Source organism: Paenibacillus sp. Negev47 (assembly GCF_058313655.1).
In genome coordinates, this window is record NZ_CM177754.1 from 1,557,131 (window position 1) to 1,614,801 (window position 57,671).

At 46.0% G+C, this 57,671-nt stretch carries 52 protein-coding genes (2 of these 52 running past the window's edge); 33 read left to right on the forward strand and 19 right to left on the reverse strand.

Features of this window, described 5'->3' with window-relative positions:
• The 3 genes from AC4G47_RS07185 to AC4G47_RS07195 all read left to right on the forward strand — a co-directional run.
• On the forward strand, positions 1-341 hold the end of the coding sequence (locus AC4G47_RS07185) for an alpha/beta fold hydrolase (protein WP_491105514.1). The gene continues 643 nt to the left of window position 1, outside the view; 341 of the gene's 984 nt are visible here — the last part of the coding sequence; the start codon falls outside the window, past its left edge; the stop codon is at positions 339-341.
• Positions 342-391: 50 nt separating this feature from the next.
• A complete protein-coding gene (locus tag AC4G47_RS07190; RefSeq protein WP_491105515.1) occupies positions 392-538 on the forward strand; it encodes a hypothetical protein in 147 nt (48 codons plus the stop codon).
• Positions 539-1,009: 471 nt separating this feature from the next.
• Complete coding sequence (locus tag AC4G47_RS07195) at positions 1,010-1,987, forward strand: diaminopimelate dehydrogenase (RefSeq protein WP_372238418.1); 978 nt, start codon at positions 1,010-1,012, stop codon at positions 1,985-1,987.
• Between the two features lie 152 nt (positions 1,988-2,139).
• On the opposite strand, the gene AC4G47_RS07200 is transcribed toward AC4G47_RS07195, so the two are convergent.
• Positions 2,140-2,994: a pentapeptide repeat-containing protein gene (locus AC4G47_RS07200; RefSeq protein WP_491105516.1), complete on the reverse strand. Its 855-nt coding sequence runs from the start codon at positions 2,992-2,994 to the stop codon at positions 2,140-2,142.
• A 187-nt stretch (positions 2,995-3,181) separates the two neighbouring features.
• Positions 3,182-4,567 (reverse strand): NADP-specific glutamate dehydrogenase, encoded by a 1,386-nt coding sequence (gene gdhA, locus AC4G47_RS07205; RefSeq protein WP_458123620.1) that lies wholly within the window; start codon positions 4,565-4,567, stop codon positions 3,182-3,184.
• 388 nt (positions 4,568-4,955) lie between these two features.
• Between gdhA and AC4G47_RS07210 the strand changes: the two genes are divergently transcribed.
• From AC4G47_RS07210 to AC4G47_RS07230, 5 genes are all read left to right on the forward strand, one after another.
• On the forward strand, positions 4,956-5,429 hold the full coding sequence (locus tag AC4G47_RS07210) for a GreA/GreB family elongation factor (protein WP_458123619.1): 474 nt from the start codon (positions 4,956-4,958) through the stop codon (positions 5,427-5,429).
• Positions 5,419-5,925: a cation:proton antiporter regulatory subunit gene (locus AC4G47_RS07215; protein ID WP_458123618.1), complete on the forward strand. Its 507-nt coding sequence runs from the start codon at positions 5,419-5,421 to the stop codon at positions 5,923-5,925. The genes AC4G47_RS07210 and AC4G47_RS07215 overlap by 11 nt, the downstream gene beginning before the upstream one ends.
• A gap of 3 nt (positions 5,926-5,928) precedes the next feature.
• On the forward strand, positions 5,929-7,134 hold the full coding sequence (locus AC4G47_RS07220; protein WP_145323658.1) for a cation:proton antiporter: 1,206 nt from the start codon (positions 5,929-5,931) through the stop codon (positions 7,132-7,134).
• A gap of 328 nt (positions 7,135-7,462) precedes the next feature.
• Positions 7,463-8,179: an expansin ExlX gene (exlX, locus tag AC4G47_RS07225; protein WP_491105518.1), complete on the forward strand. Its 717-nt coding sequence runs from the start codon at positions 7,463-7,465 to the stop codon at positions 8,177-8,179.
• Positions 8,180-8,287: 108 nt separating this feature from the next.
• The gene (locus tag AC4G47_RS07230) at positions 8,288-9,235 is read left to right on the forward strand and encodes an alpha/beta hydrolase (RefSeq protein ID WP_491105519.1); all 948 of its coding nucleotides are present in this window, start codon (positions 8,288-8,290) and stop codon (positions 9,233-9,235) included.
• 69 nt (positions 9,236-9,304) lie between these two features.
• Here AC4G47_RS07230 and AC4G47_RS07235 read toward each other — a convergent pair whose 3' ends face one another.
• Complete coding sequence (locus AC4G47_RS07235; RefSeq protein WP_491105520.1) at positions 9,305-9,709, reverse strand: PhzF family phenazine biosynthesis protein; 405 nt, start codon at positions 9,707-9,709, stop codon at positions 9,305-9,307.
• The gene (locus AC4G47_RS07240; protein WP_491105522.1) at positions 9,706-10,134 is read right to left on the reverse strand and encodes a PhzF family phenazine biosynthesis protein; all 429 of its coding nucleotides are present in this window, start codon (positions 10,132-10,134) and stop codon (positions 9,706-9,708) included. The genes AC4G47_RS07235 and AC4G47_RS07240 overlap by 4 nt, the downstream gene beginning before the upstream one ends.
• A gap of 70 nt (positions 10,135-10,204) precedes the next feature.
• Between AC4G47_RS07240 and AC4G47_RS07245 the strand changes: the two genes are divergently transcribed.
• Entirely contained in the window at positions 10,205-11,131 is a 927-nt protein-coding gene (locus AC4G47_RS07245; protein WP_491105524.1) for an NADP-dependent oxidoreductase, read from the forward strand.
• Here the strand turns inward: AC4G47_RS07245 and AC4G47_RS07250 are convergent.
• Positions 11,115-11,750, reverse strand: a complete 636-nt coding sequence (locus AC4G47_RS07250) for a type 1 glutamine amidotransferase family protein (protein ID WP_491106660.1) — start codon at positions 11,748-11,750, stop codon at positions 11,115-11,117. The two genes, AC4G47_RS07245 and AC4G47_RS07250, sit on opposite strands and share 17 nt — an antisense overlap.
• Before the next feature lie 87 nt (positions 11,751-11,837).
• On the reverse strand, positions 11,838-12,800 hold the full coding sequence (locus AC4G47_RS07255; protein ID WP_491105525.1) for a helix-turn-helix transcriptional regulator: 963 nt from the start codon (positions 12,798-12,800) through the stop codon (positions 11,838-11,840).
• A gap of 145 nt (positions 12,801-12,945) precedes the next feature.
• On the opposite strand from AC4G47_RS07255, the gene AC4G47_RS07260 reads away from it, so the two are divergent.
• Positions 12,946-13,683 carry a cyclase family protein gene (locus tag AC4G47_RS07260; protein WP_491105527.1) on the forward strand — a complete coding sequence of 246 codons (738 nt, stop codon included), beginning with the start codon at positions 12,946-12,948 and terminating at the stop codon, positions 13,681-13,683.
• 116 nt (positions 13,684-13,799) lie between these two features.
• On the opposite strand, the gene AC4G47_RS07265 is transcribed toward AC4G47_RS07260, so the two are convergent.
• Positions 13,800-14,000 (reverse strand): hypothetical protein, encoded by a 201-nt coding sequence (locus AC4G47_RS07265; protein ID WP_458123612.1) that lies wholly within the window; start codon positions 13,998-14,000, stop codon positions 13,800-13,802.
• An 801-nt stretch (positions 14,001-14,801) separates the two neighbouring features.
• On the opposite strand from AC4G47_RS07265, the gene AC4G47_RS07270 reads away from it, so the two are divergent.
• Together AC4G47_RS07270 and AC4G47_RS07275 are read left to right on the forward strand one after the other, a co-directional pair.
• Positions 14,802-15,860, forward strand: a complete 1,059-nt coding sequence (locus AC4G47_RS07270) for an ROK family protein (protein WP_491105529.1) — start codon at positions 14,802-14,804, stop codon at positions 15,858-15,860.
• A gap of 63 nt (positions 15,861-15,923) precedes the next feature.
• A complete protein-coding gene (locus AC4G47_RS07275) occupies positions 15,924-16,568 on the forward strand; it encodes a sugar O-acetyltransferase (protein WP_491105530.1) in 645 nt (214 codons plus the stop codon).
• 57 nt (positions 16,569-16,625) lie between these two features.
• Here AC4G47_RS07275 and AC4G47_RS07280 read toward each other — a convergent pair whose 3' ends face one another.
• The 3 genes from AC4G47_RS07280 to AC4G47_RS07290 all read right to left on the reverse strand — a co-directional run bounded on the left by AC4G47_RS07280 (position 16,626) and on the right by AC4G47_RS07290 (position 21,506).
• Positions 16,626-18,446: an ABC transporter substrate-binding protein gene (locus tag AC4G47_RS07280; RefSeq protein WP_458123609.1), complete on the reverse strand. Its 1,821-nt coding sequence runs from the start codon at positions 18,444-18,446 to the stop codon at positions 16,626-16,628.
• A gap of 69 nt (positions 18,447-18,515) precedes the next feature.
• A complete protein-coding gene (locus AC4G47_RS07285; protein WP_491105532.1) occupies positions 18,516-20,027 on the reverse strand; it encodes an ABC transporter permease in 1,512 nt (503 codons plus the stop codon).
• Positions 20,028-20,063: 36 nt separating this feature from the next.
• The gene (locus AC4G47_RS07290) at positions 20,064-21,506 is read right to left on the reverse strand and encodes an ABC transporter permease subunit (RefSeq protein WP_491105533.1); all 1,443 of its coding nucleotides are present in this window, start codon (positions 21,504-21,506) and stop codon (positions 20,064-20,066) included.
• A 142-nt stretch (positions 21,507-21,648) separates the two neighbouring features.
• Here AC4G47_RS07290 and AC4G47_RS07295 point away from each other — a divergent pair, with 142 nt between their 5' ends.
• Positions 21,649-23,400 (forward strand): ABC transporter ATP-binding protein, encoded by a 1,752-nt coding sequence (locus tag AC4G47_RS07295; protein ID WP_491105535.1) that lies wholly within the window; start codon positions 21,649-21,651, stop codon positions 23,398-23,400.
• 103 nt (positions 23,401-23,503) lie between these two features.
• On the opposite strand, the gene AC4G47_RS07300 is transcribed toward AC4G47_RS07295, so the two are convergent.
• The 3 genes from AC4G47_RS07300 to AC4G47_RS07310 all read right to left on the reverse strand — a co-directional run bounded on the left by AC4G47_RS07300 (position 23,504) and on the right by AC4G47_RS07310 (position 26,294).
• Positions 23,504-24,283, reverse strand: a complete 780-nt coding sequence (locus AC4G47_RS07300; protein ID WP_491105536.1) for a hypothetical protein — start codon at positions 24,281-24,283, stop codon at positions 23,504-23,506.
• Between the two features lie 113 nt (positions 24,284-24,396).
• Positions 24,397-25,158, reverse strand: coding sequence for a helix-turn-helix domain-containing protein (locus AC4G47_RS07305; protein ID WP_491105537.1), 762 nt, complete (start codon positions 25,156-25,158; stop codon positions 24,397-24,399).
• A gap of 71 nt (positions 25,159-25,229) precedes the next feature.
• On the reverse strand, positions 25,230-26,294 hold the full coding sequence (locus AC4G47_RS07310) for a suppressor of fused domain protein (protein ID WP_491105539.1): 1,065 nt from the start codon (positions 26,292-26,294) through the stop codon (positions 25,230-25,232).
• 148 nt (positions 26,295-26,442) lie between these two features.
• Here AC4G47_RS07310 and AC4G47_RS07315 point away from each other — a divergent pair, with 148 nt between their 5' ends.
• From AC4G47_RS07315 to AC4G47_RS07335, 5 genes are all read left to right on the forward strand, one after another.
• Positions 26,443-26,736 (forward strand): antitoxin Xre/MbcA/ParS toxin-binding domain-containing protein, encoded by a 294-nt coding sequence (locus AC4G47_RS07315; RefSeq protein WP_491105541.1) that lies wholly within the window; start codon positions 26,443-26,445, stop codon positions 26,734-26,736.
• A gap of 289 nt (positions 26,737-27,025) precedes the next feature.
• Positions 27,026-28,483: a glycoside hydrolase family 1 protein gene (locus tag AC4G47_RS07320; RefSeq protein ID WP_458123600.1), complete on the forward strand. Its 1,458-nt coding sequence runs from the start codon at positions 27,026-27,028 to the stop codon at positions 28,481-28,483.
• A 191-nt stretch (positions 28,484-28,674) separates the two neighbouring features.
• Positions 28,675-30,099, forward strand: a complete 1,425-nt coding sequence (locus tag AC4G47_RS07325) for a glycoside hydrolase family 1 protein (protein ID WP_491105542.1) — start codon at positions 28,675-28,677, stop codon at positions 30,097-30,099.
• A 234-nt stretch (positions 30,100-30,333) separates the two neighbouring features.
• Entirely contained in the window at positions 30,334-31,185 is an 852-nt protein-coding gene (gene licT / locus AC4G47_RS07330; protein WP_458123598.1) for a BglG family transcription antiterminator LicT, read from the forward strand.
• Positions 31,186-31,313: 128 nt separating this feature from the next.
• Positions 31,314-33,215 carry a beta-glucoside-specific PTS transporter subunit IIABC gene (locus tag AC4G47_RS07335; RefSeq protein ID WP_491105543.1) on the forward strand — a complete coding sequence of 634 codons (1,902 nt, stop codon included), beginning with the start codon at positions 31,314-31,316 and terminating at the stop codon, positions 33,213-33,215.
• A 71-nt stretch (positions 33,216-33,286) separates the two neighbouring features.
• Here AC4G47_RS07335 and AC4G47_RS07340 read toward each other — a convergent pair whose 3' ends face one another.
• Positions 33,287-34,192 (reverse strand): LysR family transcriptional regulator, encoded by a 906-nt coding sequence (locus AC4G47_RS07340; RefSeq protein ID WP_491105545.1) that lies wholly within the window; start codon positions 34,190-34,192, stop codon positions 33,287-33,289.
• Positions 34,193-34,349: 157 nt separating this feature from the next.
• Between AC4G47_RS07340 and AC4G47_RS07345 the strand changes: the two genes are divergently transcribed.
• Both AC4G47_RS07345 and AC4G47_RS07350 read left to right on the forward strand, forming a co-directional pair.
• Positions 34,350-34,934, forward strand: coding sequence for an ankyrin repeat domain-containing protein (locus AC4G47_RS07345; protein WP_491105547.1), 585 nt, complete (start codon positions 34,350-34,352; stop codon positions 34,932-34,934).
• A gap of 50 nt (positions 34,935-34,984) precedes the next feature.
• Positions 34,985-36,328 carry a uracil/xanthine transporter gene (locus AC4G47_RS07350; protein ID WP_491105549.1) on the forward strand — a complete coding sequence of 448 codons (1,344 nt, stop codon included), beginning with the start codon at positions 34,985-34,987 and terminating at the stop codon, positions 36,326-36,328.
• A 73-nt stretch (positions 36,329-36,401) separates the two neighbouring features.
• On the opposite strand, the gene AC4G47_RS07355 is transcribed toward AC4G47_RS07350, so the two are convergent.
• Positions 36,402-36,779 carry a PilZ domain-containing protein gene (locus AC4G47_RS07355; protein ID WP_458123593.1) on the reverse strand — a complete coding sequence of 126 codons (378 nt, stop codon included), beginning with the start codon at positions 36,777-36,779 and terminating at the stop codon, positions 36,402-36,404.
• Between the two features lie 181 nt (positions 36,780-36,960).
• Between AC4G47_RS07355 and AC4G47_RS07360 the strand changes: the two genes are divergently transcribed.
• The 5 genes from AC4G47_RS07360 (at position 36,961) to AC4G47_RS07380 (ending at position 40,532) form a co-directional block, all read left to right on the forward strand.
• On the forward strand, positions 36,961-37,428 hold the full coding sequence (locus AC4G47_RS07360; RefSeq protein ID WP_491105550.1) for a DUF6386 family protein: 468 nt from the start codon (positions 36,961-36,963) through the stop codon (positions 37,426-37,428).
• Between the two features lie 32 nt (positions 37,429-37,460).
• A complete protein-coding gene (locus AC4G47_RS07365) occupies positions 37,461-38,150 on the forward strand; it encodes a hypothetical protein (protein WP_491105551.1) in 690 nt (229 codons plus the stop codon).
• Between the two features lie 202 nt (positions 38,151-38,352).
• Positions 38,353-38,676 (forward strand): hypothetical protein, encoded by a 324-nt coding sequence (locus AC4G47_RS07370; RefSeq protein WP_491105552.1) that lies wholly within the window; start codon positions 38,353-38,355, stop codon positions 38,674-38,676.
• Positions 38,677-38,854: 178 nt separating this feature from the next.
• Positions 38,855-39,403, forward strand: a complete 549-nt coding sequence (locus AC4G47_RS07375; RefSeq protein WP_307416574.1) for a sigma-70 family RNA polymerase sigma factor — start codon at positions 38,855-38,857, stop codon at positions 39,401-39,403.
• Complete coding sequence (locus tag AC4G47_RS07380) at positions 39,393-40,532, forward strand: DUF4179 domain-containing protein (protein ID WP_491105555.1); 1,140 nt, start codon at positions 39,393-39,395, stop codon at positions 40,530-40,532. Before AC4G47_RS07375 ends, AC4G47_RS07380 begins: the two co-directional genes overlap by 11 nt.
• Before the next feature lie 122 nt (positions 40,533-40,654).
• Here the strand turns inward: AC4G47_RS07380 and AC4G47_RS07385 are convergent, their stop codons facing one another.
• Entirely contained in the window at positions 40,655-42,640 is a 1,986-nt protein-coding gene (locus AC4G47_RS07385) for a beta-galactosidase (protein ID WP_491105557.1), read from the reverse strand.
• Between the two features lie 116 nt (positions 42,641-42,756).
• Between AC4G47_RS07385 and AC4G47_RS07390 the strand changes: the two genes are divergently transcribed.
• The 5 genes from AC4G47_RS07390 (at position 42,757) to AC4G47_RS07410 (ending at position 48,075) form a co-directional block, all read left to right on the forward strand.
• On the forward strand, positions 42,757-43,599 hold the full coding sequence (locus tag AC4G47_RS07390; RefSeq protein WP_491105558.1) for a helix-turn-helix domain-containing protein: 843 nt from the start codon (positions 42,757-42,759) through the stop codon (positions 43,597-43,599).
• 286 nt (positions 43,600-43,885) lie between these two features.
• A complete protein-coding gene (locus AC4G47_RS07395; RefSeq protein ID WP_491105559.1) occupies positions 43,886-44,929 on the forward strand; it encodes a pectate lyase family protein in 1,044 nt (347 codons plus the stop codon).
• A 303-nt stretch (positions 44,930-45,232) separates the two neighbouring features.
• A complete protein-coding gene (locus AC4G47_RS07400) occupies positions 45,233-46,711 on the forward strand; it encodes a methyl-accepting chemotaxis protein (protein WP_491105561.1) in 1,479 nt (492 codons plus the stop codon).
• A gap of 141 nt (positions 46,712-46,852) precedes the next feature.
• Positions 46,853-47,431 (forward strand): hypothetical protein, encoded by a 579-nt coding sequence (locus AC4G47_RS07405; RefSeq protein WP_491105562.1) that lies wholly within the window; start codon positions 46,853-46,855, stop codon positions 47,429-47,431.
• A gap of 164 nt (positions 47,432-47,595) precedes the next feature.
• On the forward strand, positions 47,596-48,075 hold the full coding sequence (locus AC4G47_RS07410; protein ID WP_491106661.1) for a GNAT family N-acetyltransferase: 480 nt from the start codon (positions 47,596-47,598) through the stop codon (positions 48,073-48,075).
• A gap of 104 nt (positions 48,076-48,179) precedes the next feature.
• On the opposite strand, the gene AC4G47_RS07415 is transcribed toward AC4G47_RS07410, so the two are convergent.
• Together AC4G47_RS07415 and AC4G47_RS07420 are read right to left on the reverse strand one after the other, a co-directional pair.
• On the reverse strand, positions 48,180-48,545 hold the full coding sequence (locus AC4G47_RS07415; RefSeq protein WP_491105564.1) for a VOC family protein: 366 nt from the start codon (positions 48,543-48,545) through the stop codon (positions 48,180-48,182).
• 160 nt (positions 48,546-48,705) lie between these two features.
• Positions 48,706-50,358 (reverse strand): alkaline phosphatase, encoded by a 1,653-nt coding sequence (locus AC4G47_RS07420; protein ID WP_491105565.1) that lies wholly within the window; start codon positions 50,356-50,358, stop codon positions 48,706-48,708.
• A gap of 617 nt (positions 50,359-50,975) precedes the next feature.
• Between AC4G47_RS07420 and AC4G47_RS07425 the strand changes: the two genes are divergently transcribed.
• Entirely contained in the window at positions 50,976-53,219 is a 2,244-nt protein-coding gene (locus AC4G47_RS07425) for a carboxylesterase/lipase family protein (RefSeq protein ID WP_491105566.1), read from the forward strand.
• 485 nt (positions 53,220-53,704) lie between these two features.
• Here AC4G47_RS07425 and AC4G47_RS07430 read toward each other — a convergent pair whose 3' ends face one another.
• On the reverse strand, positions 53,705-55,291 hold the full coding sequence (locus AC4G47_RS07430) for a choice-of-anchor I domain-containing protein (protein WP_491105568.1): 1,587 nt from the start codon (positions 55,289-55,291) through the stop codon (positions 53,705-53,707).
• 241 nt (positions 55,292-55,532) lie between these two features.
• Here AC4G47_RS07430 and AC4G47_RS07435 point away from each other — a divergent pair, with 241 nt between their 5' ends.
• Both AC4G47_RS07435 and AC4G47_RS07440 read left to right on the forward strand, forming a co-directional pair.
• On the forward strand, positions 55,533-56,492 hold the full coding sequence (locus tag AC4G47_RS07435) for a helix-turn-helix transcriptional regulator (RefSeq protein WP_491105569.1): 960 nt from the start codon (positions 55,533-55,535) through the stop codon (positions 56,490-56,492).
• Between the two features lie 112 nt (positions 56,493-56,604).
• Positions 56,605-57,671 carry the 5' portion of an MFS transporter gene (locus AC4G47_RS07440; RefSeq protein WP_491105571.1) on the forward strand. Its footprint extends 136 nt past the window's final position, so 1,067 of the gene's 1,203 nt are visible here — the first part of the coding sequence; it begins with the start codon at positions 56,605-56,607; the stop codon falls past the right edge of the window.

The following is a 57,671-nucleotide window of genomic DNA, read 5'->3' on the forward strand; positions in this document are numbered from 1 at the left end:
TGGTTTCTGCGCCGATGAAAAAGGCTGCCACCATTTCTACCCTGAAGCATGCATACAATGACAACGTGATGGATGAGATTCGTCATTCCAAGATCAATGCATTACGTGTGCTGGAGAACAAAAAGGAGTTTCCTTTCCCTCTGACGATCCTGACAGCCGGATCAGATCAACCAAGTGAGGGGAGTCGGGCATGGCAGGCAGATCAAGTGAATTTTGCCTCATGGTCCAGACAAGGAACCCAGCAGATTGTCCCTCACGCCGAGCATTACATCCATAACAGTCAGCCGGATATTGTCGCTGCCGAAATCTTGAAATTAGTGACACCGTCCAGTGACCTATGAGTAACATGATTCCGCAAACACATGATGAACAGGATGAGGAGGAGGGATGGATGAAAAAGGTTAGAGTTGTCACCCGATTCCTGTCCATACTTGCAGCCAGTTGTCTATTGTCATTGAGTGTATTATCCGTATCCGTCATATGGGTCAAGAATAACGTTGATGCAGTACCTGTCATCCAATCGTTTGAACGGGATTAGCGCATAAGATCAAGAAGAAGGAGTAGTAATTGCTGGAACCAATGAGTTGCCAGAGAACTTGCCAAGTGACTTCCCTCTGCTGGAAGATGCAACCATTCGATTAGCCAATTCAGGTGAGAACGAAGGCAAGCATCAGCTATGTTGATTTTCTCCACAGAACAAGACATGAAAACGGTATTCCAGCTCCTATAAGGATTACTTCAACACCAAATAGTTGACGGATGCAGGAAGGCGTCATTGAACTGACATTGACCTGGACAGAATCTTAAGAATCAGATGAGGAACATTGTTCTCCTTATTTAAAATTAACGAATAGATTCCATAATACCTTGCATGCGGAACAGCATTATTGCTGCACCGCTGTAAGGTATTTTTTTATTCGAACTGGAAACCTGACAAGTTACATGGTATGTTATATCATTATACAAGAAGTAATAGACAACTATAGAAGAAGACAGGAGAGGATTGAACATGATTAGAGTAGGTATTGTAGGGTACGGTAACTTGGGTAAAGGTGTGGAGAAAGCCATTTCTCAGAACGAGGATCTGGAACTGATTGCTGTGTTTACACGTCGTAATCCGGAGCAGATGGTCGCTGAAAGCACAGAAGTTCGTTTTGAGCATATCTCTGCAGCTGAGCAATACATAGGCAAGATCGATGTTATGATCCTCTGTGGTGGCTCGGCAACCGACCTTCCGGAGCAGACACCAGCTATCGCCAAGTTGTTCAATACGGTAGACAGCTTCGATACGCATGCGAAGATTCCTGAGTTCTACAAGGAAGTTAATGCTGCGGCAGAGCAAGGCGGTCACGTGAGTGTCATTTCCACAGGTTGGGACCCAGGATTGTTCTCCATGAACCGTCTGCTTGCACAGTCCATCCTGCCAGAAGGAAAAGAGTACACATTCTGGGGTAAAGGTGTGAGCCAAGGTCACTCGGATGCCATTCGTCGTGTTCCAGGCGTTAAGGCGGGTGTACAGTATACTGTACCTGTAGAAGAGGTCATCAACCGCATTCGTGCAGGGGAGACGCCAGAACTGTCTACACGCGAGAAGCATCTGCGTCAATGTTATGTGGTAGCAGAAGATGGTGCCAATCAGGATGAGATCCGTGAGACGATTGTGTCAATGCCTAACTACTTTGCAGATTACGATACGACAGTAACATTCATCAGCGAAGAAGAATTGAAATCCGAGCATGAGGGCATGCCGCATGGTGGATTTGTAATTCGCAGTGGGGTTACAGGTGCCGGTCAAAAGCAAATTATTGAATTCGGTCTGAAACTCGACAGCAATCCTGAATTTACAGCGAGCGTACTTGTGGCGTATGCGAGAGCCGCACAACGTTTGAGCGTGGAAGGACATAAGGGAGCGAAGACGGTATTTGATATTCCGCTCGGTCACCTGTCTCCGAAATCAGCTGAGGATCTTCGCCGCGACTTGTTGTAATTCGTAATGTCTTCCTGTAGTTGATATAACAAAAAGCTCGTCCTATGCATCATAGGACGAGCTTTTTTTGCCGTATGCAATTCGAAATTTGGCATGAATCAAGCATGAAACTTTTCCGCTGGTGGTTGTGTGCTCTTGTCGAGATGGCTCCTCTACGTCCAGTGCGTGGGAATAGTTAAGTGATCCGGCAGCTTGGTATGCCTATCACCTTTGGCTGCATTAAGCTGGGATTGTGTCAGGAAGATGCCACCTCTCAGGTCAGCACCGCCCAGATTCGTATCTCGCAAATCCGCGCCAATCCAATCGGAATTTCTCACATCTGCATTTTGGAGATCGGCTGCAATCATTAAAGCCCCTCGGAAGCTCGCGCTCCGCAGGTCAGCTCCTCTTAAGTTGGCGCCAAAGAAGTCACTTCCGGTGCGTTTTTTGCCCTTCTTCGACTTTTCTTGTCCATGAGTTGCAGGTGGTACATTCGCGCGTACCATTTCACTTGCCTGGACCAAGAGCTGATTCACAGTGGACCGATGTTCAGTAATATCCAGACGCAAGAGGGCCGCAGGCTCCAGATTACTCAGACGCTCAATCTCCTGATATAACTCACCAAATGCCGAGTGAAGCGATGATGTCTCCGGTCGCATCATCATTTCATTCATATAACTTAGCAACTCGTGAAGTTGCCGCAGGGCAGGCAGACAATCAAACATCTCAGTTGCAGACTCCGGATGATCCCGCCAATCTTTGCCCGCGTAGGTCACTTGAGACAGCTTCTGTCCGGCTCCAAAACAGTCGTATACGGTACATCCCTTGAAACCTTTCTGCCGAAGCTGGGTATGGATACCGCAGCGATTGTCATTGCGCAGATTGGAACAGGGTGTGCCGCTGGCCTTGTCAAAAGCAAAGTCCGATGACTTGCCATAGGGCAGGGCAACACAGCACAGGCCGAAACATTGCTCGCAGTCTGCGCTCAGATGAGGACTCGCAGTACTGGCAAATGGTTGGTTAGACAATATAAACACTTCCTTATAATAGTACACAAAGATGAAATCACGTCAGTACCACTTTACCATCGCCCTGGGATTAGATCAATTGATAACAAGGAAAAAGGGGCGTTCCCCAAGTTCATAGGAACGCCCTTTTGTCGTGGAGAATCCTTCCGTTATTCAGGTATCTCTCCATAGTTATTTTGTATTTAAATTAAACCACACCTTGAGCAATCATGGAATCGGCGACCTTGAGGAAACCGGCGATATTCGCTCCAGCAACGAGGTTGCCTTCACAGCCATACGCTTCAGCAGCTTCTACACAGCTGGTGTAGATGTTCTTCATGATGTCATGCAGCTTCGCGTCTACTTCTTCAAATGACCAGGACAACCGCATGCTGTTCTGTGACATTTCAAGAGCAGACACGGCTACGCCGCCAGCATTCGCCGCTTTGGCTGGGCCAAACAGCACGCCAGCACCATGGAAGACGTCAATGGCAGCCAGGGTGGAAGGCATATTCGCGCCTTCGCCAATGGCCTTCACGCCACCTTTGACCAGGAGGGCTGCAGCTTCTTCATCGATCTCGTTTTGCGTCGCACACGGAAGAGCGATATCACAAGGAATAGACCAGATTCCTTCACACCCTTCGGTATATGTAGCATGCGGGTGTTCTTTGACATATTCGCTGATGCGAAGACGGTCAACCTCTTTCAGACGTTTCACGGTATCCAGGTTGATGCCTTGTGGATCGTGTATGTAGCCACCTGAGTCACTACACGCCACGACTGTAGCTCCAAGCTCCTGTGCCTTCTGAATGGCATAGATGGACACATTACCAGAGCCAGAGACAACGACCGTACTGTCTTTGAAGCTGAGTCCTTTGGATTGCAGCATCTCATGCACGAAGTACACACAGCCGAAGCCAGTTGCCTCTTTGCGTGCCAAGCTTCCCCCGTATAGAAGACCTTTTCCAGTTAATACGCCTGCCTCATGCCCGCCATGAATACGTTTGTATTGACCAAACATGTAACCAATTTCCCGCGCGCCTACACCAATGTCGCCAGCAGGTACATCGGTATCGGAACCGATATATTTGTACAGCTCTGTCATGAAGCTTTGTGTGAAACGCATCACTTCCAGATCTGATTTTCCTTTGGGATCAAAGTCGGAACCACCTTTACCACCGCCAATAGGCAGGCCGGTCAACGCATTTTTGAAGATCTGTTCGAAGCCAAGGAACTTGATGATGCCCGAGTATACGGATGGATGGAAACGCAGCCCGCCTTTGTAAGGGCCAATGGCACTGTTGAACTGTACCCGGAATCCACGGTTAACCTGAACTTTGCCCTGATCATCTACCCACGGAACACGGAACGTAATTACACGCTCAGGTTCAACAAGCTGTTCCAGCAGGCTATGGTTCTTGTATTTGGGATGTGCTTCAATGACAGGAATGAGGGAATCCAGGATTTCTTTGACAGCCTGATGGAACTCGTCTTCATGCGGATTTCGGGCGACAACCGACTCATAGACGGAATGAACATATTCTGCGGCAGTAACTTGAGCTGACTCTGTAGTTTGTTTTGTTATCGTGGACACTTTTTCGATGCACTCCTTTATTGTGTTAAAGTCTGTAGATGCTTATTTGTATAAATTGCATAAAAGTTTGTAGTTAAATATACAGGAAAGCAAATAAAAATACGAGATAGAAATCCATAAAATGTTTTTTATGCCGTAATTAAAATGTTCTATGGATCTACCATCTAATGTAAAGAATTAGATTATTAAATGGATGATACAACCAAATTAATTGACATTAACAGCAAGTTAGCCTAATACACTGGATTAATATTTTTCTTTTGGTAAGATGGTATGAAGGTCTCATGTTCTGAGGTCTATACGAATAACAAGGAGGAAAACAAGATGATCAATAGAAATATGCGAATCAACGTGGAGAACAAGGCTTGTATAGGGGGTGAAATTTATTATGAACCATAGGACTTCCCGCCAAAATTGCAGAGAGAAGCTGGTAAGCCAGCTATTTACATTGGGTGAAGAGAAAAGGACATTTCTCGACGCTTATTTTGACGTGCGCGATCCGCAGCGAATACAGTTGGAAAAACAGCTGTTGACATATACGCAGTATGTGGAGAAATTGCTCCTTGGCCCGGATGAAGATCTGGACTCGGTTGTATTGATTGGTAGTCTCATTGAATTTGAATACATCGATTTTCACACATCGGATTCGTTCGTGATAGTCATGCCTGATGATACTGATCCTGATAAGGGGCGTATTTCCTTTCTCTCCCCAGTAGGAAGTCAATTATTGCTAGGCAGTAAAGGGGAAGTCCGGTCCGTTCAGACGCCATCAGGCTCCATGCGGATACGCATCACGGGAATTGAGCTGCAGAGCAAAGCTATGAACGAATCGACTCTGGGGGGTGCAGATCATGCACTTTAAGGAGACCGATTTACCGGGAATTGGACGTAAATACTGGCTGCATACCCGTAGTGGCGAGCATCTGGTCATTGTAATTCATAACGACGAGCGACGGGACCTGTTTCACATGGAGGCAGGGGATACGCCTGAAGAGCTGGGGGATATGGTATCTCTGGTTACCCTGGACGATGATGAAGCGCGGGCGGTAGCCGCTATTGTCGGTGGTATGACCTACAAACCGAAATTTCAGAATGAGCGGGAAGTCATGCTCGAAGGGCTGTTAATCGAATGGCTTCGAATCGAGCCTCACGCGGCAAGTATAGGTATGACAATTGGTGAACTGGATATCCGGCAGGCAACAGGTGCCGTTATTTTGGCTGTTGTGACCAAGGACAAGGAGAAGCAATTCAATCCAGGTCCAGACTATGTTTTTACCGCTGGAGCTACAATTGTGGTCGCAGGTGAACGGGATCAGCTCAAACAGCTCAAACAATTGTTAACTGATGGACGGACATAGCCTATGGATATGCTCATATTCGAAGTGGGAATTGCCGTTGCGCTGATTACACTTACGGGGCTGATATCTTCACGATTACGATTTTCGGTCATTCCATTTTATATACTGATTGGTATGGCTGTTGGACCACATGCACCACAGATTGGCATTGTGGATTTACGTTTTATCGAAAGTTCGACCTTTATTGAATTTATGGGCAGGCTGGGCATTTTGTTTTTGCTATTTTACCTGGGTTTGGAGTTCTCAGTCTCCCGGTTACTGAAGTCTGGTAAAGCCATTCTAACCGGGGGAATGTTCTATGTAGGGCTTAACTTTGTCTCTGGTCTGTTACTGGGCTGGTTCATGAATCTGCCGCTTCAGGAGACACTCGTTGTCTGCGGGATCATGACCAGTTCTTCTACAGCCATCGTCGCTAAAGTGCTCGTTGACCTGAAGCGCACGGCGAACCCGGAGACAGAAATTATTATGGGTATGATCATGTTTGATGACTTGTTCATCGCGATTCATATCTCCATCCTGACCGGACTTGTGCTTAGCGGGGCAACTTCATTCTTAAGTGTCCTGTTGGTATCACTGTCTGCTCTGCTGTTCATTGTACTGTTCCTGATCATCGGCAGGAAAAGCATCAAATATATTGATAAGGCACTGAACATCAAGTCGTCAGAGCTATTTCTGCTAACTGTCATGACACTGCTCTTCCTGGTGGCGGGATTCTCGGAGACACTTCATGTAGCGGAAGCAATTGGAGCCTTAATGATGGGACTTGTGCTGGGTGAATCAAGGCATGTCAGCCGAATTGAGCATCAGATCATGCCTTTCAAAGACTTTTTTGGTGCTATATTCTTCTTTAGCTTTGGACTGACCATTGAGCCATCGTCACTCGGCGGAGCTGTCGGCATGACAATTATTGCAGTGATTCTGACGATTGCCAGTAACTATGGTGCAGGTATGATCGCTGGCAGATTGGCTGGAATGAGCCCAAAGGCTTCACTGAATGTAGGCTTTACCCTGGTATCCCGGGGCGAATTCTCTATTATTATGGCTAACATCGGCAAGGCGGGGGGACTGATGGCCTCCATCCAATCGTTTGCCGTATTATATGTGTTAATCTTGGCTGTGCTGGGGCCTATCCTGACCAAAGAATCTCCGCGGATCTATGCACAATATGAGCGTCTAAGGAAGCGGATGAAACGAAGGGAAACGGGGTGAGCCGAACGCCGGCTTTCACGGGACAGACTAAGAATCCCGACCGTAGTGTTTAATAAGCGTCACACCATTTGAAGAGAGAAATCACTCCGGGGTGTGGCGTTTTTTATTATTGAAACCGATACAATACCGCCTTGTTATTAAGTGCATCCACCAATTTATGGTATGTATCCATATCTTGTGCGTGGTCGTGAATGTTCAAGTCCGGAGACGGGACTTTGGATGCGATTTGGTAGGTATGGATTGAAAATAAACAGTTATTATGTAAAATAATGTTATATTCAAATCTAGTAGTTGAACAGATATTAGAACGGACGAGGAGGAATAGTTCATGAATAAGAAAAGTAGATTTCAACGGTTAAAATGGGCAGGTACAGGGATGTTGCTCAGTCTCGTATTATTTGCTCTGCCTGCATCAGCTGCTTGGAACGATACATATCAGGGGTATGCGACGTACACAGGTTCAGGTTACTCGGGAGGTGCGGTGTTGCTTGATCCCATCCCGGCAGACATGAAGATTACTGCACTCAATCCGTTCCAGCTCAATTATAACGGGGTTAAAGCTGCCTTGGCGGGAGCCTATCTCGAAGTACAGGGACCCAAGGGCAAAACAACGGTCTATGTAACAGATCTGTATCCTGAGGGTGTTAGTGGGGCACTGGATCTTTCACCGAATGCCTTTAACCTGATCGGTGACCCGAAGGCAGGCAAAATCAATATCAGCTGGAAAGTGGTCAAAGCGCCAATTCAAGGCAATGTCTCCTATCGGATCAAGGAAGGCAGCAGTCAGTGGTGGGCAGCCATTCAGGTCCGCAACCATAAGTATCCGGTGCTGAAGTTCGAAGTGAAACAAAAGGATGGCACGTGGCTTAATCTCGAAAAGCAAGATTATAATCATTTTCTCGGAACCGGACTGGGCAAAGAAAAACTGAACGTTCGCATTACCGATATTCGCGGTCAGGTATTGAATGATACAATTCCAGCTCTCCCTAATGATGGGTCAGGCGGGGCATATATCGTACCGGGCAATGTACAGTTTCCGGATTGACAGAATTATGAAGTTGTTATAAAAAGAAGTATGGTCATAGACGTTTTTAACGAAAAGTCGTACACTGTACGGCTTTTTTTGGTATAGGAAAAGAGGAGAATGTACTGCATGAAGAAAAGTTTACCTTCCTATCAGACAACACATCCCTATTGGAAACAGTATCAGAACTTCTTCCCGGAAGAAGTGAGGCTGGACGATGATACAGCTCCTGAAGAAGAATGGTGGGAATCGAATGGCGTTCATCTTCATATCGATCGATTACCCGCGCCTGAATCTTCAATCAAAATCTTATTTATTCATGGTGCGGGAGGCAATGGCAGGTTGCTCGCTCCTTATGCCCGAATGTTGCAGCGACATGGATACGAGGTGGTATCGCCAGATCTTCCCCCGTATGGGCTAAGTTATGCGCTGTCTGGCACACGGATCAACTATGAACTATGGATTGATCTGCTGGTTTCACTTATCGAACGGGAATATATGAGAGACGGCAAGCCGATCGTTGTATTGGGAAGCAGTATTGGAGGCATGCTTGCCTATCATACCAGTGCCCGCAGTGAGCATGTTAAGGGTCTGATCGCAACTACATTTGTAGACACGAGTAACCCCGATATGCGTGATCAGCTTGCACCCAATCGTCTGGTGAGCCGGGTGGGAAAACGTATGATGGATCTGTTCCCGATTCTGCTGGATCATATGCGGATTTCGGTCAAGCAGGTATCCCGGATGCAACTGATTACCAATAACCGGGACTTAACTCGGCTCATTATGAACGATCCACAAGCGGCAGCCACACGTATTCCGTTGGAACTATTAAGAACATTCCTTAATAAGGAGCCGGAGGTAAACCCGGAACAATTCTGCCAGTGTCCAGTCTTATTGGTTCATCCTGAATTGGACCCCATGACACCGATCAGGTTCAGCCAATCTTTTTTTGATCGACTGGTGGTAGATAAGGAATGCATCATTTTGGAGGGTGCAGGACATTTCCCGATAGAGCAGCCAGGGCTGAAGCAATTGGATGCGGCGGTGCTACGATTTTTGCAACAGATTCAATGACAACCAAAGGCTACTACACTGCTTCGCATAAGATAGTTTTCATATCTTAAGTACGTAAAACACCTCCCACTAAGGGAGGTGAATTTGGTTATTTTCAATATGAACGGCGCTACCGCCAACCTGAATCTGTGTGTTTTCATTGGAGCTGCCCAGAGTTAATCGGGCTCGAATCTCGGAGGGACGGTTCATGGTATACCCTTGTCTGATCGTATACGTGTGATGATGAGGATCTGTGAGCTGGTTGTATTGATACAAATAACAGAGCAGTGCGCCATTAGATGTACCCGTTGCGCTCTCTTCGTCAATATCGTAAAGTGGAGCGAAATTTCGACATTCTGCCAGAACGCCCTCTGCATCGGATGCGAGTGTGAACACGTGATAACCTATGACATGATGTGCTTTACATATTTCAGTAATACGCTGGAAGTCAGGATCAATTGTGGTCAGTACATCAACATCTTTAACGGCTATCAAGATATCATGTAGCCCGGTAGAGACGATCTGTACAGCAATTCAGCGTGTATATCATGCAAAGGAATACGCAATGAATCGGCAATCTGCTGCCGGTCCACGATCTGCCCGAACTTCGGTAATGTCTGTGACAGATAGACTTCACCATTGACCTCGATAACGACCTCAAGAATTCCGGCCAGTGTCTCCAGTGTATATGTACCAAACTCAATGATGTGCTGTGTCTTCATTAGATAAAATAAAGCAATCGTGGCATGTCCACATAGATCGACTTCATCACTTGGGGTGAAGTAACGTACTTTGAAATCAGCCTGATCCGATGGCATAACAAACGCTGTCTCTGAAAAACCGACTTGTCTGGCAACCTCTTGCATCTGGGATTCAGATAAATGTGCTGCTTGTAACACATTCTTGAATGAATAGGTCAAGTGACCTCCGGGAAAGGGTAATGATAGAGGAGAGCATAACGATAATGTAATGGAAAGGCTGGGATCTCTAATGAAAGCAATTGTGATTGAGGAATTTGGTGGAGCGGAACAATTGAAGGAAAAGGAAGTAGCTAAGCCAGCATGTGGAGTGAATCAGGTGCTAATCCGAACGCATGCCACATCGGTGAATCCGGTGGACTTCAAAATCAGACAAGGACATATGAAAGAGGCGGCAGAGAACTTTCCTTTGATTCTGGGCGGCGATGTGGCGGGTACTGTAACTGAAGCAGGCTCGAATGTTACGCGATTCAGAGAGGGAGATCGGGTATTTGCACGCCCACGTCAATTCGGAACCTATGCTGAATATGTTGCTGTCGATGCGGACATTATTGCACGTATACCGGAGAACCTGAGCTTCGAGGAAGCAGCGGCTATTCCCCTGGCTGCGATGACAGCCTGGCAAGCGCTTGTAGTTCATGGACGATTAGCCAAAGGGCAGAAGGTACTCATTCATGCGGGTGCCGGTGGTGTGGGAACATATGCGATTCAGATTGCCAAGTCCCTCGGTGCTGAAGTGGCTTCCACAGCGAGTGAATCCAACGAAGCATTGCTTTGCTCGCTGGGGGTGGATCATTTTATCAATTATAAAAAAGAAGATTTCTCGGAGATTCTCTCCGGTTATGATGTTGTACTGGACACGATGGGCGGCGATATTCAGCGCGACAGCTTCAAGGTGTTGAAGTCTGGTGGGCATCTGGTATCCCTTGTGGAGCAACCGGATGAGAAGCTTGCCAAGGAGGCCGGAGTAACGGCCAACGTATTCATGATGGAGCCCAAAGGGGATCAACTGGATCAATTGGCTGAACTGGCCGCGGAAGGCAAGCTCAAATCGGTTATTGATGGAACTTATCCGCTAAGTGAACAGGGAGTGCGTGAAGCACACGAGAAAAGTGAAACCCATCATGCCCGTGGCAAACTGGTTATTCGGGTTGAATAGAGTGCATTAACTCGTAGAAGTATTTTGACTCATGAGTCCGATACAGGTTGAACCAAGCCTGTAAGGTTTCTGGTGCAAAGACATCCAACAAATTCAACACTTGCATCGCAAATTCTAACGGAGCTATTCCTGATGCAGTAACTACATTTCCGTCGGTTACTGCAGGCTCCGTTACATAATATTTTTCCCCAGTATAATCTGGGCATATCATCTTCAGGTATTCTAAATCATTGCTTGTATGCTGTCTGGAATCCAGCATCCCTATTTTTGCAAGTCCAATTGTTGCACCGCAAATCGCCGCAATAACCGTACCTTTTTCTACAGAGGCAGCTACTTTTTTCAATAGAGGATCATGGATGGTGTCCAGCCAGGTGTTTCCTCCTGGAAGAATGATGACATCATTACTGTTCAATTCACACTCATCAATAGAAATATGAGGAAGGATGTTCAATCCTCCCATGGTAGTTACCGGATGTTTATCTACGCCTACCGTTACGACCTGTAAAGGCTCGATCTCTCTCCTGAAATATCTTCCTGAGTTCAGTTCAGCAGTTAGATATCCTACCTCCCAGTCTGCCATCGTATCGAATACATATAGATATACGTTCTTCGTTTGCATCATACACTCTCCTTCTGTTATTCAAGATTGAATGGATTACTCTCGTATTATAAAAAAACTTCACTGACAACTACGGTCAGTAAAGTTTTAAACTTGATAATAGTCAATGAGGTCGTATAGAACTTCAACCAGTTTGTGCTTCAAACTGAGGGGTTCTAGGACTTGAACAGATCTGCCATAGGACAAAAGCAAGCTCGGGACGTATTTATGCATATGTTCTTGATCTATTAAAAATATAGCTTCCTTAGAAGTGCGTTCTTGGAGATGATTTCCCAAAAACCAATGCTGGCATAGGCTATCGAGTGTACTTGTTTTACCTGCCAGAACCATAGAAATAAATGATTCCGAATGGTCTGCTTCTGGAAGCAGGTTACTAGTAAAAAATTCACTTGCCGAAAAATGCGGCGGAGGGTTGAACGTTATTTCTGTCTGGTGAATACGGATGATCCGCTCCACCCTAAAACTACGAATTTCATTCCGCAAATGACAAAAGGCTATAACATACCAGTTAGTATTCCAGTAGATCATTCCGTAGGGGTCGACAATTCTACGTTTGGGTTGCTCTTCATGACTTGTGTGGTAATCCACTTCTACAGACCATTTGTTTAACACGCTTTGCTCCAATTTTCTCAATATGGGCACTATAGTTGGTTTTTCAAGGGGGCCTATGACTTCAATCCCTTCGAAATGTTGCTTAATCATGCTTTCCTGTTCTTGATTTGAGTGCATCATAAGCTTTGAAGTTGCGCTATCTAACGCCTCCCCTAAAAAATATCCAGCTTCTTTTGCGAAAACAGCGGCATGTAGTAATGTTGTTGTCTCCTCTACATCAAAAAGAAGAGGACTCTTAATAAAATGATTCAACAGAGTGTACCCGCCATGATGACCCGTGTCGGATATAATCGGTACACCACTAGCACAAAGTGAGTCAATATAACGGTAAACCGTTCGTATGTTCATTTCTAACTTTTCAGATATTTGTTTTGCCGTAATTTTTCTGCCTGAATTCAGCATCCATAGGATTGCCAGCATGTTATCCAGTCTAGACATTAGTTTCACCTCAGAGATTACTATAACATTCATTCCGAAATTTGGGTCTGGGTTGGAAGAAGTAAGAGTGCCTGCTCCCCAATTCTAGTGCAATAAGATATAATAGGAGAAATTTATTCCATTCTGTGCATGAGGTGATAAAAGGATGTCCAACGAACTTATTGAAGCCATTCAATTGTTAAAAGAAAAGAAGTGGGTGGATCTGACCCATACTTTTGGACCGGATTCTCCACATTTTTCAGCTTTTGATGCAGCAAAATTCGATACATTGTTTGATCATGATCAAGGTTTCTTTGCCCAGAGCTTTAAGTTCCCCGGTCAATATGGCACACATCTCGATGCACCGATCCATTTTGTACGTGATACTCGTTACCTCGATGAGTTGGGCTTGAAAGAGCTCGTATTGCCGCTTGTAGTCATTGACCAGTCCGCTGAAGTGGCGAATAACCCGGATTTCACACTGGGTGTGGAGCACATTCATGAATTCGAAAGAGAACATGGTGTGATTGAAGCTGGTAGCTTCGTAGCCTTGCGTACGGATTGGAGCAAACGTTGGCCGAACCATGGAGCATTTGATAACAAGGATGATGAGGGCAACAGTCATGCACCGGGATGGTCGGTTAGTGCGCTCATGTTTTTATTTGAGGAAAGAAAGATCAAGGCCATTGGCCACGAAACCTTTGACACAGATTCAGCCGTGGATTATCAGAAGAATGGAGCACTTCTGGCAGAGTATTATGTACTTGCCCAGGATACATATCAGGTCGAACTATTAACGAACCTGGATCAGGTGCCGGCCAAAGGCGCAGTCATCTTCAATATTGTACCCAAAGCGGAGAAAGCTTCTGGCTTTCCAGTCCGATCATTCGCCATTTTGCCGTAAAACGAGATAGATCAAAAGCTGAAATAGATAATCACATAAATCAGACACTAACGAAGTCTAAATGATTCACATATGTAAATAGCAAGGGAGGCGTATTCCGCCTCCTTTTTATGTTGTTACTTTTGATCCGAGTAGGGATCTTGATTAAATCTTTGAGAGATTTTCTTCTCCATTTTCTTACGTCGTATCCAGCGCTTCAGCAAGCCCTCTTCTTTGCGTTCTTGCAGTGTTTCCTTCAATCCTTGAATCATAAATTCCGATCTTCGTCTGTCATCCCGACTAATCTCGCGTAATTCTTTAATAAATTTGTCGTCCATATCTGCCTCTCGCTTGTTCAGGATAATTCCATTATACCGAACGTACGTTCTTTTATCAAGTTTTACCATGTTGATGGTTTGAGAATAACTCTCCATGAATGTATAAAGAACGAGAGAACGGAAGGAGCAATTCATGATGAAGTGGAGTATAGGCAGGTTTTACCAGTTTTTTGTTTCCGGGAATTATCCTATTGCTTGTTCTTGGCGTAATGCCTCTAGTGATTGGTATTTCGCTCATGCGCTACGTTCATTGGGAACGGGGTGAGACACTTAATCTCTATGACCGCTACTGGGCTTGGACATTTTCTTTGTACACGGGTTTTGCTCTTATCATCTGGCTTATGGTGCAGGTGTACTGGATTCAGGATGTTTCCATCATTAATCATATTGACAAAAATACATCATCCTCACATACTTACGATATACACTTTATAAAGTTTATTTACTAAGTTTGCTAAAAGGAAATGGACTCAAGCTCATGAGCTATCAGATAGTCGTCGCATATGATGCAACCGCATTGCTTCCCCACTGGCTTGCAGAAGCGACCAACCGAAAAATCAAGATCCGCAGGAAGCAGGGAGGTGAGTATGGATGGTCTACGTTATTATGGCAGTTATCATTTGGGCAGGTACCTATGCAAGTATAGCCTTGTCCAAGCAACCGATAGAAGTGCAGCCTGTGAAGTCGATGGATGATTTGTTTGAGTGAACCAAGCAGCTCTGCCGATTTCGATCCTTTGCCAGCACGATGGAACTCATGTGTTCGAGTAAAGTATTATGTTATGATATGGAGTAAAATTACATGCATACCATTGCTTTGGTTCAATTGAACCAGAGTAGAAACGAGAGGGTTATGAAAAAAGCCAACGCTACAATGATGAAATACATCAATTTAAATAATGTGCGTGAAGTCATGCAGCAGATTGAGACGGCGACCAAACCGCAATTAGCTTCACTAACCAATCTTAGTGTGGTTACCATTAATGCGCTGATTCAGGAATTATGTGATGGCGGAGAGTTGTTCCAGGATAAAGTGGTTCCGTCTAACGGTGGTCGTCCTGCTCAGGCATATCGATATAATTATAACTTCAAGCTTGCTCTTGTTCTTTACATCAAAGAGATGAAAGGTCAGGAGTTAATTTCGGCAACGATAATGAATCTGGAGAATAAGGTTGTGTTGAAGGAAGAGAGTATCTTGCCTGCTTTCGATAAACAGCATGTGCTGCAACTTATCGCGCGTTTCATTGCGGAGTATCCGTCCATTGATATGATCGGCATCGGTATTCCGGGGCAAGCCGTAGATGGAGACATCACGGTGAGCAGTCATGAAGAGCTTATCCATTCACATCTGATAAGGGAGATCGAAAGCGAGTTCCAACTGAAAGTTCTCGTGGAAAATGATGTTAATGCAGCGATTAGCGGATACTGTACTCAGCATGCTGATATGAAGGAACAGAATGTAGCCGGAATTTATTTTCCAAACCGATATCCGCCGGGTATGGGCATGATGTTGAATGGACAGATGATCCGCGGGAAAAACGGGATGTTTGGTGAGATCAAGTATCTTCCTAATTCACCTGATTGGCAACGTGAAATGAGCAAAGATGATTTTGTAGTGCAGGTATGTAAAATCCTGCAAACGATTAATGCAGTCGTTGCCCCGCACCAGATTGTCATTTATCAGGAACGGGTGGAGCGAGAAGAGCTGGACTTTGCATGGAAACATTACGGGAAGGATCATCCCATGCCGTCGTTGCCCGAGATCGTACATCAGGACTCGTTTCAACATGATTTCGATGCTGGGTTACGAGAAATGGTTCTTCAAGCGTTGAAGTCAGGCATTCTATCAAACGCCTTATGACCCACAGTTCATGTCGGTGGATTTTATTCTACAAATTGCAGGAACAAGTGTAGAGGAGGATTCATGATGCGTGAAGAAGAGAGAATCATGAAGGGCATGTTGTTTAGTCCAAGTGATCCGGAATTAAAGATCATCAAAAGGCGGGCCCATAATCTTAGTCAGCGTTACAGTCAGACCTTTGAAGAACAGACTGAGGAAAGGGATCAGATATTACAACAGCTACTGGGGGAGATTGGAGAAGGCGGATTTATGCAAGGACCCATCTTCTTTCATTATGGTGTGCACACTCGGATAGGTCATCATTTCTTTGGCAATTACAATCTGACGATACAAGATGACGCTCAAGTGACGATCGGGGACTATACCAGTTTTGGGCCAAACGTTACGATTGTTACTCCTGTTCACCCCCTCATTGCCAGCGAGCGGAGACAGATGGTGGACCAGAACGGTGATGTGAAGTCACTATGTTATGCCAAACCTGTCACGATTGGAAACGATGTATGGATCTCGGCAAACGTCACAGTGTGCGGGGGAGTAACGATTGGAGATGGATGTGTCATTGGAGCAGGTAGTGTGGTGACTCGTGATATTCCACCGCATTCTTTTGCAGCAGGCGTACCGTGCAGAGTTATTCGCAAAATTACTGAAGCGGACAGCATGCGAAATTACCCCGATGTTCTGGCAGATTGCCGTGTGCTGGAAGAATAAAAAGGCTGTCACCAGGATCTGCAGATGATCTGGTGACAGCTTTTTGTTGTTGTACGCTTATTTGGAGGCGTTATAGTTACTCAAGAGTTCTTTTACTTTTGCAGGATCAGCTTTCAATTCATTCCCGGTCTGAACGAGCGGGCTTACTGTGGAGTATGCTTTGAGTTTGTTGTTCTTGTAGAAACTCAAAATCTCATCCTGATTAATGGAGTACAGCACGGCTTTTCTCAGGTCACTGCTCTTGGCAACTTCACGATTGGCCGTGTTGAACAACAGATAGGAGACAGCGTTACTTGGCAGACTTTGCAGTTTCAGTTTGCTGTCATTTTCGATGATGTCATACTTGGTTTCAGGTACACCGTAGTATAAGTGGATTTCACTGCTGCGAAGAGCAGAGAGGGCGCTGTCTGCATCCGCGATGAATCGGACGTTAACCTGAGCAATTTTTGGTTCATCTTCCGTGCCTTTACGGTAGGCCGGATTTTTTAAGAATACACCTTCATAGTCATTTTTATAAGACAAAATATAAGGTCCGCTAGTATAAAGGGTGTTATTGTATGCTGCGCCTTCAGTCACCGTGTTCTGATCACCGTAAGGTATATCTTTGTTGACGTCAAAGGAAGCTACATCATATGTGTTGATGCTCTCCACCTGTTTTTTGGACACGATGCCAGCAGATTGGTGGGCCAAGTAGTTCAGTACTTGCGGGAAAGGTTCAGTTGTTGTCAGTTTAACCACCTGATATTTACCTGCACTATTATCTGCTTTGGTTTTGTCAGTCACGAGTTCTGTAATCTTGGTGCCCAATCCTTGTTCCAATGCTTCCAGAATGGTGCCGTTGCCGCTGGATTGTTTAACAGATTGTAATGCACTCAGATCCGTTACAACCTCAGCTTCTTTGATGTGTTCATGCAGAGTGTATGTCCGGTGATCCGGAACGGAATCTTTGTTTTTAGCACGATCCAGGGAGAAGATGACATCATCTGCACCCACACGTTCTCCTGTGTCTACAGCTTTTTTGTTATCAATCTTCGCAAAGTTGATATCGTCTCTGAGAATGAAGTAGTAGTCGGAATTTCCTTCAGCAATACTGAAGTTATGGGACAGTGATCCATCTGCTGTCAGTTGATCGTCATCGGTCAAGTTAACGAGACGTACATACATATTGGTATTCAACTGGTTGATGGAGCCGTCATTTCCTTTGATGGGATCAAGGGAAGTCAGTACAGATGCGCTTTGCGTCAGAATCAACGGGTCTGTGGCATTTTTGGAGCTGTCGTTGAATTCAATGGGTTCCCAAGCCATGGCGCGGGATTTGGAGAGACGAACCGTGTCGACATTCAGAATGTCTTTGTTCACAGCCTGACTTTTCAGGGAAATGTACAAAGGAGCGATATAAGCCTGGTCAGTTACCAAGCGATCTTCCAATTGTTTGTAAGTGTCCTTATATTGATCTGGCGTTTGGGTAGCTGCCTGATCGATGAGTTTATCAATCTCCCCATCAGCGAGGATACTGTAATCTCCACCTGTTTTGAAAAGGGAACGTACCGCATAATCGGGATTTCCCGTTACCGTTGTCCAGCTGGACAAGGCGATGTCATAATTCCCTGCATCCTGCTGGGATTTGAAGCTGCCGTAATCCGGCTGCAGGTTCAGCTTCACATTGAAGCCGTTTTTGGTCAGCTGGTCGCGGACAATGTTTACATCATTTTCGGAAGAACTCATGGCGAGCAGTTCAATGTCTGCCGGTTTTTGTGCAGTCTCTGTTGTGTCCGCTGGTGCGGTTTCCGCCTGGGATTCCGTCTTGGTTTTTACGCTGCAACCAGATATCACAATGACGAGAATTAATAGCAATGAGATCAGTGTACGTTTTTTCATGGGATTACCCTCCATATCTTGAATGTGTGATGTGTGAATTCTTTTTTCTGTAACAGTTCAACGAATCGTTTATGCTTTCTCCAGCTTGGGATCAAGCGCATCACGCAGGCCGTCACCGAGAAAGTTAAAAGAAAGAACCAGTAGAATAATAGCCAAGCCTGGATAAATCGCCAGATAAGAGTGAGTCTCCAGGTATGTACTGCCGAGCTTCAGAATGTTACCCCATTCCGGAATATGTGGCTCTACACCGAGTCCCAGATAACTCAAACTGCTGGTAGCGATAACCGCTCCACCGATCGTGAGTGTGGATTTGATAATCATGGGTGCAAGTGAGTTGGGAATAATGTGTTTGAAAATAATAGTTCGATTGTTGTACCCCAGTGCACGTGCAGCTTCCACGAATTCAAAAGTAGATACATAGAGTACACTGGCTCTCATGGTACGGGCATAAGTTGGAATTGATCCCAGACTTAGCGCCAGAATGAGATTGACCGTATTGGCTCCAAACGCCGCAATAATCGCAATGGCGAGCAGAATACCCGGAATGGCATAGAGAATATCGAGCAGCCGCATGATGATGTTATCCGTATGTCTTCCGTAGAAGCCGGAGAATGCTCCGAGGACTCCGCCGATCAACACAGGAATGATGGTCGACATGCAACCTACGATCAAGGAGATCCGGGCACCGAATACAATCCGGGAAAATAAACATCGTCCGAAGTCATCCGTTCCCAAGGGGTACGCCAGGGAAGGAGGTTGAAGCAGAGCGGAGTAGTTGTTTTCCACAGCCATGCTGTAATCAAAGGTAAAGAAGCTGCAGATCGATATCGAGAACAGAAAAATGATGAAAAACAAACCGGACATCGCAGTCATATTCGGAGCAAGACGCTCCCACAGATCGTTCCAGAAGTTTGATTTTTGTTTCCCCTGTCTGCGAATTCGTCCAATAATGGAAATGCCGAGCAATAGTGCAAATACATTACCTGTGATCGAGGTCAGAATCAGTACTGCACTGACACCTATCATCCAGCGAGGGAGGATAGAGGTCGCGTTATATCGGGATACGATAATCAGTACGACCAGGTCAATGACCAGAATAAATATCAGCACCACCATGGCTGGCAGAAAGTTGTCAGCCACATAGGGTTTGAAAACATTTAACGCGGATACACCGATCACGAACAACTGGGTTAACAGCATATACACCGCAAAGGTATACTCCACATTTCTAGCTTTTCGAATCAGATGAAAGGCTGCCGTTACGATAAATATATTGCCTGAAATGATAGCAAGCAGTTGAACCCAGGCGATCCTGCGGGTCAGAGTAGAGATCGTACCCGTACGAATCAAGTCTTTCCGAATCCGAAGGGTGATGACACTTTGGACCAGTGTGAAGAATACATAGATCCCAAGTATCGTTAGAAGAAATGGTTTGAACGCCTGCTCGCTCCAGTCATAACTGTTGAACAGCAATAATGCAGTCAAGAGAAGGGACGTGATCCAGGCAAAGCTTGCCTGACTGTATTCTCGAGAAGACTTAAGCCGGAAACGCATTTCTTGTGTTAAGGATGAGTTTGTCATAGTACACCTGCTTTAAGAGGTAGTTCAACACACACTTTAATATTGTTTCATCTTGGAGCGCACTCTTGGATCAATAAAAGCGTACAGCAGATCAACCGCTACATTGATAATGGAGATTGTAATCGCTGTGTATATTACTCCGCCCATGATACTCGGAATATCAGGGATAAATTGCTTATCCACAATATAGCTGCCGAGACCGCTGATATTAAACACTTTCTCCGTTACCGCTGCCCCGCCCAGCATAGCTCCGAATTGAAGTCCAACCACAGTTACGATGGGAATCAATGCATTGCGTACAGCGTGTTTCAGCATGACCTGACGTTCGCTTAACCCCTTTGCGCGGGCGGTCATCACATAATCCTCATGAATGACTTCCAATGTGGAAGACCGAGTCATCCGCGCCACCGCAGCCGTGAGTCCCGTGCCCAGCACAATAGTTGGCATAATGATCGACAGCCAATTTTGCGGGTTGAAGGTAGCGGGAAGCCACTGCAATTTGATTGAAAAATTCAGAATGAAAATGAGTCCTTGCCAGAAATTCGGGATCGATAATCCAATCAGAGCGATAAACATAAACGTATAATCGAACCACGAATTAGGCTTAATCGCTGAGATGATACCGATGGGCAATGCAATGACAAGTGCTAATAGCAGGGAGATGACCGCGAGGGTCAAGGTAATCGGAAACTTCCTTGCAATCGTTGCTGTGACATCTTCATTTCCCGCAAAAGATTTGCCAAGATCGAAGAGAGCAACTCCCTTAATATTGTTCCAAAGCTGTGTAAGATAAGGCTGATCCAAGCCATACACCTGATTGAATGCTGCAATCTGTTCTTGCGTTGCTGTCTCTCCGAGAATGTTAGCTGCCGGGTTGAACGGAGACAGATACAAAATCGTAAATACGAGTGTTGCTACACCCAGAATGACGAATACCGTCATCAGTATTCTTTCAAATATGTACTTTAGATAAGGATTTCCATACAAAAACAGGATGCCATACATCAGACAGCCGGGAATAATGGATATCGTGAAAAACCACGGTTTTTCCAAAAGCGAACGGAACGTATCGGCCATCGTTAGACGGTGACTTCCCTGTTCCTGAAGTATGCGAGAAGTCCGCTCCCTCAACTCTTTCTGAACCGTCTCTTCCAACCATTCCTCTGTCTGACGTCTGAATTCTTCCTCACTGACCTGTTGCTGGAAGAAACGATGTTTGCGTCGCAGCTGATCTTCCACTTCCAATTTAAGCTTGTTCCGGTAGGAAGATGCGAGCAATTCTTGCTCAGCCGTCTGCCTGGCAGCTACCCAGCCGTCATTTTTTCGATTCGAACGCCATATTAGAAAAACGACCAGATTGATCGGTAATCCAAGAATGAACAGAACATATCGGTAGGAAGGATGAAGCAGCATTTTGCCATAAATAAAACTTAAATTGTACACCAACCGCGAGAGTCTGCTGCCTTCTGCAAGATTCAAACCAAGCGTGCCTCCTTTCATTCAGGTTTAAATTGCATTATTCCGATTGATATAGTATATATTATTTAGGGTCTAAACAATTGTCAAGGTAATAATTGTATACATATGCGTATGTGAAAAACGGATGAGAGCTGGTGATAACATGGAACCTTTATTGAAAGTTAATGATCTATCTGTCTCTTTTCATTCTGGAGAGAGTGAGTTTCAGGCAGTGCGAGAAGTGAGTTTTGAAGTGCGCAAAGGCGAGACGCTGGGCATTGTAGGTGAATCGGGCAGTGGAAAGAGTGTGACCGCACGTTCCATTATGAGGCTGCTTGCTTCCCCGCCTTCACAGATGAAAAAAGGAGAGATTCTGTTCAAAGGAGTCGATCTGGCGAATAAAACACAGAAAGAGATGGAGAGCATCCGTGGGCGTGATATTGGCATGATCTTTCAGGACCCGATGAGTTCTCTTAATCCGACCATTAAAGTAGGGAAACAGATCTCCGAGAGTCTGATCAAACACCAGAAGGTTTCCAAAAGGGAAGCCAAGAAGCAGGCTATTGCGATGATGGAACGGGTGGGGATAACTCGCAGCGAAATACGCTACAACCAATATCCGCATGAATTCTCCGGAGGCATGCGCCAGCGGGTCATGATCGGTATTGCACTAGCTTGTCGTCCTGAATTGCTCATTGCCGATGAGCCGACAACCGCACTGGACGTTACCATTCAGGCTCAGATTCTGAATTTGATGAAAGATATGCAGGACCAACTGGGTACATCAATTATTCTGATCACGCATGATCTGGGCGTAGTAGCAGGCATGTGTGATCGGGTTGTTGTTATGAAGGAAGGACAGATTGTGGAAACCGGGACAACGACAGAGATCTTTTCTAACCCCAAACATCCGTATACCATCAGACTTCTGAATGCATTACCACGTCTGGATCAGAAGAAAAAGCCGAAACCTGTATCATTGGTCCCGAGAGATCCGGAAGACGATCAGCCGTTGCTTGAGGTGAAATCGCTCAGACAACATTTTAATCTGGGGAAAGGCAACACCTTAAAGGCCGTGAATGATATCAGCTTCCATATTCGTCAAGGAGAGACACTTGGCGTTGTGGGGGAATCCGGCAGCGGAAAATCAACCACGGGGCGTGCGATTCTGCGGTTGCATGAGCCAACGGGTGGAGATGTACTGTTTAAAGGAGTCCCGCTCAATCGCTTGTCAGCTTCGGAGATGAAAACGATGCGCAGACATATGCAGATCATCTTCCAAGACCCCTATGCATCTCTGAATCCCAAAATGAGGATTATGGATATCATTGGAGAAGCGCTTGATATACATCAACTTGCAGGTACTGCATCTCAGCGGGAGAAGCGGGTGGAGGAATTACTGGAGATGGTAGGTCTCGATCCCACCCATGCGCAGCGTTACCCGCATGAATTCTCGGGTGGGCAGAGACAGCGGATCGGTATTGCACGAGCTCTGGCTGTGGAACCTGAATTCATCGTATGTGATGAGCCGTTGTCTGCCCTGGATGTATCGATACAGGCTCAGATCGTACAGCTACTTGAAGAATTGCAGCAACGATTAGGGTTGACGTATCTCTTCATCGCCCATGACTTGTCCATGGTTAAACATATCAGTGATCGAGTGGCGGTGATGTATAACGGGAAGATTGTTGAGCTGGCAGAGAGTGAAGAACTCTATTCCAACCCGCAACATGCCTACACCAAGGCATTGCTGTCTGCTATCCCTGTGCCTGATCCGGCCGTAGAAGCGAAGAAAAAGAGACATGTTGTAAAACAAACAACAAGAGAGAATATTGAAGTAGAGGACCGTTATAATCTGGAACATTCCAAGTGGGTAGAAATCACGGAAGGGCACTGGGTAGCCATATCCAGTTAGTGCAAGACATCTTCAGTAAAAAAAAACCCCGATAATGATCTCTATAGATCGTGATCGGGGTTGAGTTATATGTGCTTTGTATAATGGCAGTAATCGAAAGCGATTATTTGAATTGAACCGATTTCTTGATGGTATCAGTCTCGGCTTTGGTCGCATCATCCATGTAAGTGAAGATGAAGTTGAAAGCATAGCCTTCAACAATCGTACTATAGTAATCCTGAGTAATCGTTGAACCGTCACCTGCATCCATCGTGATTTGCATCAGATCCATCTCTTTACCACCGATGGTTTCAGTCGTGATTTCTTTGTAATCGTAGGGGAACTGGCTATCCACCATGAATTTTTTGGTTGCTTCCAGGTAGTCTTTACCTGTACGAATGCCTTGCAACAAGCTTACTTTCTCAGCAATGGCCATAGCGGAAGGGCCAACTTGACCTCCGTCCAATGGGTACTTTGAAGCCATAAGCAGATTCAATGTTTTGGTCTGAGACAGTTCAATTTGTTTTTTCTTCGTTTCATCATCCCCAGCAATCGCTTCGGATGAGGCACTTGTCAGCTCATTCATGCCTGCAGCATCCTGGAACTCCCATGCGTCCGGGAATTTCAGAGATACGCCGAAATAGTCATTGGTGTAAGAACCTTTTTCTGTCGTCCCCAGCTCAACGTCTTGGGAATTATCGGTTTCCTTGGACTCTTCGCCAGCTGGCTCTGTGTTCTCTGTATTTTCCGTGCTTGCTGTGTCAGCATCGGTGCCAGTTGTTGTTTCTGTCGGGGTGGAATCATCTGTTGCAGCCGTGTTATCTGCTTTATCACCACAAGCGGCAGCTACCAGCATAATCATAATGAGCATGGCGAATAAAGAAGCTTTTTTTGGAATTGTCATATTACCCTCCTGAAGTATGTGTGTTTGTTTCTCTCTCTCTACATGTTGCCTGCTTCTTAAATTGTAGCACAAACGTTCTCATATGCTACCTATAGGAATCTATAGGGGGTCTTCTATACATAAGACATTCGGCTGGCAATTGAAACAGCTTCTGTGCTGGATTGCACACCTAATTTGTTAAAAATCACTTTTTTGTGATGATTCACGGTGCATTCCTTGATCTTTAATTTCAATGCAATGGCTTTTACCGTGAGGCCTCCGGCTATCATCTCCAGAATGGTTAACTGACGCTGGGTGAACTCCACCGCCGGTTTGTCGCACCGTTTAGCAGTCTGTTGACTCTGATAACAGTTCTGGATGTACGCTGGAATTAGCTTGGCAATGGCGATCAGTTCACCCTGCATATCCGCATTAATGGTGGACACATCCAGATAACCGAAATGTTGTGATCCCATGAACAGAGGTGTGGCGTAACAATGCCAGCTTTGAAAATAAGGACTTTCATGCTGCTCGGGCAGCAGCAGTACAGGCTTATTGTTATCCATCGTTTCTGATATGGCGTTGACTCCACAGCTTTTTGCGGTGAAGATCATACCCGGACTTATAGGGGAATGTTCCACCACAGCTTCAAGATCTGAACTGTAATCCATGGAGAGTAACACACCGTCCTTATCTGTGAGTAGAAAAAGATAGGTGCCCGTTAAATTTTCTTTGATATCCGAGATACTGTTCTGGAATGCATGAATCAGGAAATGATTGATTTTGCGAAGCCTGTCCAGACTGGATTTTGGTGAATAGTCGAACGGAGCCGTTCCTGCTACATGCGAGCGAGTAACGGACTCATTGTGCCGTGAGGCAAGTGTAGTGGCAGGCATGTGGTTTCCTCCTTGCTGCACAATCGCTGAATACAAACGTTGTTCTTTTAAATGAATCTGAGGGTGTGTTCTCACCCAATCGTTTGAATGACGTGTCCTTCCTGGTTCTTAATCTCTGTTTTAACAATCTGAACAAGAAGATGATCTAACGAAATAATCTCGAATGTCCCTTCGATCGGGCGAAGGTTCTGTGCCAACTCCTCAACAATCTGCGTGTTCACCGTCAGTGTAATTTGTCTATCTGATTCCGACACGGCAGGGTACTCTCCGGCTTCGAACAGGATATTGATATCCGGTCCGATCAAGGACAGAGATTCACTTTTTGATATTCGGCTGCGAAGAATGTTACCGATTAAAACGGCCTGTTTGGCTCCAAGCTGAAGTTTGGCCGGAACCGTTTTTTGTAGTGTTTTTTTGCGTGGGAACTCCCAACCCAGTTGTTGTATGAATAAAAAGGCTGTGCTGGACCCGTCTTGTTCAATTCCATGCTGGACCGCCTGCATAACCGAAGGGATATCTGCGTACGAATTTCTCATGAGATCTGTTACATATTTGGGAGTGAAACTGGAACATGCAGACAGAAAGCCACGGGTATTCCAAGTTTGAATCATCTCCAGTTCACGACCTGAAATACCCACGATCTGAATAAACTTCACTGAACCATTAGGTGTTGATATCTCGGGCAGATCAGGGTCTTCTATAAAAGCGAGTGCTGTCAGCAGTGTATCCGACTCCAGGCAGATCGGTCTATTGGCGTCCATGTAATCTCCTGCGTGAAAGACATTTCCGCTATTGAAGACATATCGTCCTACATTTTGTAATAGATTTAGTGCCCAGGCAGGTGGTTCGGTCTCTTCTTCACTACGTGTAAGACGAAACGTGAGTTCAAATCCATACCCGCTCCTGGATGCATCCTGCATCTCTTTTTCATATAATTCAGAGAAACCGTAGGTAACAAAATGCCAATGATGCATAGGTTTATCGACAGCATAGACGCTGATACCATCAAGCGGATCAGGTCCGCCGAGCATATACGGAAGGGCAGTACCGTAGTGTCGTGGCTCTTGTTCACCGTATAGATCACCGATAGCTTTATCAATCGCATCCCAACCGGATGTATTTTCTTCGTGAGTCATTTTCTGAATCCTCCCTGACTGTTCTTTCCCCGAAAAAACATTTAAAATTAAGTCTACCTGTTACAGAAGTGGATTCAAGCGGCTTTAGGATGAATTGTTTTAAATAGGACCACAGGGTTAAAAATGGCGATATGGGGAGTGAAATTACATGAGTATGAAAGGTATTTATTTCAGGGAGTTTAAGCAGGCAAGCTGGGACTCATTTTCCGAACGGTTTGAAGAACTTGAACAGAAGATGGACCCCACTTGGGCAGAACGTGCGCGAGTACAAGGGATTCCGCCGGATATAAGTCGGGTGCTTTGGTGTGAAATGGGGGAGTACGCTTTGGAATGGCTGGCGAAAGATATCCCGGCTTTAGGGGACCAAAGTCCTGCTGCTTACCTGGAAACAGAGGAAGGAGCGCAGGCACTAAGGGCAGCCATTATGCGTATGCCGCGTTAATTTTCCGATGGAGAGAGTGTGCGAACGATCATATAATCCTGTGAAGTTGATTTTGCAAAATAGATATGTTACGCTTACATTACAAGAGCAAACACAAACAGAATACGCAATAACATCTTTTGATGGATTGTAACTGTGAAGACAGGCAAAACCTAAACTGATGGTGAAATGAAAGCCCCTTTTTTTGGTGCTATTTTACCTTGAGTTTAGGTTTTTCTTGTTTTCTGCTCTGAATTACAGTTCGTTACCTAGAAAAACCAAAATAAATTTCGAAAAGAGGTTGTTGTTCATGACCACGGCAAAAAAAGGATTCCCCGAAAACTTCCTATGGGGCGGCGCTACAGCTGCCAATCAATTGGAGGGTGCATTCGATAAGGACGGCAAAGGCCTCTCCACAGCGGACATGATCGCTCATGTTCCGAAAGAGAAGCGTACAGGCGGACATGCCATGGAAATTTCCTCTTCCCGAATCGAAGAGATTCTCTCCGGCAAAATTGAAGAACGTTTCCCGAAACGTTTTGGTATTGATTTCTATCATCACTTTAGAGAAGATATTGCGTTGTTCGCTGAAATGGGCTTCAAAGTTTTCCGTTTGTCCATTCACTGGGCCCGTATTTTCCCGAACGGTTATGACCAAGAGCCGAATGAAGCTGGTTTGAAATTCTACGATGAAGTCTTCGACGAATTGTTGAAATACGGTATTGAGCCGCTCGTTACATTGTCTCACTATGAGACTCCGCTAGGCTTGACGCAAAAATATAATGGCTGGGCTGGCCGCGAAGTGATCCAGCACTACGTTCGTTATGCAGAAACGGTGTTTAACCGTTATAAAAATAAAGTGAAATACTGGCTGACGTTCAATGAAATTAACGTAATGCTGTTCAGCCCGTACACTGGTGGCGGCATTCTGATCGATAAAGTGGACAACAAGCTGCAAACCACATATCAAGCGCTGCATCATCAATTTGTAGCCAGTGCATTGGTAACGAAGCTTGCACACGAGATTATGCCTGGTTCCCAAGTGGGTTGTATGCTTGCTCGTATGGAAACTTATGCAGCAACATGTAATCCGGTAGATGTTCGTCTGGCTCAACATGAGAATCAGATCAACCTCTTCTTCACGGACATGCATGCTCGTGGTAAATACCCGAACTACATGGCTCGTTATTTTGAAGAAAACAACATCGTGATTCAAAAAGAAGCAGGCGATGATGAGATCTTGCTGAACAATACCGTTGATTTCATCTCCTTCAGTTACTACATGTCCGTAACCAAATCTGCATCCGCAGACAAGGAAGAAACAGCAGGTAACCTGACTGGTGGCGTGAAAAACCCTTATCTGGAAGCGTCCGACTGGGGCTGGGAGATCGATCCGATCGGTCTGCGCGTAACCCTGAATAACTTCTGGGATCGTTACCAGAAACCATTGTTTATCGTTGAAAATGGTCTGGGTGCATATGACCGTGTTGAAGAAGATGGTTCTATCCATGACTCCTATCGTGTGGATTACCTGAAAAAACACATTGAACAAATGAAAGAAGCCATCAAAGATGGTGTGGATCTGATTGGATTCACAGCATGGGGCCCGATTGACCTTGTGAGCATGTCTACGTCCGAAATGTCCAAACGTTATGGTTTCATCTATGTCGATCTGGATGACGAAGGTAACGGAACACTCAAACGTTCCAAGAAAGATTCGTTCGACTGGTACAAAAACGTGATTGCAAGCAATGGTGAGCAACTGTAGTTCTCCCGTTTTCAGGATTGTTACCGCATAAAAAGCGGGCAAAACCTAACACGAAAGTTGGCATTCAAGGAACTAATATTCCTGATGACCCTTTTAGTTGGAGATTGTCCGCTTTTTCCTGTCGGCAAAGGATAGAGTAAAGCATTTATACAAAGAATGAAAATATCGTTAATTAGAGAGGAATGATTGATATGACTACACCATTTCCGAAGGATTTCCTATGGGGCGGCGCTGTAGCAGCCAACCAACTTGAAGGAGCTTATAATACAGATGGCAAAGGCCTATCTGTTCAAGATGTCATGCCTCACGGGATTACAACGCCGAGAACGGAAGGTCCTACAGAGGACAACCTGAAACTGATCGGGATTGATTTTTATAACCGTTACAAAGAGGATGTTAAACTGTTTGCCGAAATGGGCTTCAAAGTGTTCCGTACATCCATCGCTTGGTCCCGTATCTTCCCTAAAGGTGATGAATTGGAGCCAAACGAGAAAGGTCTGCAATTCTATGATGACCTGTTCGATGAGTGTCACAAATACGGTATTGAACCACTCGTAACGATTTCTCACTATGAGACACCCCTGCACTTGTCCAAAACGTATGATGGCTGGGTTAACCGTAAAATGATCGAGTTCTACGAGCGTTATGTAACAGTGCTGTTTAACCGTTTCAAAGGTAAAGTAAAATACTGGCTGACATTCAATGAGATTAACTCCATTCTGGAGGAGCCATTCATGAGTGGCGGGATCTACACGCCAAAAGCAGAACTGTCCAAGCAGGATCTGTACCAAGCGATCCATCACGAACTGGTAGCCAGTGCCCTGGCTGTTAAACTGGGTCATGAAATTATGCCTGAAGCCAAAATCGGCTGTATGGTACTGAGCATGCCTACGTATCCGCTGACTCCGAATCCGGATGATGTGGTTGCAGCGATGCATGCTGAACAGCGCAATGATATCTTTGCTGATATTCATGCACGTGGTTACTATCCGAAATACATTAACCGTTATTTCAAAGCGAATAATATCAATATTAAGTTTGAAGACGGCGATGCTGAAATTCTTAAGCATACCGTAGACTTTATCTCGTTCAGTTACTATGTAAGTATCTGTGAGACAGGTGATCCCGAGAAACGGGTTGAAGGAAAAGGAAACCTGTTCGCAGGTGTGCAAAACCCTTATCTCAAAGCGAGCGAGTGGGGCTGGCAGATTGATCCGCAAGGACTACGCGTAACCCTGAACAAATACTGGGACCGTTATCAAAAACCATTGTTTATTGTCGAAAATGGTCTGGGTGCAGTAGATGAACTGATTACGGACGAAAAGGGCAATAAAACAGTGAATGATGATTACCGTATCCAATATTTGAATGATCACCTGGTACAGGTGGGAGAAGCTCTTGAAGATGGCGTAGAAGTGATGGGTTACACGTCATGGGGCTGTATTGACCTGGTGAGTGCTTCAACTGCCGAAATGAAGAAACGTTATGGCTTCATTTATGTAGATCGCAACAATGATGGTTCAGGAACACTGGATCGTTACAAGAAAAAATCATTCCACTGGTACAAAGAAGTTATTGGTACGAATGGCGCAAGTCTTAAGAACAACAACGAGTAAATATTAGTTCTTAAAGCATGGTTGTACATGCACCTTCTTATGTCACATTATTGCACATTAACCGCTTTCACAAAAACATTGTCATATGGATAATTATATGGTAAGATGGGCCTAAGGCTAATGAATAACTGGATTGTTACTGTTCAATCAGGCAAAACCAGAAGCAGGGCATATCTCGTGACCTGCTTTGGTTTTGCCTTTTACTACTTTGACGGTGCAAGGTGATGTGAAGAAATGAAAATTGAGAAGGTGCTGAACAACAACGTAGTTACCGTGATTGATCCGGGAGGAAACGAACTGGTCGTTATGGGACGTGGAATTGCCTTCAAAAAGCATACTGGTGAATCGATAGACGAGAGTCTCGTCGAAAAAATATTCTCGCTCGAAAGTAAAGAAGTATCACAGAAACTCAAAACACTTCTGTCTGATATCCCGGTTGAATATGTCGAGTGCTCGGATGAGATTATCCGTTATGCCGAGACGGTATTGGGTGAGAAGCTGCATGAGAGCATCTACATTTCACTGACGGATCATATTCATTTTGCCATTGATCGACATCGTCAAGGATTGCAGATCCGTAACGCACTGTTTTGGGAAATCAAGCGCATGTACCGGAAGGAATATGCCATTGGACTCAAGGCGCTACAGATTATTGAGGAAACGTTAGGTGTCCTGCTTCCTGAAGACGAATGCGCATTCATTGCGATGCATCTGGTTAATGCCCAGATGAACGGTGAGATGAGGGAAACGATCAGCATTACGAATATCGTTAAGGACATACTTAACATTGTAAGACGTAGTTTTGTAATCGAGCTTGATGAAGATTCATTGAGTTATTATCGATTTTTAACTCATCTGAAGTTCTTTGCCCAACGTGTGTTGCAAGGAATGGCGATTGAAGATAAAGAAGAAGATAATCCTCTTCATGACTTGGTGAGCAAGCAGTATCCGGAAGCACATGCATGTGCAGTAAGGATCAGTGACTATACTCGTAAGATCTATAATCGGGTGTTGTCCAAGGAAGAAATACTGTATCTGACCATTCATATTGAACGAGTTGTCAGAAATGAACAACCAATCGAATAAAATTGGGATTGTTACTGCTAAAAAGGCAAAACCTAAACGTTGAATAATGATAAGCTTTTCTGCTTTGTCATTATTCAGTGTTTAGGTTTTTTTTTAACCTTCATTACACATAAAAGGAGCAAAACACAATGGATACACAACAATTGTCCAAGGATATTTTGAAGCTTGTTGGTGGCGAAGAGAACATTGATCAAGTCACACACTGTATGACAAGACTCAGATTCAACCTCAATGACAACAAAAAAGCGGACAAAGCGACGCTGAAAAATACACCAGGCGTTATGGGTGTTATGGAGAACGGTGGACAGTTCCAGGTCATCATCGGTAACGATGTACCTATCGTGTACAACGCACTTGTTGGCAACATGTCCAAATCTCCAAACGCAGATAATGCAACATCAAGTGCTTCAACTGGGGAGAAGAAAAAGAGAAATCCGGTAAGTGCGTTGTTCGACTTCATTTCCGGTATATTTACACCGATTCTGCCAGCGATTACAGGTGCAGGTATGATCAAAGGGATCGTGGCTATCCTGGTTGCCCTGGGGTGGTTGTCCGATACCAGCTCAACTTACATCATTTTGTCCGCAATCGGTGACGGTGCATTCTACTTCCTGCCAATTATTCTGGCGATAAGTGCTGCACGTAAACTGGGTAGCAATATGTACATTGGCGCAGCACTTGCCGCAGGTATTATGCATCCAACGATTACCGCGTTACTTGCTGAAGGGGATTCGACATTTGCGGGCATTAAAGTCATTGCCGCAACGTATTCCTCCACAGTAATTCCGATCATTCTCGCCATCTGGATTGCTTCTTATGTAGAGAAGGCCGTTGATCGTGTAACACATGCTTCACTTAAACTCTTGGTTGTTCCAACAGTAACACTGTTAATTATGGTTCCACTGACGTTGATGACAGTAGGTCCATTGGGTACGGTTCTTGGTAATGGTTTGTCCGGTGGTATTTCATGGTTGTTCGATAACATGTCCATCTTCGCAAGTATCCTGATTGGTGGTACGATGTCACTGCTGATCATTACAGGTATGCACTATGCTTTGTTGCCGATCGTTGTTGGTTCAATGACAACACTGGGTTACGACTTTATCATTCCACTGATGTTTGCAGCTAACTTGGCACAAGGTGGCGCGGCATTTGGTGTAGGTCTCAGATCGAGAAATGGCAAAACCAAATCCCTTGCTTATTCCACAGGTCTTACGGCTATCATGGGGATTACGGAACCAGCGATGTACGGTATCAACATGAAGTTCAAAAAACCGTTTATTGCAGCCCTTATCGGGGGAGCGATTGCCGGTGGATTCATGGGTATCTTCAATGTTAAATCGTACGTTATTACAGGACTTGCAGGTCTGCCGAGTGTGGCAGCATTTATCAGTCCAGCAATTAGCACACTGCTCTATGCTCTGGCTGGTGGTTTGATTGCCATCGTAGCTGCGGCAGTACTGACGTACATTCTTGGGTTCCAGGAAGAAAATGCAACTGAGCCAGCAGCACCAGCAGCTGAGCCAGCAAAATCAGCAGCAACGACTTCTGTTGTAACTGAAGAAGCAAAAGCACAAGATGAGCAAGTATTCAGCCCGATCACAGGTGAAGTTAAACCGCTTAGCGAAGTTCCAGACCCTGCATTCTCTGAAGAGATTATGGGTAAAGGATTCGCGATTCAACCATCTGAGGGCCGCGTTGTTTCTCCGATCAACGGTACAGTATTCTCGTTATCGAAGAGTGGACATGCCATTGGTCTGGTAAGTGATACCGGAGCAGAGATGCTGATTCATATCGGGATTGATACGGTGAAGCTGAAAGGTCAATTCTTCTCTCCTAAAGTTCAAGCAGGTGCGAAGGTTACCGTAGGTGATGTACTCATGGAGTTTGACCGGGAACAGATCGAACAAGCCGGTTACACGACGATTACACCTGTTATTATTACGAACATGCACCAGTATGAGACCATTGAATCTGCTGGTCGCACTACGATCAAAGAAAAAGACTTGTTGTTCACAGCTAAAGCTTAACTATAAAAATGAAGCAGCAGCCTTACCGGATTACATTCCGGTAAAGCTGCGCTTTTTTTGTTTATCAAGTTCTATACCACGGGAAGCATATCCTGTACCAATTGCACAAAGTGTTGTGCAGGCTTGGACAGATAGCGGTTCTGTAGCCAGACCAGCGCCGAGCCAACCGTGGAATGCTGATCCTGGATGCGATATACGTGGAAAGGGTGCTCTTGGTATAGCTGTAGTACCGTATGAGGCACGATGGAACTGGCGAAGCCGAGTCGGACCAACTCCAGCAACATATTAATGTCTGAGCATTCACCCATGATGGAGGGGGTAACCTGGTGCTCCCGAAACCTGTCCAGAATCAGCTCGAACATGCCGAGTCCCTCTGTACTTGGAAGCAGTAGAGGGATGCTTGTAAGCTGTTCGAAGTAAGTCCCCATCTCCGCTCTTAGGCCCATCTCCGTCGGGCGTTCTAGTGGTGTCGAAGAAATGTAGAAGAGCGGCTCCTGTGGCAGGTGCAGCACTTCATAGCGTTCTGTCTGGACAGGCATGCGTACACAGGCGAGTTCGACTTTGCCATCTTCCAGCAGGCGGCATAATTGTGCGGATTCATTTTGCTGAATTTTATAGGTAACCTGTGGATGTGTGGTGCGGAACTGTTGAAGTGCTTGCGGGATCAGACGATCAGATATGGTATTGATGCCGATCGCAAGTTTGCCACGGATGCCATGACGGAAACTTTGCATCTCCATTACAGCTTCCTCCATATATTTGGTCAAAGTAACTGCATAATCATAGAAGCTGCGACCCGCCTGTGTTAGTTCCATCATACGTCCTTTGCGTTCAAACAAAATCACGCCGAGCTCTTCTTCCATTAACTTAAGCTGCTGGCTTAAAGGTGGCTGAGCCATGTGCAGTCTTCGGGCAGCGGCTGTGATCTGTTTTTCCTCAGCAATGGCAACGAAATAGCGACATTGTTTGATATCCAAATGATTTTCTCCTTCGCTTGCAATGTATATGCAATTCGTATGGAAAGCCAACAAAACATGTATTTTTAATATACTACGATCTTATGTTACCATACATTAGATTTGCACACCTGAATGAATAACAGTAGAAGGACCTTACATTGGAGGATGAAGCAACGTGGGTAGAACAATACATGATGCCGCTCAAGCGGGGCATACCGATGAGGTCATTCGATATATCACACAAGGTAGCCGGCTGAATGAAAAGAATGCATTGGGGAGAACACCTCTGATGGCAGCCGTACACGGTAACAAGATAGACACAGCAAGGATGTTAGTTGACGCTGGAGCGGACATTAACCTTCAGGATGCACGATTGGACAACCTGCTATTATATGCGAGTGCTGAGGGTATGTATGACATGGTTGAATTGGCTATTGCCGGGGGTGCGGATACCCGCTTAACAAATCGTTTCGGCGGTACAGCTCTTATTCCTGCAGCGGATCGGGGCCATGTGGACATTGTAGAGCTTCTGCTGACACGCAGCGATGTGAATGTGAATCATATCAACAATCTGGGATGGACAGCCTTGCTGGAAGCGGTCATTTTGGGGGATGGTGGACTGCGTCATCAGCAGATTGTTGCCCTGCTTCTGAAGTATGGTGCAGATCCAAAGATTGCGGATCGGGACGGGATTACACCGCTCGAACATGCGCGCCAGCATCAATATGCCGACATGGAACGACTACTAACTCAAGTCTGAAGAGACTTATGCGTTTATGATACAGAAGAGTGAAAGGATATTACTAACGAATGAACAGACATCAAGAGCATTTTTCACAAAAGAATATGAAGGACGTATCTGCACTGGTTTTGGCAGGCATACAGTGGTTTTTCTTCCTCTTTACCAATACCGTTGTTGTTCCGCTATCCATTGGACATAATTTTCATCTGTCCCCGGATGCCATCGCTGCCTCCATGCAGCACGCATTTATACTTACCGGAGCAGTGTGTATGCTTCAAGCCATATTCGGTCATCGGTATGCGGTCATGGATGGTCCGTCAGGATTATGGTGGGGACTAACGCTAAGCTTGACGGTATCTGCTTCATCAGCGGGTATGAGTCTGGAGCGTATTGGTGGTGGGCTGGCTGCAGGTTTCCTGTTAGCGGGACTAACGATGATGATTTTGGGCTGGCTGGGAGCAGCGCAAGTGCTGCAAAAGCTGTTTACGCCCATGGTCAAGAGTGCCATGCTGTTTCTGATGACGATTCAATTAACCATGAACTTTTTCAAAGGCATGATTGGATATACGGAGTTTGGGCGCTTCGATCTGCCTGTTGCCGCGCTATCCGTTGTCATTGCATTTCTGGTGGCATGGATTCAATTAAAGGGGAGGGGGAAACTGGGGAACTACGCGATCCTCATTGGGATTGTGGCAGGCTGGATCGCCTATAGTCTCTTGTTTCCTGGACAACATGGCGGACAGCCGAATCAGAACCCAGCAGGTCTCACGCTGTTTCCGTGGGGAGTACCCAGATGGGAGCCGGGGATCGTCATTACTGCTTTCTTCGTGGGGCTGGTGAATATGACGAATTCGATCACCACATTAAGCACAGTTGAGAAACTATACCGGACAGAGACGACGAGTCGTCAGTATCGACGCTCATACGCGCTAACAGGTCTGTTCACGATGCTATCAGCCTGTGTGGGTGTGCTACCGTTTGGTTTATTTGCATCTTCCATCGGATTCCTGGAGAGTACTCGTATCCTGCGCCGTGCTGCCTTTATTATTGGAGCAGGCTTACTATGTATGATGGGTCTTACACCTTCGATCACGGCATTCTTTGCACAAATACCACCAAGCGTAGGCAGTGCTGTTCTGTTTGTAGCGTATCTGCAGATGTTTGGCACGGCATTAAGAACGCTTGAGGGTACGACATTTAATTCTAAGACCATCTATCGTGTAGCATTGCCGGTTCTCACTGGAGTTGCTGTCATGAATATTCCTGCTGAAGCCTTTCAAACCTTGCCCATGTATCTCATTCCGATTATAAGCAATGGTCTTGTAATTGGGGTATTGGTCTCACTAGTTCTTGAAAAAACCGTGAATTGGTCCAACATGGAACAACCAGCGACAGTCAGTAAAGCGGCATAAAAAGTCTAAATAATAGGACAGTCCAACTTGTTTGGGCTGTTTTTTTGTGTTTTTTGTTATCAGGTCTATATGGCTATTTCACAATAATTTTGCCTTGTCCTGCAAGCATTCTCATCTCCCGGGAGAGACGGTCCTGGTTACCATCTTGAATCTCAAGCTGGACACCATAGTGCCATGAGGTATTTTTTTCTTGACCCCAGCGGAGAGTGCCTTCCATATATAGGGGGTCTTCAAATAGCAACATATTCATTCCAATCCGAATATCATTATTCTCTACAGGAAGGGACAGGGGAAATGACAGCTGACAGCCGGATCGACTGATATCACATAGCTCGGCCTGAATGGGTTTGGGTGGTGCAATGACCCCGTTGATGCTGAGAATATAGATTTCAAAGTTGATCGGTTCCTTCAATGTGTAGCGAAAGGGTTCTTTTCTATTGTTAATTGACATGGCTTCCTCCATCAAGTTCAAAAAAGTCAGTTATGCTTATATCGACCGTTTGGAACCAGAAATGAAGAGTTACGCAAGCAGAGTTGGCCCCCGGGTTCCTTTTACACGTGTACGAGCCTTGATATAATGGTGGGATATGGTTCTATATCAGACTCGAATCAGACAGAAGGGGCGGATGAATATGCGAGGAACATTTCAAATGGTTACAGATACGGCAACATTGTGCCTGTATGATCTGGCGGCGTTGAGGCACCGGGTCCAAGACACATCAGACTGGTGGTCCGTACCGGAGGATGAGCTGGCTGAGGTCAATGCAGGCCATTGTCTGTTCCTGAATCTGGGTGCGGATGGAGTATATGAGGTGGAATGGAGCCTGGAGGATGCAGATTCAGATCGAGATCCAGATTGCGTAGCAGAACAGGGAAGTGTGTATCATCTGCAAGTTCCGTCGGGCAACGTCTATCTGGGAGCAGCAGAAGATGTTAGTGGCGGTGAGCTGGAGCCGGATGAGTCGTGTGAAGGTGTCCTGTTTCAATTAAAGCCGGGAAACTATGCATGTATCATATCCAGAGAAGCCAGTCGCATCTCGATTCTCATGAAACCAAGTATGCAGGGTAAGAACACGCTGGATGAATTAATCCGGATGTAATATACATATGCGAACAGACAGGAGAGATTCATATGCAGGATTGGAACGAGATAATAGTGATGAATGCAGATGCTCTGCGTAAACGGATGAGGATACTCGCTGCATTGGACATCATTTTTTCCGAGGAAGAATGGCTACGCGTACATCGCTATGAAGCTGAGCTTCAGCCTGGTGTGGTATGGGGGAGTATTAATAATGGAGCAGGGGATCATCTGCATGTATTGTTTACGGATTCGGGCACGTTGATCAAAGGATTCGATCATGAATCACCCTTGAGCCCACATGCTCGTGAGGATGGAGAAATCTATCCAGGCATGTACGATGATGTGCCGGAGACACTGATGGCTGCTCTGCGGCATCATCAGGAGGCATTGGATCTGGAGGATGTCACTTTTTGCCTCTGGCAGGAAGGGAACGACTTGCAATGGAAGGCTGGTAGCTGGATTCAGCTGGCGATGGTCGAGGAAGACGAAGCGGACACCAGAGGTGGAGCGGACTTTTTGCTGGGGTATATGGAGAAGAACCCGGAAGATTACGTTGATTGGGCAAAAGCATACTATGACTTACAGGAATTGTCACTGGAAGCCGTAGCTAAAGTATATGAAGAAGAACCATTGACTGCTAGCCTGATTAAGCAGCTGTGTCCTCAGCGAGATGTGGCAGCAGCAATGGATGAATTGCAGCAACGCGGGTACGTCGTCGAACGACCGTTAATAGAGTAGTGAGGGAGGAGAAGTAAGGAAGAAGAGGATTGGGATGTGCTAGAGCACGAATATCTTGATCCAAAATGGTCGGCAGGCATGCTGCACAGATTTTGGCTGTGGCATCTCCATGAATCTGATCGTTAAGGGAGCCTCCTGCGGAGAAATCTGGTTTGAACTCTGATATGTAGGAGATTTGCCTGAAACAGGAGGAGGATTCTATATGGCTAAAAGATCAAAGAGAACTATGGTCGAAGTAGAGATGGAAGATATGCTGTTCATATATAATGAAGACTTTGATCTTATTCGTCCGGCATTGGATCGAATGTTCCCGTTAACTGACCCTCGATCTGGAGAAGAGAAGAAGGAACTTGATCCCTGCTGGGACAATCCCGTTATGAAGGAAGTGTGGGTGGAGGTTCCGGAAGAGTTGGGTCAACAGGTGGTTGCAGAGCCTGAATTGCGTGTGTTTTTGGATCAGTTCACCACTTGGGTAAGAACTCATCTACAATTGGCCGAAGGGATCGAAGTAACGGGTAATCTGTAGGTTAGTTGATATGAAGTATCTAAATTACACGTCAATCAGATTATCTTCGGCTGAAGTCCTATGTAATCAAGCTCCCTCATGATGATGGCGGAGCTTTTTTTGATGAGCAAATAATAAAAACCGTTTGATTCACTCACCCGTCTTATACCACAGAAAGAGAGAGAAGGAGGGATGCGGGGTGGAAACAAAAGCAGAGATGAACCAGAGGATATATGTACAGACCGAAGACGAGACGGAATTTGTGCAATCCATTATGGAGCATCAAGATACGCTTATTTCCATTGCTTACAGTTACCTGCGTAATCGGCAAGATGCGCTGGAAGCGGTACAGGAGATGACGTGCCGGGCTTGGATCAAGCGTCGTACGCTGAATAATGAGAAGGCGTTCAAGTCGTGGATCATTCGGATTCTGATCTATGTCTGCATCGATGAACAGAGACGCCGCAAGCGAGCGACACCTCTGGCCAAGGAAGATCTGGAGGACAGCATTCCGGCTTCTTGGATGATCAGCGTTGATGATAACCGAATTGCTATGGAATCTCTTTTACAAAAGGTGAAACCTAAATATCGCCATGTATTATTGCTGAAATATTATAACGACATGACACTGACGGATATTGCCTCCATCCTCGGCAAACCGGAAGGTACGATCAAGACCTGGCAGCACAAGGGACTTCAGCAGTTGCGCAAGTTGATGAGGAACAGGAGGGATTGGCATGACCACTAACCCGGAGGAGAAAGCACTTCTTGCAGACGCATATCAGGTGAAAAGAGAGAACCAGCAATGGAATCCGGCGGACACGACTGCGGCAATTCAACGTGGTCTCGCAAAGGCCAGAACAAAACGATCAGGTAGGACCGCTCGTATCAAATGGATCACGGCAGTGCTGGTCACGGCCCTGGCTGCGAGTTGGTTTCTTATGGGCCCGCTTGGAAACTATGGGCAACAACCGGCAACATATACTGAGCCTGCAGTCCATTGGGGAGTACTAGAGCCCTTTCGTGACATATCAACTGATATGGAAAAGGCTACGATTACATCAGCACTCAATCATGGTTATGTGCAACTTGTGGATCGGACGGTTACATCGGGTATATATGAGTTTACCGTGAATGCGGTTATGGCAGATGAGAACAGGATAACGGTATTGTATACCGCCAGAACGGATGCTTCGCAAGAGATATATTCGACTGTTAATATGAAGATGACGGATGCAAGAACAGGTTATGTTCTGGATAACGGAAATATAGGAGGGGTGCGTTTCTCGAATGATAAACATACTATCTATGGTCGAAGTACACTTGAACGAAATCGAAACAAACCGTTGCCTGAGCAAGTGAATCTTCAATTGCAGATTTCTTCTGTTGTTCCTGGCGTCGTAAAATATTCTGAAAACGGGGAAAAGGAACGGGAATATCAATTTTCCAAAAAAATGAATCTTTCTTTTGCGCTGGATCCCAAATTCTCTATCCCCAAAACGGAAATAATCAACCTTAATCGGACCTTTAGCATTGGGGGTCATGAAGTTATGTTAGCAGAAGTGGAATTTTCACCGCTTGTGACTCGGGTTAGATTTGTTTTTGAGCCGGAGCAAGAGATCAATTACAAAACGAAGTTGTTGATCAGTGAGGTAGTCCAGCCTCTCGAGATTGTCACTACTTCTAAAGACGGGAAGCAAACAAGTTTATCCACGATATTAGGGACCGGAACGGAAGACGGAATGATGTATTCTTTCAACAGCAATCTGCTGGACAATCCGGAGTCGATGATATTAAAACTTCGTGGCAAACCAGGTAAGGTTTATGATGATTTGCAGGAAGCCAAAAATGATGAACTCGGAATCAAAATCAAATAAACAAACTAACTGGAAATACTCTTATACAAATTAGGTGGACGTTAGTAAAATAAGAGAAGGGATGTCCCTCAAGGTCGTAAGCCTTGTGAGACATCCCTTCTTAAATATGAAAACGGCTGATCTTATACAGTTAGAATATCCACTCCCAGAGCTGGAAGAGTCATCTTCTGATCCAATCTCTCGCTGGTCAACAAGCTGCGATAAGGAACGTCCAGCGTAATCTCTCGTTGCTCATTCGTCAAATTGATCAGGAACAGAAAACTTTGCTCCCCCTTCGTTCGAATCGACAGCTCGACACCTTCTGGCAGCTGGATCTTGGGCGCCAATTCCTTTTCCTTCAATATGCCTTCAAACAGCTGATAGAAATACGATGGTTCCGGCCAAGTGCCGATATAATATACTTCACCTTCACCAAACTTATTGACAGTAACCGCTGGTACACCCTCGTAAAAGTCGTTGTCATACCAGGCGATCGGCTCTGCACCTCGCAGTTCCAGTAGATCACACCATTGCTTCGCAGCGAATGTCTTGCCCTCCGCGTTCCGTATCCGATGCTCACTGTTGCCGATTGCATCATATTCACTTACGACAACACCCGCCGCTTCCGCCAGCAGCCCCGGCAGAGGCAGCATCTCACATACATTCCTCATGTTCTTCACACCAGTCCGATTGGTGAGGACAACGGTCCCCCCTTTGGCTGCGAATCGCTCCAGTCGCTGGGCTATTTCTTCACTTAACAGGAAGAGGGAAGGGACAATGACCAGCTTGTACCCGTCAAGTTCCTCGGTCCAGTTGATAACGTCCGTACCGATACCCATTTTCAGAAATGCATTATGCATAGAGGACAAGTTGTCTATATAGTGCATTCCTCCTTCCGCCTGCGGCTGAAGGGAGAGCGCCGTATGCTGATCATGCGAATGCAGAATCGCAACCTGGGTAACAATGGTCGAGTCGGCTAGCAGTTCTCCTAACTGGTTCACCTCGCGAGTAAGCTCGGCGAATTCCCTGAACCTGCGTCCAGGAACATTGCTGTGGTCAATCAGCCCATGCCAGAATTGTTCAGCTCCGACGGTTGCACTCCGCCAGCGGAAATGGACGACCATATCCGCACCGCGGGCGATTGTCTGCCAAGAGCGAGCTCGGATCAGTCCAGGATAGGGGGTGCGCTGAATCGGCATCCAGGCGCCCTGCGCTCCGCTGAGCTGTTCCATTACCCAGAAATTCCGGCGTTTGATGCCGCGAACCAGGTCCAGCGTAAGCGCTCCGTTCCTCGGAAACCGATCGCCATAATCGCGATACAGCTCATTCGGATAATAATCGACAGAGACGAAGTCCAATTCGTTGTGCAGATCATAATAGTCCAGGCTATTCGGATATTGCCACATGTTATGCGTCACGAATTGGCCTGGACAGTTACGGCGTAAAATCTCAAGCTGCCATCCCAGCAGATGGCCTACGCTGTCGGAACAGAACCGCTTGTACTCCAGAAGATAGGAAGGATTCATCGGTTTGCTTGGTCCGAGCGGCGTTGTTACCTCAGCCCAGCTGCTGTACTCACCACTCCAGACGACCGTACCCCACTCCCGGTTCAACTCCTCCAGATTGGAATAACGCTTTTGCAGCCAAGTGACAAATGCACGATTACATGTATCACAATGGCATTCCTGGTAGTGCATCTCGTTATCGATTTGCCAGCCAATGACGGCGGGATGCTTACCATAGCGCTGTGACATCGCTTCCACAAATTTGGAGCCCAGCATTCTTAAGGAAGAGCTGTTGTTACAACGATGTCCACGTACACCTGGCCGGATGATGTGGCGTTGCTCATCCATGGGCAGCACATCCGGATAACGGGTTGTCATCCAGTTCGGCGGGGTATTGGTGGGGGTGCATAAGACGATTTTCATACCGTGCGAAGCGAATACTTCTATAGCCGCATCCAACCATTCAAACTGATAATTACCCTCGGTCGGTTCCATTCTGCTCCAGGCGAACTCCGCCATTCGCACAACAGCAACCCCTGTCTCTTGCATAAGAACGGCATCTTTCTCCCATAACTCCGGAGTCCATTGCTCTGGATAATAATCAATTCCTATCTTAATTGTCATCCTGTGATCTCCTTTATTTATCAATATATTGCGATTATATGATATATTAATTCGAGTGAATATCTTAAATAATTAATATGACATAACAATATTAAGATAACAGGAGAGTTAGTCGCATGCCTCATCCCAATCGCAATTTCCCGGTATTATCTGCCCGAGACAAGCTGCTCCCTTTTTATTTGCTTGGCATCGGCCTGCATCATGAACAGGAGCACATCCGTCGAGACCAAGGCATTCAGGATTATCAGTGGATACAATGCCGCAGCGGTGTGGGCAAGCTCAAACTAAGTGAAACGGAACATATCGTCAAGCCAGGCATGGGCATGCTGTTGTTCCCTGGACAGAAGCACGAATACTATGCGCTATCCGAGAGCTGGGAAGTCGACTGGATCATTTTCGATGGCAGCGGGTCAGCGAGCTTGTTTGAAACCGTTGGCATTGTTGACACATGCGTATACACGCTTGCATCGCCTGAATACCTTCTATCCCGAATGCGGGAGTTGCTGCAAGCTGCCTTAACACCACAAGAGCAGACATTAAGCAATTACGCCTGTTCCGCCATCCTCTATACCTTATTGACAGAGATTATTCAACGCGTTTCTGTCGAGGGCAGCGATACGGTCGGGCAGCAGTATGAGCGATTAAAACCGGTTCTGGACTATATTGAACAGCATTATGCTGAAGAGATTACTTTGCCAACGCTGGCTGGACTGATCTGTGTCACACCGGAATATTTCTGTCGTTTGTTCAAGAAGACGACAGGCATTCGTCCCATCAGCTATGTTAATCAGGTAAGGGTCAACAAGAGCAAGGAACTGCTGCTCGACAATGTGCAGCGCGGGATGGAGGATATTGCTCATCAAGTCGGCTTCGAATCTACCAGCTATTATGGAGCAATTTTCAAGAAGATTGAACGACTTACACCCGGTGCCTTCCGCCGCAGCTATCAGAAGTCGTGATATATTATTATCCGCAAGCGATGGTTTTTCGTCAGAGGTTTTAGGAACTGATCCGAGGGCGGATCAGTTCCAAGTTGTATCTCACAGTACTCGTTTATAGAGCCGCTAATTAGCGGCTCTATTTTGTATGAAAGAAAAGTCTATTTTTGTTTTTCACTATATCTGATCTGCTGTTGCAAAAAAGAGAATATTGTTGTCTTTTTGCAATCATTATATTGTCACAGCCAAAGTTACACGATATAATCGAGTTGTCTTCGAGGATAATATTATAAAGGATGGTGAAATTTTGAAGAAATTTTCGATGCTTTTACTCGCGATAACTCTATTGTTGCTGACTGTATCCACGGCCCCGTCTACCTATGGTGCGGCCAGTTATCCGAACACAGGTACGAACGGGTTAACCGGTTTTGCAGGCAGTGCCAAGAATGAAAGTGGTGTATCCAAGGCAGCCACGACAGGCGGCAAGAACGGTCAGGTTGTTTACGTTAGTAATCTCAATGACCTGAGAACACATATGGCGGGCTCTACAGCCAAAATTGTCGTCGTTGAACAGAATATTTCTTCCTCCTCGCTGCAAAAAGTTGAATTTGGAGCGAATAAGACACTTGTCGGTTCCTTTGATAAACATACATTAACGAATATTCATTTCAGATCTACAAGCAGTTCAAGCAATGTAATTTTTCAGAATCTGACATTTCAACATTCAGCAAATATCAACGGGAATGATGATATCCAGGTGTATATCACTTCTGGCTCCAATTATTGGATCGATCATGTGACGTTCTCTGGCCATAGCTACAACTCCGGCGGAAGTGATCTGGACAAGCTTCTGTACATTGGTGATCGCGCAGACTATATTACGATTAGCAATTCCAAATTTGCGAACCATAAGTATGGCGTTATTCTCGGACATCCGAATGATGGTAACAGCAGTTACAATGGCGTCCCTCATGTGACAATGTCCAACAATTACTTCGAGAATCTATATGTGCGTGGACCTGGACTTTTAAGATATGGTTACTTCCATCTCAAAAACAACTATGCAAACAACTTTAATCAGGCCATCACAATTGGTGAAAAAGCGCGGATTTATTCCGAAAACAACTACTTTGGTGCTGGCGCTGAAAAGGGCGGCATCTTGGATGACAAAGGAAAAGGGGAGTTCACCGATACGGGCAGTACGCCAGCCCTTAATAGCCCGACTTCTCCTAAAACGAACTGGAGACCAAGTTCCAATTACAGTTATCAGGTAGAGAGTGCCAGCTACGCGCGTGAATTCGTCACCAAGTATGCAGGCTCGTCCAATACGACACTTGTATTCGGAAAGTAAGAGTTTGTCCCGTATATGCGCATTATGCCAAAAAGCCTGTCCTATACGCCAAGACGTATAAGACAGGCTTTTTGTTTGTAAAAATGATATGTCTGCATATCATTTTATAATTCATATTAATTTTTAATTAACAATACCGATATACATAAAGTAGCGCTGGTTTCATACTTATGAAGTCAATATGTACTATGTTAAGGTGCCGCGTATTTGCGATTTGCGCATAAGCAGGGCCAGAGACTAATAGATGTAGTACAGAAAGGCCCTACAACTTACATTTAACCTACTTAAAAGGACGGGGTATGCATGGATCGTATGGACGAAATTATTTGGAAAAGGAACAAATTAATCGGTATCATTTTGTGGATTATCGTTGCCATTGGTATGGGTCTGGCCTTTATGATGCCGAAGTTACTTGTGTCCAATGGAGTAGCTCTGATCTTTGTAGTTTGGATTACATACGCTAATGCGAAAAAGAAGCATATTCATCTCATTCCATGGCTGATTACCGTATTAATGACAATATGTGGAGTCTATGTCGGGTGGGGAACGGTCAATTTTGCGTTAAGTTTGGTCATAACCGCAGTTCTCCTGTTATTTCCTAACAAGAAATTTTTTATGGTTGGATTCTCGGTATTACTAGTCAACAGTGTTCTTCAGTTATTTGTTATGAATACCGTTGATTCTGTTGAGCTAATAGGTAATATCGTCAATGTGGGACTATTTGCTCTCACAGGAGCCGTTTTGATGCTGGTCTCACAGCTGAATCAAAGGCTCTTCCGTGAAAGTGAAGTACGCCAGAATGAGGTGGAGCACTCTAAACAAAGAGTGGAAACCATGCTGGAACGTGTGAAGGAATCCGTCGAAGGTTTATCACGTTATACGGATCAATTGAAGCAAAAAGTGAATGCGACTGGCTCCATCACCAATGAGGTGACGCTTGGGTTCAGTGAGGTTGCAAAAGGTGTTGAGTTCCAGGCGACCAGTGTAGCCGAGATTTCGGAATCCTTGTCTGTGTCAGATCAGCATATCAAGGACGTTGCGTCGTATTCCCAGCAGATGAAAGAGTTGTCCGCAAGTATGGCAACGAGCACGCAAACAGGAAGCACACAGATGGACCAGCTGAACATCCAAATGCAAGAGCTATATGAGACAATCGATACCACTGCAAATGACATGCGAAAGTTTAACGAGGAAAGTGAATCCATGACGCTTATGCTGAACAGCATAGCGGATATTGCGAGTCAGACCAACTTGCTCGCACTCAATGCAGCCATTGAAGCAGCTCGTGCGGGTGAGCATGGACGCGGGTTTGCCGTTGTATCAGAGGAAGTTCGCAAGTTGGCCGAGAACTCGGGTCAGTCCGCAAGTGATATTGCAACCATTCTGTCTCGATTGAAAGGACAGACGCAGGCGCTGACGGATCGATTCGAACGCATTCGTCAATCGTTACAACAAGGAAGAGACAGTGTGCATACGGCAGAGGAAGTGTTTCGTACAATCAACAGTAACTCTCATCATGTATTGAATCAAGCGACAGATATTGAGACTAGTTCGGCGACGATGAAGGAATCTTCCACCAGAGTTGTGAATGAGGTTTCCGAGATTTCGAGTGTGACTGAGCAATCCAGTGCAGCGACAGAAGAGATTCTGGCGAGCATGGAAGAACAACGTAACCTGACACAGAAGATGGTAGAGAGCTTTGGAGAACTGGAGCAACTGATTGTAGACCTGAATGAATTGGTCTCGGATCATCAGGCTTCTTCCGCTGAGAACAAACTTTAATAATAAATAGTTTGAGAGCCTGTCGGTACGTATTTAGCGTGCTGGACGGGCTTTTTTTTTCCTCTGGAATACAACTTGAAAGCAGCATTTTTTTCCTATACAGTGTGGTGTAGAGTATGAAGGGTATGGGGGAGTATAAGCTTGAAGAATAAAGTAATGAAAGATAGATCGGCCTGTGATGATCGTACATACGAGGATGAAAGTGGTAACCGTGTTGAACGCGTGCGTCTGTATGATCAGCATTCGATCAAAGGCATGGACTGGCCCGATACAGAGGACGGAAGATATGCAAGAGCCTATTTGGAACCCATTATGCTGGATGGGACCCGGAGTTATATGGCGAACGTGGAGGCCACATTGTTGCTCGCCCGGATCGATGATCTCGTTCTTCCGCTAACGGTGAATGAGGCGGAGTACGACAATGCCTATGTATGCTCACCGTATACGCATTATGTAAGTTACGCCAAGCAGGAATTGACCATGTTGCAAAAGCCAGTGTTGGAGAAAGGGCTTTCTGTGCTGCTCAGTCTATTGGGTTGGGGAATGAAGCAATCACAGATCAACAAGGTCGTGCATGTGAACAACTGGCTGTTCTCCACGAACCTGTATCCTTCCATGTCCGGCGAACAGGCTGTCCGTATGCTTGCAGTGATACAAGAGCTTACCCTGAGCATACCATCGTCTTCCGCTCCTTGTGCCCGGAGCTTCACCCCGACCTGACGAAGAAGCTGAGGGAAGCAGGGTGCCGATTGATCCCGAGCCGGCAAATCTACCTGTACCGTGCGTATGATCCGAATTTTGGCAATGCAAAGTCGCGCTGGCTGCTGAAGCGGGATAATCAATTGCTCACCAAGCACGGGTATGAATTCGTTTCCGGAGCGGATATGACGGAGGCGGATATTCCACGGATCGTAGAGCTATACAAACTTTTATACCTTGAAAAATATTCCTACGACAATCCGCAATTCACCGAGCGTTTTATTGCCGCTGCGCTGGCGTCTGGAACGCTCATACTGCACGGACTGCGGAAGGAGGGGCGCCTGCACGCGGTCATGGGTTATTTCTGCCGGAATGGAATCATGACAACACCGCTGTTCGGTTACGATACGGCGATCCCCCAGTCCGTCGGGCTATACCGCATGTTGTCCGCATGCCTGATCGGACAGGCACGCGAGAATGGCCATCTGTTACACGAGAGCGCCGGGGCGGCGCAGTTCAAGCGCAATCGCGGTGCTGTGGCTGACTTTGAGTACTCCGCTGTGTATGAGCGTCATCTTCCGTGGGGCAGACGCTGGTGCTGGCTGTTACTTGACCGCTTATTGAATCGCGTAGGTGTGCCGCTGATGCGCCGCATGAAACTATAAACAGAACTAGTAGTGTGTTTATGTAGCCCTAGGTTGTGCATGCAGGGTTGATTGCACGTAAAACTGGTCATCGTGATACATACACTCATTTTACACTCGCCTAATTAAGCATGCTCTGCAAGCTGCACCTCGAAGCCGTCAGGATCGGTAATATAAATGAATCGCAGGTGAGGATTGGGCTGGATGGGTCCGCGCAAAATCGGAATATTCAGTTCAGCCAGTCGCTCCATGGCTTCCTCCAGCGAGCTCACCTCATAGCCGATTGACACGCCAGCCTCTGGTTTAAGAACGGATTCGCTGCCTTCAATCAGTTCCAGCTTTGTTTCATTTTCCATGCCCAGCATGGCAATCTGCCGTCCACGGCTTTCGAATCTGCGCTGGATTGGAAGTCCGAGCATGTCGTGGTAGAACCCGAGCGAATCTTCCAAATTACTGACCCTCAGCGTGATCCAGTTTAATTTGATCAACATGGGTGAATCTCTCCTTTTGTATCCTATTTCTGAGCATTATGTTCATTATACGATAAGCGGGAACAGGGACATACTGCTTATCAGAAAACAACAAAATAGCTGCCGAAATATTCGGCAGCCAAATGGTTTAATCTTCGGTAGTTCCAGTAGTTCTAACGTATTATTGGATCAGATCAACAGCCATTTGTGGAACAAACGCATCTACACCGTTGTAAACAATGACACCTTCCAAGGCTGTCTTCTTGCCGTTCACCAGTGCAATATTTTTGTAGATTTGCAGTTCCAGCTTGGTGTTACCTTTTGTAACGAGGATCTTCGGATTTTTGGCGTCGGTCAGATCCAGCTTGTACGTCGCTCCTTTGGCTGTAAATGCCTGTTTGGCAGGTACAAACAATTGTTTGTTCACACTGTCGAGATCCAGATCCAGTACACGAGCCATATACTTGGCTACATCCGTGTTGTCGATTACCCCGAATGGACGGTCATTGTTCGGAGCATACGTGTACAACACAACATCTCCACCTGTATGACCACCAGTTGTCCAGCCGATCCCTGCACGTTTGCTGATCATTGGGCCGATTGCATAGTTAAGGCTGCCTGGTTCGGCTGCTTTAATGGTGGCAATCTCTTCGGAAGTCAGATCGGTAATGCCATAGTATTGTTTCATCACTGCTTTGATGTTCGTGCGCTTGGCATTCAGTTTCGCTTCCACGCCTTCACCTGTCAGCTTGGCCTTTTTCAAAGGTCCGATAAATGTGGACAAGGGCTCTTTGTCGTATGTGCCACTTGTTGCATTGTTACCAATGGTGAGTCCACCATTACCATGATCAGTTACAGCCACAACCGCAGTCTCTCCGTCGGCTTTGGCGAAATCCATGGCTGCTTTTACGGCATCATCAAAGGCCAGCACGTCACTGATAATACCAATCGGGTCATTGGCATGAGCTGCCCAGTCCACTTTACTACCTTCTACCATCAGGAAGAAGCCGTCTTCATCTTTGGACAGAACTTCGATGGCTTTGGATGTCATCTCGGCAAGGCTTGGCTGCTTCGCAGGGTCACGGTCCATATTGTAAGCCATGCTCGTGGGAGCGAACATGCCCCAGAGTTTATTTGAGTCGGATGCTTTCATTGCAGCAGGTGTAGTTACGTAATCGTAACCTAGTGCCTTAATGGAGGAAACCAGATTCTCCCCGTCTTTACGCCCCGCTGGCTCAAGGTACTTGCTACCCCCACCCAATACAACATCCATGCCATTGTAGACTTGCTGTTTGCTGAGCGCATCGTAATTTTTGCGATCCGGGTAGTGAGCAGAGAAGTCTGCTGGCGTAGCGTGCATAATTTCGGATGTTGAGATAATTCCAGTTGCTTTGCCTGCCAGTTTGGATGCTTCCAGTACGGAAGCAACAGGTTTTCTTGCGTCTCCAGGCGCAATCGCCTTCTGCCCAGGCATCGTAGCCTTGTCCGGCAGTACACCGACAAATCCGGTATGAGATTTATATCCTGTAGCAAAAGCTGTTCCGGCAGGGGCCGAGTCCGCAATCGGCGCATCTGCAGAGTGTGTGCGAACCATACCACTTGCCATGGAGTCCAGCGTCAGGGAAGAGCCTTTATACCAACGAGCCAGAGCAGTCGCATCGTTAGCCATGCCGTCAGGAATGAGGATAATGACATTTTTAATCGGTGATGCAGATGTCGTTGAGGTCGTGTCTTCCACAGCCCACGCTGCACTGCTTCCTCCGAGTGTAGCCGTAACAATCGTCGTCACCGCGAGCATCATTTTGGCTGCACGGATATTGAACCGGTTTAACATGGATGCATCCTCCTAGAATATATGTATCGTTTTTTTTGTATCCAAAACCCAGTGTACACAACAAATGCTAAACCAGCGTATGAAATGGATTAACTAAGTGTAAAATTTACAATTATAGAAGGAATATTGGCGGAGCTTGTTTTGAGAAAGAGATACTATCAGTAAAAATATATTGCGAACGCTTACATTCTGTGCTAACATCACGATAACAACAGGATTGTAACCGTATTCAGGGCAATACCTGTGTCAGTTCATTCGTTGACTCTTTAGTTATTAAACGATTGATTGCGTATACATGATCATATGGAATGAGCCTCATTCCTCAGGGTTGTTACTGATTGCAGGCAAAACCTGAATTGAGGGCAGTAGACCACGCTAAAGCGATGTCTGTTTGCCTTCGGTTCAGGTTTTTTTATATATAAAAATGCCTGATGGCATGACCGTAAGCGCCGTAGCAGATAGGTTAAGCAGAAAGGAGCGTAGCAGACCATTTTTCCTAAATAGAGATATAGACTCATCCAGACATTGGAATACTGATTCTAGATACGCATATCAAATGAACATTTCCAATGAAATTATCCCATCACACACTATTCGACAGCGAGGAGATTTATGACATGAAAACCATTAAACGTTCGATTGCCGTCGCAACAATTCTGGGGTTATGTGTATCCGCTCTACCAGCTTATGCAGCAGGGAACACAACAACCTCTTCTTCAGCAGCGATGGACAAGCTGATTCAATCCGAACTTATTCGTGGCAGTGGTCAAGGCGTTAATGCGGCTTATCTGAACAAAAAGTCTACACGCATTCAGGCCGCAGTACTTTACTTGCGTCTGTCCGGATTGGAGAAAGAAGCGCTCGCCTACCAGGGGAATGAAACGTATGACGATGCGGCTCAGGCAGGCAAAGTATTGCAACCTGTCGTTGGGTACTTGAAGCAGCATCCGTATGTGGCTGAGATCGTGACAGGAACGGAGAAGTTTGAACCTAACGCACCACTGACAGCGGAAGGTTATGCCCGAATGCTGCTGAAGGTGCTCGGATATGAAGCGGGTACAGATTATCCGCAAGGAGAGGCTTCCACTTATGCGGCTGGTAAAGGAATCAAGGCGCTTCAAGGAAAGGGAGCAAGTCAACTTACCAATCGCTTGATGGCAGAGGCAACAGCACAGACTTTGCAGACGCAGCTCAAGAACGGCAGTGGAACCTTGGAACAGAGCTGGTTGAAACATAAAGAAGCTGGGACGTTCCAACCTCAAACGGTGCAACAGACCAAGTATGGCGCCATTGATGGCAAAACCTATGAGCAATATGGCACGCTTGGCTGGCTCGGTGTTCCTTATGCAGCACCTCCGGTAGGTGAACTGCGCTGGAAAGCCCCACAAGAACCGGAAGCGTGGACAGGAACCAGATCGGCTAAGGAATTTGCAGCGAACAGCTTGCAGATCTCCGGCAAGACTACAGCCGGAAGTGAAGATTCGCTGTACCTTAATATCTGGCGTCCTGACACAACCAGTTCGAAACTTCCGGTTATGGTGTTCCTGCACGGCGGCGGGAATATGACCGGATCAGGCAAAAATTTCCAGGGTGAACAGCTTGCACGAAGCACGAACAGTATCATCATTTCCGTGAACTACCGACTGGGAGCACTTGGATTCTTCGAGAACGCTGCGCTGAAAACAGGCAATGCCCTGGATGACTCAGGTAACTATGGTCTGCTTGATGCATTCCGTGCACTAGAGTGGGTACAGGATAATATCGAAGGGTTTGGCGGAGATCCAGGCAATGTTACATTAGCCGGACAATCTGCTGGTGCACGTGATGTGCTGGCAACCCTGATCTCACCACTTAGCAAAGGACTGTATCAAAAAGCAGTTGCTTTCAGCGGAGGATTGACGACAGCATCACCGGAAGAAGGCGAGCAAAAATCCGAGGATGTACTCGTGAAACTGCTCGTGCAAGAGGGGAAAGCGGCTACCGCAGAAGAAGCAAAAGCGTGGATTGGCAAGCAATCTCCGGCACAGCTGGAGAGCTACCTGCGTGCACTGCCTGCGGACAAGTTGGTCACAGCGTTTGGTGCTACCGCAACCCGTATGGACCCGTTCCCGCATCTGTTCCGTGATGGCACAGTGATTCCAAAAGAAGGCTTTGACGCCATCAATGACGGCAACTACACGAAAGTACCTGTGTTGCTGGGCAGCCTGGAAACGGAATTCTCTGGCTTTGCCTTCGGTGATCCGAATTTCTCTCCATCCATCACGGATGAGACTCTGTTTACTGATAAAACCAAGGCGGAACAATATGCTGCTGCGTTGAAATACGGTAGCGAAGCTTATGCAGGCTTTAATGCAGAGCGTGTAGCGGAGCAATTGACGAGTGAAGCAGGTCAACCACCGGTATATGCTTATCGTTTTGCATGGGGGACGCAACATGGGGTCATCTCTGAGCGGTTGCTCACATTACTGGGTGCACCGCATGGTGCGGATATGGACTTCTATACAGGACACGCAGACGGAATTGCTGCCTATTTCCCTGAGGGGTACTTTAGCGACATGAACAAACCAGGACGTGATCAGTTGTCTGCCGCGATGGCAGCATACCTGAAGCAGTTCCTGTATACAGGCAATCCAGGTACGGGCGGATCCCCTGATTTGGCGGCATGGACACCTTGGACGAAAGATGCCCAAGCACCAATTATGCGTCTGGATGCAAGTAATACAACGGCAGAGATTGGCATGTCCACACAATATAATCAAGACAAAGAAGCTGTTATGGCAAAGATGAAAAAAGAATTGCCTGAAGAAACATACAAACTGTTGACGGAAAAAGTGTTCGCAGGTCGTTTCTTCTGGGAATAAGTATTACCGGATAGGAAGGTATATATAGATAAATTGAAAGCCAAGGGAGCATGCTCTCTTGGCTTTTTAGGCTGTTCGTTATGCTTAAATATGGTATTGTTGTAAATATAAATTAATAAGATATGGGAAAGGGGAAAACGTACATTATGGATGGAGCTAGTAATTTTGTTATTGCTGGGTTTATAACTCTATTGATTTTCTTTATTATGATGGGCCTCGTATTATATCTTATCTTCTATCTTGTGATGAAGAGGTCTGGTGTCAAAGAGGAAGTATCCGCATTAAGGATGGAAGTACGAGTACTACAAGAGGAAGTAGATAGGAACAGGCGTGAATTGGAAAATATGAAGCATCGATAACCTTTACATCACTATACGTGGAATAGCGTGTACGACAGGATGAGAGGATAGGGGCTTTTCGCCCCTCCCAACTCAATACAAAGTGAAAGTGTTCATTTCAGTCTTTGTCTGTCATGGATACTCGATCTATTTCTTGGAGAAAAAACTAAGCGTTCCTGTGCTTTCATCTGCACTCACAAACAGGCTGCGTCCGTTAACACGATGAATTCCCTCTGGTGATTCTCCGGCTGTAGGAATCAGACCCAGATAGTCCGGATTGACCGGATCAGCAAGATCGAAGAACAGAATGGCATCTGCACGTTCAGAAGCTACGGCTGCATACGTAGTGTCGTCTACAGTAGAAACAGTTAGATTCTCCACTTCACTTCCCTTGTTGGGACTGCGATCATCCGGATACAAGCCGACCATAGCGGTTGCCTCGTCAATGAGGTTCTGGCTATCGTACATCCGCTGGCCTTGCAGATCCCAGACAGCAATATTGCGTCCGCCCGCTTTTACACCATCCTCAAATTCATTCTTGCCCAAGTCCCCTTCATTGGCTGTCAGCAGGTATTTACCATCTGCAGAGAAAGCAATTCCATCCGGTTCATAACGAGCGGTTAATGTCTCTTTAAACTGAACAATACCGTCATCTTTGAGATCTGCTGGATGTGAAGTGGTGCCAAGAGCGAAGATTGAGCTGATCTTTTTCGTCTCCAGATCTACAACGGCAACGACATTGTTTTCCTGTAGCGTGATGGCTGCTGTTTTGCTATCTGGGCTAATGGCAACATACTCCGGTTGCGGATCATGCGGATAGATGGCACCTTCTACATTGTCCAGAGATACCGGCAAGTTGGTGATTTCACCCTCCAATACGTTCCCGCCAGCAAAAGATACAACCATAATGCTACCCGGACGTTTGGTGTTGGCATAATCAATTTCATCGGTAGCTGTATTCAGTTCTTCATCCTCTATGGCGATCACCGCATGCAGACCGTCAGGTGACAGTGCAATCGAGTCAGGACCAATACCGAGTTCATATGTTTTTACCGTTTTGTAGGTTGTCAGATCCACAATGGCAAGCAACCCTTTGCTTCCTTCACTGTCTGTATCACCTGTACGAATAACAGCAAGACCGTATTTGCCATCTTTGGACACGGTTACGCTCGTAACTTCAGCTTTGGCGGAGAGGTCAAGGAAGCTTACCGTCTTCAATACGTTGATATTTTTCAAGTCAGCAATGTCCAGCACGGAAATGCTGCCATTGTCTGCTTCGGTTACAAGCAGGCGCTGTCCATCTGGGGTGGAGGCTGATATTTCAGCTTTACCACCAGGCATCTGATAGGATGCTGTCCGTTCAAAACCGGTTTTATTTTGGTTGAGGATCAATTGATCTGTAATTAATTTTAGCGTTTGGGAAGATACATAGGTTGTCCCGTTGGTAATATAGCTTTTACTGTCCAATGGAGTTTTTACACCGTTGATGGTGGCTGAGGACGTTCCTACAGGAAGTTGAACTTTAGTATCTGCGATCTGGATATCGATACTGCGACTGCTTCCGTTCCATGTGACCGTACCCTGCATATTTTGGATGGCTGTACGCAGTACGACATGATCATTGGTGGTTTTAGTTGCGTCAGCGGCATGAATCATTGATGTGTAGCTGGTTGCTCCTGCGGTAAGAATGGCAGTCATCGACAGAACGGCGAGCCATTGATTTCTCTTTTTCAATGTTCCAGATCCCCTTTATGGTTTCGTGTGTGATGGCATGTACAACTGCTTCAGTATAAGAAAGAAACGTTAAGCAATGGTAAAAAAGCAGGTCGAATTGTGTAAAAGGTTAGACGGGAACCTTCATATATATAGGACTGGTCGAAAAAGAGAAATTGCGGTAGAATTAATTGAGAATCATTATCAATTAATTCAGGCTTTCTTTACTGATAGTCTGATCAGTTATAGCGAGGTGACTACCATGCGTACTGATGATGCATTAGGCATCATGTATCAGCATTATTTAACCCGGGACCCCTACAGTCAGCAAGATGAACATACATACCTGATCTCCGCTAAGGCGGGCAGTGGAAGTATAAAGAGACTGACCACATACAGTGGCATCGAGATTCTATGTTCTCATGTAGAGTATTATCAGCCATGCCCGACGTACTTTGCGTCCGAGACGCCCGTAGTGGAGTTACAATTTGCCTTGGCGGGTCAACGGCATGTCGATATCTCTGGACAAGAGTATTCGTTATCCATTGGGCAAGGTGCCCTCATTTTCATGCATGATTTCGAAGCGTGGTTCCATCCTCCGACCAGGGAACCGTATACTTCTTTTTCACTGGGGATTCCGGTGAATCTGTTCAATTATGCAGCAGCACAACTGGGCAGTTTCAAGTCCATTGATTTTAAACAGGTGTTGGGACGAAAAGTGTTCAAGCCGATTGTATTTCAACTGGATAACCGAATACGAACGATGATTGACAGTCTGATTGTGGAATTAAACAATAGTTACCGATCATCCTTAATGATGGAAGCGACAGCCTTGGAGATCTTGAATCGATTTATGATCCAACTGTTTGATCTGGCGCCAATCCCCGCGGGATTCTCGAGAGAGGACATCCGGAAGTTACATACGGCACGGGAGATTATGGAGGCTTGTATGGTAGATCCTCCATCCTTGCTAGCATTGTCCAGACAAGTGGGTCTTAACGATTTTAAATTAAAAAAAGGATTTAAGGCGCTTTTCGGAAGCACGGTCTTCGAATATTTGCGTCAGGTTCGTCTCGACAACGCCATGAAGCTGCTGCGCAATCAGGATAATAACGTGACCGAGGCCGCCATAGCGGTCGGTTACAGTAATGTCAGTGCCTTTTCGCAGCAATTTTATCGCAAATTCGGCGTGAAGCCCTCTGAGATGAAAAAGATTTATTAAATAAATCCGCCTTGCCGTGAATTGTTCCGTATAGAGGCAGTGGGGATTCTCTCAGCCTTGTATACTCCAGGTACAGTGGATACTGTACTGAAATATAGAGGAGTGTATGAGCATGAACAGAATCAGAGGAAGTATTTTTTTTAGCGTATTTGCAGCCATGTTGGGTCTGATGCTGATTGCACCCATTATGCCACCGCTTATTCGGGAGTTAGGCATGAAAGAAAGCCATTCCGGTCTTATTATTTCGCTGGGGTCCATTATGATGGCTGTTATGGCTCCGGTATGGGGAAGATTTAGTGATTTGAAGGGCAGAAAACCAATCATATTGATTGGATTCATAGGTATGGCTGTTAGCTGTGCGTTATTTGCTATGGCATTGTATGGGGGATTGAATGCATGGATCGGAGGAGGCGTATTGCTTACCCTTCTGATTGTGACGCGCAGTCTGATCAGCATGTTCATTCCGGCCGTGCTCTCTTCTGCCCAGGCCTATATGGGTGATGTGACAGAGGGGGAGGAACGGGGAAGCGGGATGGCGATTATCAGCGCTGCGAATGGACTCGGCCTTGTATTTGGGCCTGCTATCGCAGGAGCATTTACTATCATCGGTCTGCTGTGGCCGCTTTATTTTGGCATTTTTATAGCGATCGCTGCATTTATTATCGCCTTGTTGTTAATTCCAGCAGCCAAACCGGTCATTCAGGCAAAGCCGCCTAAAGTCAACCCGCTCCAACGTGGGTTACGAATGTACCTTGCAGCGGGCTTGGTTACGATGATTGGCATCATGACATTGCAGGTTGTCGGGGGATTTTATTTTCAGGATCAACTGGCTCTCTCCCCGGCGGCGACGGCCCGCATGGTTTCGTTTGGACTCATGTTCTCTGGAGCAGCCATGTTGATCATGCAGGTCATTCAGATGAAGTGGTTGCAATGGCAGCCGCGTCCAATGATTTTGCTAGGGTCCCTTTTTCTGATCGCAAGCATGATCCTGTTTCTGGTCTTCAATGTGTTGTACATGTATTATCTCTCATTCTTCCTGTTCGGCTTGGGTTCGGGTCTGATGATGCCGGGGTTCATGGCAGGTGCTTCGCTCACGGTCAGCAAAGAACAGCAGGGAGGTGCAGCGGGGTTGGTAGCAGCGATTCAGGGGGTATCCGCCGTCATTACTCCGTTACTTAC

Coding starts and splice junctions, on each gene's coding strand:
- AC4G47_RS07210 (WP_458123619.1), top strand. CDS start 4,956: ATGAACCATAGGACTTCCCGCCAAAATTGCAGAGAGAAGCTGGTAAGC.
- AC4G47_RS07255 (WP_491105525.1), bottom strand. CDS start 12,800: ATGTCTAGACTGGATAACATGCTGGCAATCCTATGGATGCTGAATTCA.
- AC4G47_RS07335 (WP_491105543.1), top strand. CDS start 31,314: ATGGATACACAACAATTGTCCAAGGATATTTTGAAGCTTGTTGGTGGC.
- AC4G47_RS07260 (WP_491105527.1), top strand. CDS start 12,946: ATGTCCAACGAACTTATTGAAGCCATTCAATTGTTAAAAGAAAAGAAG.
- AC4G47_RS07310 (WP_491105539.1), bottom strand. CDS start 26,294: ATGACTCACGAAGAAAATACATCCGGTTGGGATGCGATTGATAAAGCT.
- AC4G47_RS07265 (WP_458123612.1), bottom strand. CDS start 14,000: ATGGACGACAAATTTATTAAAGAATTACGCGAGATTAGTCGGGATGAC.
- AC4G47_RS07360 (WP_491105550.1), top strand. CDS start 36,961: ATGCGAGGAACATTTCAAATGGTTACAGATACGGCAACATTGTGCCTG.
- AC4G47_RS07385 (WP_491105557.1), bottom strand. CDS start 42,640: ATGACAATTAAGATAGGAATTGATTATTATCCAGAGCAATGGACTCCG.
- AC4G47_RS07370 (WP_491105552.1), top strand. CDS start 38,353: ATGGCTAAAAGATCAAAGAGAACTATGGTCGAAGTAGAGATGGAAGAT.
- exlX (WP_491105518.1), top strand. CDS start 7,463: ATGAATAAGAAAAGTAGATTTCAACGGTTAAAATGGGCAGGTACAGGG.
- AC4G47_RS07400 (WP_491105561.1), top strand. CDS start 45,233: ATGGATCGTATGGACGAAATTATTTGGAAAAGGAACAAATTAATCGGT.
- AC4G47_RS07300 (WP_491105536.1), bottom strand. CDS start 24,283: ATGACAATTCCAAAAAAAGCTTCTTTATTCGCCATGCTCATTATGATT.
- AC4G47_RS07280 (WP_458123609.1), bottom strand. CDS start 18,446: ATGAAAAAACGTACACTGATCTCATTGCTATTAATTCTCGTCATTGTG.
- AC4G47_RS07435 (WP_491105569.1), top strand. CDS start 55,533: ATGCGTACTGATGATGCATTAGGCATCATGTATCAGCATTATTTAACC.
- AC4G47_RS07410 (WP_491106661.1), top strand. CDS start 47,596: ATGACGGAGGCGGATATTCCACGGATCGTAGAGCTATACAAACTTTTA.
- AC4G47_RS07305 (WP_491105537.1), bottom strand. CDS start 25,158: ATGCCTGCCACTACACTTGCCTCACGGCACAATGAGTCCGTTACTCGC.
- AC4G47_RS07355 (WP_458123593.1), bottom strand. CDS start 36,779: ATGTCAATTAACAATAGAAAAGAACCCTTTCGCTACACATTGAAGGAA.
- licT (WP_458123598.1), top strand. CDS start 30,334: ATGAAAATTGAGAAGGTGCTGAACAACAACGTAGTTACCGTGATTGAT.
- AC4G47_RS07230 (WP_491105519.1), top strand. CDS start 8,288: ATGAAGAAAAGTTTACCTTCCTATCAGACAACACATCCCTATTGGAAA.
- AC4G47_RS07365 (WP_491105551.1), top strand. CDS start 37,461: ATGCAGGATTGGAACGAGATAATAGTGATGAATGCAGATGCTCTGCGT.
- AC4G47_RS07250 (WP_491106660.1), bottom strand. CDS start 11,750: ATGCAAACGAAGAACGTATATCTATATGTATTCGATACGATGGCAGAC.
- AC4G47_RS07415 (WP_491105564.1), bottom strand. CDS start 48,545: ATGTTGATCAAATTAAACTGGATCACGCTGAGGGTCAGTAATTTGGAA.
- AC4G47_RS07275 (WP_491105530.1), top strand. CDS start 15,924: ATGATGCGTGAAGAAGAGAGAATCATGAAGGGCATGTTGTTTAGTCCA.
- AC4G47_RS07390 (WP_491105558.1), top strand. CDS start 42,757: ATGCCTCATCCCAATCGCAATTTCCCGGTATTATCTGCCCGAGACAAG.
- AC4G47_RS07380 (WP_491105555.1), top strand. CDS start 39,393: ATGACCACTAACCCGGAGGAGAAAGCACTTCTTGCAGACGCATATCAG.
- AC4G47_RS07320 (WP_458123600.1), top strand. CDS start 27,026: ATGACCACGGCAAAAAAAGGATTCCCCGAAAACTTCCTATGGGGCGGC.
- AC4G47_RS07215 (WP_458123618.1), top strand. CDS start 5,419: ATGCACTTTAAGGAGACCGATTTACCGGGAATTGGACGTAAATACTGG.
- AC4G47_RS07350 (WP_491105549.1), top strand. CDS start 34,985: ATGAACAGACATCAAGAGCATTTTTCACAAAAGAATATGAAGGACGTA.
- AC4G47_RS07425 (WP_491105566.1), top strand. CDS start 50,976: ATGAAAACCATTAAACGTTCGATTGCCGTCGCAACAATTCTGGGGTTA.
- AC4G47_RS07195 (WP_372238418.1), top strand. CDS start 1,010: ATGATTAGAGTAGGTATTGTAGGGTACGGTAACTTGGGTAAAGGTGTG.
- AC4G47_RS07220 (WP_145323658.1), top strand. CDS start 5,929: ATGGATATGCTCATATTCGAAGTGGGAATTGCCGTTGCGCTGATTACA.
- AC4G47_RS07245 (WP_491105524.1), top strand. CDS start 10,205: ATGAAAGCAATTGTGATTGAGGAATTTGGTGGAGCGGAACAATTGAAG.
- AC4G47_RS07190 (WP_491105515.1), top strand. CDS start 392: ATGAAAAAGGTTAGAGTTGTCACCCGATTCCTGTCCATACTTGCAGCC.
- AC4G47_RS07295 (WP_491105535.1), top strand. CDS start 21,649: ATGGAACCTTTATTGAAAGTTAATGATCTATCTGTCTCTTTTCATTCT.
- AC4G47_RS07325 (WP_491105542.1), top strand. CDS start 28,675: ATGACTACACCATTTCCGAAGGATTTCCTATGGGGCGGCGCTGTAGCA.
- AC4G47_RS07270 (WP_491105529.1), top strand. CDS start 14,802: ATGCATACCATTGCTTTGGTTCAATTGAACCAGAGTAGAAACGAGAGG.
- AC4G47_RS07420 (WP_491105565.1), bottom strand. CDS start 50,358: ATGTTAAACCGGTTCAATATCCGTGCAGCCAAAATGATGCTCGCGGTG.
- AC4G47_RS07315 (WP_491105541.1), top strand. CDS start 26,443: ATGAGTATGAAAGGTATTTATTTCAGGGAGTTTAAGCAGGCAAGCTGG.
- AC4G47_RS07285 (WP_491105532.1), bottom strand. CDS start 20,027: ATGACAAACTCATCCTTAACACAAGAAATGCGTTTCCGGCTTAAGTCT.